The 55,416-nt window shown below is 60.5% G+C and carries 55 protein-coding genes and 7 pseudogenes (1 of these 62 only partly in view); 31 read left to right on the top strand and 31 right to left on the bottom strand.

Annotation, left to right across the window (positions count from 1 at the left end):
• The 10 genes from ACEN2R_RS11800 to ACEN2R_RS11755 form a co-directional block, all read left to right on the top strand.
• Positions 1–341: the end of an erythromycin esterase family protein gene (locus ACEN2R_RS11800; RefSeq protein WP_442042389.1), read on the top strand. Its footprint begins 2,326 nt before the window's first position; the window shows 341 of its 2,667 coding nt (coding positions 2,327–2,667); its start codon lies off the left edge, out of view; the stop codon is at positions 339–341.
• Positions 342–439: 98 nt separating this feature from the next.
• Positions 440–1,879 (top strand): F0F1 ATP synthase subunit beta, encoded by a 1,440-nt coding sequence (gene atpD, locus ACEN2R_RS11795; protein WP_442042387.1) that lies wholly within the window; start codon positions 440–442, stop codon positions 1,877–1,879.
• The gene (locus ACEN2R_RS11790; RefSeq protein WP_442042385.1) at positions 1,876–2,286 is read left to right on the top strand and encodes a F0F1 ATP synthase subunit epsilon; all 411 of its coding nucleotides are present in this window, start codon (positions 1,876–1,878) and stop codon (positions 2,284–2,286) included. The genes atpD and ACEN2R_RS11790 overlap by 4 nt, the downstream gene beginning before the upstream one ends.
• Positions 2,283–2,561 (top strand): AtpZ/AtpI family protein, encoded by a 279-nt coding sequence (locus tag ACEN2R_RS11785; protein WP_442042383.1) that lies wholly within the window; start codon positions 2,283–2,285, stop codon positions 2,559–2,561. The genes ACEN2R_RS11790 and ACEN2R_RS11785 overlap by 4 nt, the downstream gene beginning before the upstream one ends.
• A complete protein-coding gene (locus ACEN2R_RS11780) occupies positions 2,537–2,848 on the top strand; it encodes an N-ATPase subunit AtpR (protein WP_442042381.1) in 312 nt (103 codons plus the stop codon). The genes ACEN2R_RS11785 and ACEN2R_RS11780 overlap by 25 nt, the downstream gene beginning before the upstream one ends.
• Complete coding sequence (locus ACEN2R_RS11775; RefSeq protein ID WP_442042379.1) at positions 2,845–3,543, top strand: F0F1 ATP synthase subunit A; 699 nt, start codon at positions 2,845–2,847, stop codon at positions 3,541–3,543. The genes ACEN2R_RS11780 and ACEN2R_RS11775 overlap by 4 nt, the downstream gene beginning before the upstream one ends.
• Before the next feature lie 2 nt (positions 3,544–3,545).
• Positions 3,546–3,791 carry a F0F1 ATP synthase subunit C gene (locus ACEN2R_RS11770; RefSeq protein ID WP_442042377.1) on the top strand — a complete coding sequence of 82 codons (246 nt, stop codon included), beginning with the start codon at positions 3,546–3,548 and terminating at the stop codon, positions 3,789–3,791.
• A 4-nt stretch (positions 3,792–3,795) separates the two neighbouring features.
• A complete protein-coding gene (locus ACEN2R_RS11765; RefSeq protein ID WP_442042375.1) occupies positions 3,796–4,533 on the top strand; it encodes a F0F1 ATP synthase subunit delta in 738 nt (245 codons plus the stop codon).
• A complete protein-coding gene (locus ACEN2R_RS11760) occupies positions 4,526–6,040 on the top strand; it encodes a F0F1 ATP synthase subunit alpha (RefSeq protein ID WP_442042373.1) in 1,515 nt (504 codons plus the stop codon). Before ACEN2R_RS11765 ends, ACEN2R_RS11760 begins: the two co-directional genes overlap by 8 nt.
• The gene (locus tag ACEN2R_RS11755; protein ID WP_442042371.1) at positions 6,037–6,888 is read left to right on the top strand and encodes a F0F1 ATP synthase subunit gamma; all 852 of its coding nucleotides are present in this window, start codon (positions 6,037–6,039) and stop codon (positions 6,886–6,888) included. Before ACEN2R_RS11760 ends, ACEN2R_RS11755 begins: the two co-directional genes overlap by 4 nt.
• Position 6,889: 1 nt before the next feature.
• Here ACEN2R_RS11755 and ACEN2R_RS11750 read toward each other — a convergent pair whose 3' ends face one another.
• Entirely contained in the window at positions 6,890–8,278 is a 1,389-nt protein-coding gene (locus ACEN2R_RS11750) for a bifunctional enoyl-CoA hydratase/phosphate acetyltransferase (protein WP_442042370.1), read from the bottom strand.
• 142 nt (positions 8,279–8,420) lie between these two features.
• A complete protein-coding gene (locus ACEN2R_RS11745; protein ID WP_442042368.1) occupies positions 8,421–8,696 on the bottom strand; it encodes a hypothetical protein in 276 nt (91 codons plus the stop codon).
• Positions 8,697–9,034: 338 nt separating this feature from the next.
• On the opposite strand from ACEN2R_RS11745, the gene ACEN2R_RS11740 reads away from it, so the two are divergent.
• Positions 9,035–9,253 (top strand): hypothetical protein, encoded by a 219-nt coding sequence (locus tag ACEN2R_RS11740; RefSeq protein WP_442042366.1) that lies wholly within the window; start codon positions 9,035–9,037, stop codon positions 9,251–9,253.
• A 78-nt stretch (positions 9,254–9,331) separates the two neighbouring features.
• On the opposite strand, the gene ACEN2R_RS11735 is transcribed toward ACEN2R_RS11740, so the two are convergent.
• The 10 genes from ACEN2R_RS11735 to ACEN2R_RS11690 all read right to left on the bottom strand — a co-directional run bounded on the left by ACEN2R_RS11735 (position 9,332) and on the right by ACEN2R_RS11690 (position 19,874).
• Positions 9,332–9,784, bottom strand: a complete 453-nt coding sequence (locus ACEN2R_RS11735; RefSeq protein ID WP_442042365.1) for a CoxG family protein — start codon at positions 9,782–9,784, stop codon at positions 9,332–9,334.
• A 154-nt stretch (positions 9,785–9,938) separates the two neighbouring features.
• Entirely contained in the window at positions 9,939–10,778 is an 840-nt protein-coding gene (locus ACEN2R_RS11730; protein WP_442042363.1) for an XdhC family protein, read from the bottom strand.
• A 10-nt stretch (positions 10,779–10,788) separates the two neighbouring features.
• Positions 10,789–11,973 carry a vWA domain-containing protein gene (locus tag ACEN2R_RS11725; protein WP_442042361.1) on the bottom strand — a complete coding sequence of 395 codons (1,185 nt, stop codon included), beginning with the start codon at positions 11,971–11,973 and terminating at the stop codon, positions 10,789–10,791.
• Entirely contained in the window at positions 11,970–12,848 is an 879-nt protein-coding gene (locus tag ACEN2R_RS11720) for an AAA family ATPase (RefSeq protein ID WP_442042359.1), read from the bottom strand. The genes ACEN2R_RS11725 and ACEN2R_RS11720 overlap by 4 nt, the downstream gene beginning before the upstream one ends.
• Before the next feature lie 45 nt (positions 12,849–12,893).
• On the bottom strand, positions 12,894–15,314 hold the full coding sequence (locus tag ACEN2R_RS11715; protein WP_442042357.1) for an aerobic carbon-monoxide dehydrogenase large subunit: 2,421 nt from the start codon (positions 15,312–15,314) through the stop codon (positions 12,894–12,896).
• Complete coding sequence (locus ACEN2R_RS11710; RefSeq protein ID WP_442042355.1) at positions 15,311–15,802, bottom strand: (2Fe-2S)-binding protein; 492 nt, start codon at positions 15,800–15,802, stop codon at positions 15,311–15,313. Before ACEN2R_RS11710 ends, ACEN2R_RS11715 begins: the two co-directional genes overlap by 4 nt.
• 11 nt (positions 15,803–15,813) lie before the next feature.
• A complete protein-coding gene (locus ACEN2R_RS11705; RefSeq protein ID WP_442042353.1) occupies positions 15,814–16,668 on the bottom strand; it encodes an FAD binding domain-containing protein in 855 nt (284 codons plus the stop codon).
• Between the two features lie 129 nt (positions 16,669–16,797).
• Entirely contained in the window at positions 16,798–17,931 is a 1,134-nt protein-coding gene (locus ACEN2R_RS11700) for an MHYT domain-containing protein (protein ID WP_442042351.1), read from the bottom strand.
• Between the two features lie 106 nt (positions 17,932–18,037).
• The gene (locus tag ACEN2R_RS11695) at positions 18,038–18,631 is read right to left on the bottom strand and encodes a DUF1190 domain-containing protein (protein ID WP_442042349.1); all 594 of its coding nucleotides are present in this window, start codon (positions 18,629–18,631) and stop codon (positions 18,038–18,040) included.
• Positions 18,632–18,647: 16 nt separating this feature from the next.
• The gene (locus tag ACEN2R_RS11690) at positions 18,648–19,874 is read right to left on the bottom strand and encodes a glutathionylspermidine synthase family protein (RefSeq protein ID WP_442042347.1); all 1,227 of its coding nucleotides are present in this window, start codon (positions 19,872–19,874) and stop codon (positions 18,648–18,650) included.
• A 140-nt stretch (positions 19,875–20,014) separates the two neighbouring features.
• Here ACEN2R_RS11690 and ACEN2R_RS11685 point away from each other — a divergent pair, with 140 nt between their 5' ends.
• Positions 20,015–21,643: an MFS transporter gene (locus tag ACEN2R_RS11685; protein ID WP_442042345.1), complete on the top strand. Its 1,629-nt coding sequence runs from the start codon at positions 20,015–20,017 to the stop codon at positions 21,641–21,643.
• Between the two features lie 6 nt (positions 21,644–21,649).
• On the opposite strand, the gene ACEN2R_RS11680 is transcribed toward ACEN2R_RS11685, so the two are convergent.
• Positions 21,650–22,894, bottom strand: a complete 1,245-nt coding sequence (locus tag ACEN2R_RS11680) for an NAD(P)/FAD-dependent oxidoreductase (RefSeq protein WP_442042343.1) — start codon at positions 22,892–22,894, stop codon at positions 21,650–21,652.
• A 160-nt stretch (positions 22,895–23,054) separates the two neighbouring features.
• On the opposite strand from ACEN2R_RS11680, the gene ACEN2R_RS11675 reads away from it, so the two are divergent.
• The 3 genes from ACEN2R_RS11675 to arsJ are packed head-to-tail and all read left to right on the top strand — an operon-like array spanning position 23,055 to position 26,130.
• Positions 23,055–23,891, top strand: a complete 837-nt coding sequence (locus ACEN2R_RS11675; protein WP_442042341.1) for an arsenate reductase/protein-tyrosine-phosphatase family protein — start codon at positions 23,055–23,057, stop codon at positions 23,889–23,891.
• On the top strand, positions 23,888–24,886 hold the full coding sequence (locus tag ACEN2R_RS11670) for an ArsJ-associated glyceraldehyde-3-phosphate dehydrogenase (protein WP_442042339.1): 999 nt from the start codon (positions 23,888–23,890) through the stop codon (positions 24,884–24,886). Before ACEN2R_RS11675 ends, ACEN2R_RS11670 begins: the two co-directional genes overlap by 4 nt.
• Complete coding sequence (arsJ, locus tag ACEN2R_RS11665; protein ID WP_442042337.1) at positions 24,883–26,130, top strand: organoarsenical effux MFS transporter ArsJ; 1,248 nt, start codon at positions 24,883–24,885, stop codon at positions 26,128–26,130. The genes ACEN2R_RS11670 and arsJ overlap by 4 nt, the downstream gene beginning before the upstream one ends.
• A 359-nt stretch (positions 26,131–26,489) precedes the next feature.
• Here arsJ and ACEN2R_RS11660 read toward each other — a convergent pair whose 3' ends face one another.
• From ACEN2R_RS11660 to ACEN2R_RS11620, 9 genes and pseudogenes are all read right to left on the bottom strand, one after another.
• Complete coding sequence (locus tag ACEN2R_RS11660; RefSeq protein WP_442042335.1) at positions 26,490–26,732, bottom strand: hypothetical protein; 243 nt, start codon at positions 26,730–26,732, stop codon at positions 26,490–26,492.
• 156 nt (positions 26,733–26,888) lie between these two features.
• Positions 26,889–27,200: a hypothetical protein gene (locus tag ACEN2R_RS11655; RefSeq protein WP_442042333.1), complete on the bottom strand. Its 312-nt coding sequence runs from the start codon at positions 27,198–27,200 to the stop codon at positions 26,889–26,891.
• Positions 27,201–27,526: 326 nt separating this feature from the next.
• Positions 27,527–27,689: pseudogene (locus tag ACEN2R_RS11650) on the bottom strand (transposase); the annotation flags it as partial.
• Between the two features lie 85 nt (positions 27,690–27,774).
• Positions 27,775–28,191, bottom strand: a complete 417-nt coding sequence (locus ACEN2R_RS11645) for a nuclear transport factor 2 family protein (RefSeq protein ID WP_442042331.1) — start codon at positions 28,189–28,191, stop codon at positions 27,775–27,777.
• The gene (locus ACEN2R_RS11640; protein WP_442042330.1) at positions 28,191–28,817 is read right to left on the bottom strand and encodes an aspartate/glutamate racemase family protein; all 627 of its coding nucleotides are present in this window, start codon (positions 28,815–28,817) and stop codon (positions 28,191–28,193) included. Before ACEN2R_RS11640 ends, ACEN2R_RS11645 begins: the two co-directional genes overlap by 1 nt.
• The gene (locus ACEN2R_RS11635) at positions 28,814–29,653 is read right to left on the bottom strand and encodes an ABC transporter permease (protein WP_442042328.1); all 840 of its coding nucleotides are present in this window, start codon (positions 29,651–29,653) and stop codon (positions 28,814–28,816) included. Before ACEN2R_RS11635 ends, ACEN2R_RS11640 begins: the two co-directional genes overlap by 4 nt.
• On the bottom strand, positions 29,653–30,507 hold the full coding sequence (locus tag ACEN2R_RS11630; RefSeq protein WP_442042326.1) for an ABC transporter permease: 855 nt from the start codon (positions 30,505–30,507) through the stop codon (positions 29,653–29,655). The genes ACEN2R_RS11635 and ACEN2R_RS11630 overlap by 1 nt, the downstream gene beginning before the upstream one ends.
• A gap of 60 nt (positions 30,508–30,567) precedes the next feature.
• Positions 30,568–31,845 carry an ABC transporter substrate-binding protein gene (locus ACEN2R_RS11625; RefSeq protein WP_442042324.1) on the bottom strand — a complete coding sequence of 426 codons (1,278 nt, stop codon included), beginning with the start codon at positions 31,843–31,845 and terminating at the stop codon, positions 30,568–30,570.
• Positions 31,846–31,877: 32 nt separating this feature from the next.
• On the bottom strand, positions 31,878–32,864 hold the full coding sequence (locus ACEN2R_RS11620) for an ABC transporter ATP-binding protein (RefSeq protein ID WP_442042322.1): 987 nt from the start codon (positions 32,862–32,864) through the stop codon (positions 31,878–31,880).
• A 238-nt stretch (positions 32,865–33,102) separates the two neighbouring features.
• On the opposite strand from ACEN2R_RS11620, the gene ACEN2R_RS11615 reads away from it, so the two are divergent.
• A complete protein-coding gene (locus ACEN2R_RS11615; protein ID WP_442042320.1) occupies positions 33,103–33,816 on the top strand; it encodes a GntR family transcriptional regulator in 714 nt (237 codons plus the stop codon).
• A gap of 122 nt (positions 33,817–33,938) precedes the next feature.
• A complete protein-coding gene (locus ACEN2R_RS11610) occupies positions 33,939–34,418 on the top strand; it encodes a hypothetical protein (RefSeq protein WP_442042318.1) in 480 nt (159 codons plus the stop codon).
• Here the strand turns inward: ACEN2R_RS11610 and ACEN2R_RS11605 are convergent.
• Together ACEN2R_RS11605 and ACEN2R_RS11600 are read right to left on the bottom strand one after the other, a co-directional pair.
• Positions 34,321–36,117: a calcium-binding protein gene (locus ACEN2R_RS11605; RefSeq protein WP_442042316.1), complete on the bottom strand. Its 1,797-nt coding sequence runs from the start codon at positions 36,115–36,117 to the stop codon at positions 34,321–34,323. The two genes, ACEN2R_RS11610 and ACEN2R_RS11605, sit on opposite strands and share 98 nt — an antisense overlap.
• 430 nt (positions 36,118–36,547) lie before the next feature.
• Positions 36,548–36,721 carry a hypothetical protein gene (locus tag ACEN2R_RS11600; protein WP_442042314.1) on the bottom strand — a complete coding sequence of 58 codons (174 nt, stop codon included), beginning with the start codon at positions 36,719–36,721 and terminating at the stop codon, positions 36,548–36,550.
• A gap of 217 nt (positions 36,722–36,938) precedes the next feature.
• Between ACEN2R_RS11600 and ACEN2R_RS11595 the strand changes: the two genes are divergently transcribed.
• The 7 genes from ACEN2R_RS11595 to ACEN2R_RS11565 all read left to right on the top strand — a co-directional run bounded on the left by ACEN2R_RS11595 (position 36,939) and on the right by ACEN2R_RS11565 (position 44,124).
• Positions 36,939–37,931, top strand: coding sequence for a TRAP transporter substrate-binding protein (locus ACEN2R_RS11595; protein WP_442042312.1), 993 nt, complete (start codon positions 36,939–36,941; stop codon positions 37,929–37,931).
• A complete protein-coding gene (locus tag ACEN2R_RS11590) occupies positions 37,928–38,467 on the top strand; it encodes a TRAP transporter small permease (RefSeq protein WP_442042310.1) in 540 nt (179 codons plus the stop codon). The genes ACEN2R_RS11595 and ACEN2R_RS11590 overlap by 4 nt, the downstream gene beginning before the upstream one ends.
• The gene (locus ACEN2R_RS11585; protein WP_442042308.1) at positions 38,464–39,744 is read left to right on the top strand and encodes a TRAP transporter large permease; all 1,281 of its coding nucleotides are present in this window, start codon (positions 38,464–38,466) and stop codon (positions 39,742–39,744) included. The genes ACEN2R_RS11590 and ACEN2R_RS11585 overlap by 4 nt, the downstream gene beginning before the upstream one ends.
• 22 nt (positions 39,745–39,766) lie before the next feature.
• Positions 39,767–40,519 (top strand): aspartate/glutamate racemase family protein, encoded by a 753-nt coding sequence (locus tag ACEN2R_RS11580; RefSeq protein WP_442042306.1) that lies wholly within the window; start codon positions 39,767–39,769, stop codon positions 40,517–40,519.
• An 11-nt stretch (positions 40,520–40,530) separates the two neighbouring features.
• Positions 40,531–41,235, top strand: a complete 705-nt coding sequence (locus ACEN2R_RS11575) for a GntR family transcriptional regulator (protein ID WP_442042304.1) — start codon at positions 40,531–40,533, stop codon at positions 41,233–41,235.
• A 39-nt stretch (positions 41,236–41,274) separates the two neighbouring features.
• Positions 41,275–42,684, top strand: coding sequence for a dihydropyrimidinase (gene hydA / locus ACEN2R_RS11570; protein ID WP_442042302.1), 1,410 nt, complete (start codon positions 41,275–41,277; stop codon positions 42,682–42,684).
• A gap of 222 nt (positions 42,685–42,906) precedes the next feature.
• On the top strand, positions 42,907–44,124 hold the full coding sequence (locus ACEN2R_RS11565; protein WP_442042300.1) for an acetolactate decarboxylase: 1,218 nt from the start codon (positions 42,907–42,909) through the stop codon (positions 44,122–44,124).
• A 33-nt stretch (positions 44,125–44,157) separates the two neighbouring features.
• Here ACEN2R_RS11565 and ACEN2R_RS11560 read toward each other — a convergent pair whose 3' ends face one another.
• Genes ACEN2R_RS11560 through ACEN2R_RS11545 form a run of 4 tightly spaced genes read right to left on the bottom strand, consistent with a single transcriptional unit; the run spans position 44,158 to position 47,491 of the window.
• Positions 44,158–44,547 carry a hypothetical protein gene (locus ACEN2R_RS11560; protein WP_442042298.1) on the bottom strand — a complete coding sequence of 130 codons (390 nt, stop codon included), beginning with the start codon at positions 44,545–44,547 and terminating at the stop codon, positions 44,158–44,160.
• Between the two features lie 4 nt (positions 44,548–44,551).
• Positions 44,552–45,292 carry a maleate cis-trans isomerase family protein gene (locus tag ACEN2R_RS11555; protein WP_442042296.1) on the bottom strand — a complete coding sequence of 247 codons (741 nt, stop codon included), beginning with the start codon at positions 45,290–45,292 and terminating at the stop codon, positions 44,552–44,554.
• The gene (locus ACEN2R_RS11550; protein WP_442042294.1) at positions 45,289–46,455 is read right to left on the bottom strand and encodes a M24 family metallopeptidase; all 1,167 of its coding nucleotides are present in this window, start codon (positions 46,453–46,455) and stop codon (positions 45,289–45,291) included. The genes ACEN2R_RS11555 and ACEN2R_RS11550 overlap by 4 nt, the downstream gene beginning before the upstream one ends.
• Positions 46,448–47,491 carry a pyridoxal-phosphate dependent enzyme gene (locus ACEN2R_RS11545; protein WP_442042292.1) on the bottom strand — a complete coding sequence of 348 codons (1,044 nt, stop codon included), beginning with the start codon at positions 47,489–47,491 and terminating at the stop codon, positions 46,448–46,450. Before ACEN2R_RS11545 ends, ACEN2R_RS11550 begins: the two co-directional genes overlap by 8 nt.
• A gap of 543 nt (positions 47,492–48,034) precedes the next feature.
• Between ACEN2R_RS11545 and ACEN2R_RS11540 the strand changes: the two are divergent.
• Both ACEN2R_RS11540 and ACEN2R_RS11535 read left to right on the top strand, forming a co-directional pair.
• Positions 48,035–48,148, top strand: a pseudogene (locus tag ACEN2R_RS11540) (IS66-like element accessory protein TnpA); the annotation flags it as partial.
• Positions 48,149–48,284: 136 nt separating this feature from the next.
• Positions 48,285–49,271: pseudogene (locus ACEN2R_RS11535) on the top strand (IS110 family transposase); the annotation flags it as partial.
• Between the two features lie 11 nt (positions 49,272–49,282).
• On the opposite strand, the pseudogene ACEN2R_RS11530 reads toward ACEN2R_RS11535, so the two are convergent.
• Positions 49,283–49,612, bottom strand: a pseudogene (locus tag ACEN2R_RS11530) (IS66 family transposase); the annotation flags it as partial.
• On the opposite strand from ACEN2R_RS11530, the pseudogene ACEN2R_RS11525 reads away from it, so the two are divergent.
• The 4 genes and pseudogenes from ACEN2R_RS11525 to ACEN2R_RS11510 all read left to right on the top strand — a co-directional run.
• A pseudogene (locus ACEN2R_RS11525) lies at positions 49,608–50,012 on the top strand (transposase); the annotation flags it as partial. The pseudogenes ACEN2R_RS11530 and ACEN2R_RS11525 sit on opposite strands and share 5 nt — an antisense overlap.
• 535 nt (positions 50,013–50,547) lie before the next feature.
• Positions 50,548–51,039, top strand: coding sequence for a DUF4915 domain-containing protein (locus ACEN2R_RS11520; RefSeq protein WP_442042290.1), 492 nt, complete (start codon positions 50,548–50,550; stop codon positions 51,037–51,039).
• 1 nt (position 51,040) lies between these two features.
• Positions 51,041–51,574 (top strand): tetratricopeptide repeat protein, encoded by a 534-nt coding sequence (locus tag ACEN2R_RS11515; protein ID WP_442042288.1) that lies wholly within the window; start codon positions 51,041–51,043, stop codon positions 51,572–51,574.
• 171 nt (positions 51,575–51,745) lie between these two features.
• A pseudogene (locus tag ACEN2R_RS11510) lies at positions 51,746–51,919 on the top strand (IS4/Tn5 family transposase DNA-binding protein); the annotation flags it as partial.
• 41 nt (positions 51,920–51,960) lie between these two features.
• Here the strand turns inward: ACEN2R_RS11510 and ACEN2R_RS11505 are convergent.
• A protein-coding gene (locus ACEN2R_RS11505; protein WP_442042530.1) for an IS3 family transposase occupies positions 51,961–53,471 on the bottom strand; the annotation gives its coding sequence in 2 pieces (ribosomal slippage) (positions 51,961–53,051 and positions 53,051–53,471; 1,512 coding nt in all).
• A 306-nt stretch (positions 53,472–53,777) separates the two neighbouring features.
• Positions 53,778–54,491 carry a winged helix-turn-helix domain-containing protein gene (locus ACEN2R_RS11500; protein WP_442042286.1) on the bottom strand — a complete coding sequence of 238 codons (714 nt, stop codon included), beginning with the start codon at positions 54,489–54,491 and terminating at the stop codon, positions 53,778–53,780.
• A 436-nt stretch (positions 54,492–54,927) separates the two neighbouring features.
• Between ACEN2R_RS11500 and ACEN2R_RS11495 the strand changes: the two are divergent.
• Positions 54,928–55,347, top strand: a pseudogene (locus ACEN2R_RS11495) (IS21 family transposase); the annotation flags it as partial.
• Positions 55,348–55,416 lie beyond the last annotated feature (69 nt).

Genomic DNA, 55,416 nt, shown 5'->3' with positions numbered 1-55,416 from the left:
CCGCATCGGACTGGGACGCCCCGATGGAGATCAAGGCAGTGCGCCCGTCGCGGGCCGACAGCTATGAGGCGCTGTGTCACGAGGTCGGGCAAGAGCGTTTTCTGGTCGACCTGCGCAGCGGGCAGCACGACGATCTGCGCCGCGTTCTGGCAGAGCCGAGACTGGAGCGCTACATCGGTGTGATCTATCGCCCCGAGACAGAACGGTGGAGCCACTACAGTTACGCGACTTTGCCCGACCAATATGATGCCTTTGTCTGGTTCGACAGAACAACCGCCGTCACACCCTTGCCCGCGATTGTATCGGCGGGAGAGGACGAAACCTATCCCTTCGGTCTTTGACCCGCAGTGCCGGGCAAGCTGATCGAGATCAAGGCGGCGACGTCCGGCGTAGGTCATGCTGGCCGGACAGCGCGGATGCCCCATGCGTCGAGGTCCATATGCACCACAGATCAAGCACGCCGGCAGATGCAGCGACTGGGTATATTTCCGCAGTGCGTGGCGCTGTGGTCGATGTGCGCTATCCCGACGCCGGATTGCCCCCCGTAAACACCGCCCTTGTTGCAGAAACAGACGGGGCGGCCCCCCTGATCCTCGAGGTGCACAGTCATCTTGACCTGAACACCCTTCGCGCCGTCGCGTTTCAAACCACCACAGGGTTGCAACGCGGCATTCCCGTGCGCTCAATGGGGGCGCCGGTGGCCGTGCCGGTCGGGGATGCCGTTCTGGGGCGGCTGCTGGATGTGCTGGGCACATTGCGCGATAACGGCCCCGCCCTGCCCGATGATGTGCCGATGCGCAGCATTCACGCGCTGCCGCCGCCGTTGAAATCCCAAAGCGCCGCAACGGATGTCTTCGAGACGGGGATCAAGGTGATCGACCTTTTGACCCCGATGGCGCAGGGCGGCAAGGCCGCGATGTTCGGGGGGGCGGGCGTTGGTAAAACGGTGCTGGTGATGGAGTTGATCCATGCCATGGTCGAGAAATATCAGGGCATCTCGGTCTTTGCCGGTATCGGCGAACGCTCTCGCGAGGGGCATGAACTGCTGACCGAAATGCAGGCGTCCGGCGTGCTGGACCGCACGGTTCTGGTCTATGGCCAGATGAGCGAGCCGCCGGGGGCACGGTGGCGCGCGCCGATGACGGCCCTGACGATTTCCGAATACTTTCGTGACCAGAAGCACCAGAATGTCTTGCTGCTGATGGACAACGTGTTCCGGTTTGTCCAGGCGGGCAGCGAAGTGTCCAGCCTTCTGGGGCGCCTTCCGTCCCGCGTCGGCTATCAACCGACACTGGCGACAGAGGTCGCCAGCCTGCAAGAGCGCATCGCCTCGGTTGCCGGAGCCTCGATCACCGCCATTCAGGCGGTCTATGTCCCGGCCGATGATTTCACCGACCCCGCAGTTACCACGATTTCCAGCCATATGGATTGCGTTGTTGTCCTGTCGCGGGTTCTGGCGTCCGAAGGGTTCTACCCCGCGATTGATCCGCTGACCTCTACCTCGATGCTGCTGGATCCGCTGATTGTCGGACAGGACCATTACAGAACAGCCGAAGACGTGCGCGAGGTTCTGGCGCGGTTCAAGGATCTGGAAGACATCATCTCGCTTTTGGGGATAGAGGAGCTGAGTACGCAGGACAAACTGACCGTCCGCCGTGCCCGCCGGTTGCAGCGGTTTCTAACCCAGCCCTTTGCCGTGACAGAGGCGTTCACCGGAACCGCAGGGGTCAGCGTTCCCTTGGTGGATACATTGGCAGGGTGCCGCGCCATTCTGGATGGCAAGACCGACGACTGGGCCGAAAGCTCGTTGTATATGATCGGCACGTTGGAAGACGCCGACGTAAAAGAAACCGCCGCCATCCGGAAGGGGGCCGCATGAACCTGCAAATCGTCACCCCGCTGTCAGTGATCGTGAACGAAGAGGTGCAAAGCCTGCGCGCCGAAGACGCAAGCGGCAGCTTTGGGATTCTGCAAGGGCACGCGGATTTCCTGACCAGCCTGACCCTCTCGGTCGTTAGCTGGCGCACGGATACGACCGAACGGTTTTGCGCGGTGCGCGGTGGCGTTCTGACGGTGCGTGATGGCAGGTCGATTGCCATCGCCACCCGCGAGGCCGTGGCTGGCGATGATCTGGACACGCTCGATTCCACGGTTCTGGCCCGATTCAAGGCCGATATCGAGGAGGAACGGACAGAGCATGTGGAAACCACGCGCCTGCAATTGAACGCGATCCGGCAACTGGTCAGCCGCCTGAAACCTGGCCATGGCACGGGGTCATTCCGGTGACCGACCCCGAAGACGACCCGCTGATCGAGCAGACAAGATTGCATCGCGAGCGGCGCGCGCGGTGGCTGCGAGAGGGCGATATGTCGGTCGGGCGGCGGTTGGCGCAGATCGGTGTTCTGGGCTGGATCATCGTCTCGCCGATGCTGCTGGGCCTGTTTCTGGGGCGCTGGCTGGACACGCATTTCGGCAGCGGCCTGTTCTGGACCGCGCCCCTGTTGATGGTCGGGCTTTTCTTTGGCGGATGGGCTGCATGGAAATGGATGAACGCATCATGATCACAGCCGACACTCTAAGACTGGCCGCGTTTCTTGTCGCAAGCCTGACAGGCGGCGTTCTGTTGGGGCTGGTCTATTTCGCCGCCGTTCGCCGGACCGCCGATCTGATCGTCGCGGGGCGGCAGACCCTGCTGGCCCTCGGGCTGGTTCTGGGGCGAATGGCACTGCTGGGGGCGGTGTTTTTCTGGGCGCTGCACTTCGGGGCGCTGGCGCTGATCGCGGTTGCCGCGGGCGTTCTGGTCGGACGCGCCGTAGTCCTTCGCCGATCGAAGGGGGAAGTGCCATGAACTCTCCGCTGGATACGATTCCGGTCTTTTTCATCGGCCCCGTGCCGATCAGTCAGGCGGTTCTGACCACTTGGGTGATCATGGCCCTGCTTGTCCTTGTGGCGTTCGCGTCAACACGCCGCCTGCGGGTTACCCCCACGGTCTGGCAATCTGCATTGGAACTGCTGGTCGAGACCCTTGACCGGCAGATCCGTGACGCGACAGGCACCGCGCCAGAGCCCTATCGCGGCTTTATCGGCACGTTGTTCCTGTTCATCCTTGTCGCCAACTGGTCGTCGCTGGTGCCGGGTATCGACCCGCCCACCGCGCGGCTGGAAACCGATGCGGCCCTGGCGATGCTGGTGTTTCTGGCGATCATCTGGTTCGGGGTCCGACAGGCCGGTGTGCTTGGCTATCTTCGGACATTCGCCCTGCCCAACCCGATCATGATCCCGCTGAATATCATCCAAAGCCTGACGCGGGTCTTCTCGATGTCGGTTCGCCTGTTCGGCAATATGATGAGCGGGGTTTTCGTTATCGGCATCGTCGCATCGCTTGCGGGGCTTATCGTGCCGATCCCCCTGATGGCGCTCGATCTGCTGATCGGGCTGGTGCAGGCCTATATCTTTGCGACGCTTGCGACGGTGTTCATCGCCAGCACGATTGACGAAGAAACGGCGCAGCCCACCGCCGAAACCCAGACTGAAAGGACTTGACTATGGATTATCTCAGCCTTGCCAGCATCATCTCTGCGGCCTTTGTCGTGTCATTCGGCGCGCTTGGCCCCGCGCTTGCCGAAGGACGGGCCGTCGCGGCCGCAATGGATGCCATAGCGCGGCAGCCCGAGGCCGCGAACAGCATCTCGCGGACGCTTTTCGTCGGCCTTGCAATGATCGAGACAACCGCGATCTACTGCCTTGTGATCGCGCTTTTGCTGTTGTTCGCCAATCCGCTTCTGGGATGACATCATGACACTGGACTGGTGGACCCTTGGCCTGGAGGCCGTCAACGTCCTGATCCTGATCTGGCTGCTTCAGCATGTTTTCTGGCGCCCCCTTGCGGGGATCATTGCCCGGCGGCAGGCGGAAACGCGGGCCTCGTTGGCGAATGTCGATGAAAAGCAAAGTCAGGTCGACGCCGCCCTGTCCGACATCGAGACCACCCGTGCCGGTTTCGACGCAGAGCGTGACAGGCTTCTGGCTGCCGCGCGGGCCGAGGCCGAAAAAGCCAAGGCCGACGCACTGGAGGCGGCAAAGGCCAAGGCCGCAGACCTGCTGCACGCGGCGAACGACACGATCGCCCGCGACAAGGCCGCCGCCAGAACAGAGCGCAAGGATCAGGCGATAGAACTTGCGGTGCAGATCGCCGCGCGCCTTGCCGCGCGCCTGAACGGCGACGCCGTGGATACCGCATTCCGGCAATGGCTGATCGACGGGATCGCCGGAATGGACGCGGAGGTGCTAAAGGACATCACCGACGGCACGGCACCGCTGGAGCTGGTCAGCGCGTCCCCGCTGGACGCGCCACAAAAGGCAAAGCTGACCAAGGCGGTCACCGCGGCCTTTGGCGCGAAACGCGACATCACCTATAAAACCGATCCGGCGCTGATCGCGGGGTATGAATTGCACGGCCCCCATTTCACCTTGCGCAACAGTTGGCAGGCGGATCTGGACCACATATCAAAGGCCCTGCGCGACGATGCATGACACATGGCTTTCAGATGCAGAAGACCGGCTGAAACAGATCACGCTTGGCCCTGCGGCGTATCAAATGGGGCGGGTCGAGGAGATCGGCGATGGGGTTGCCATGATCTCTGGCCTGGGGAACGTCCGGCTGGACGAGCTTTTGCGGTTTGACGGGGGGCAGTTCGGTTTTGCACAGGTTCTGGACGACGACCTGATCGGCTGCGTCCTGCTGGATGCTGCCACCGCAATCGAGGCGGGCGACAAGGTGTTCGGCACCGAGGACGTCGTGCGTGTGCCCGTGGGCGAGGCTTTGCTGGGGCGCATCGTCGATCCGCTGGGTCGTCCGCTGGATGGGGGCGATCCGATCACGGCCCGCCACACGATGCCCATAGAACGCGCCGCCCCCGCAATCATCGACCGCGATCTGGTGACCGAACCGGTCCAGACCGGGCTTGTGGTCATCGACACGCTGTTTCCCCTTGGGCGTGGCCAGCGAGAGCTGATTGTGGGCGACCATTCCACCGGCAAGACCACGCTTGCCGTCGATACGATCATTGCGCAGAAATCCAGTGACATGATCTGCATCTACATCGCCATCGGGCAAAAGTCGTCAAGCGTGCGCCGCGCCATCGACGCCATGCAAAAGGGTGGCAACTTTGACCGGTGCATCGTTGTCGTGGCCAGTGCCGCAGCCCCCCCCGGCCTGCAATGGATCGCGCCCTATGCGGGCTTTACCATGGCGGAATATTTCCGCGACAACGGGCAGGATGCGCTGGTGGTGATCGACGATCTGTCGAAACACGCCGCCACCCACCGGGAGATAGCGCTTCTGACCCGCCAATCCCCCGGACGAGAGGCGTTTCCCGGCGATGTGTTCTACATCCACGCCAGATTGCTGGAGCGGGCCGCGAAACTGTCGGGGGCCAAGGGGGGCGGGTCGTTGACCGCCCTGCCCATTGCGGAAACCGACGCCGGCAATCTTTCGGCCTATATCCCGACCAACCTGATCTCGATCACCGACGGGCAGATCGTGCTGGACGCAAAGCTGTTCCACGAGGGCCAGAAACCCGCCGTCGATGTCGGGCTAAGTGTCAGCCGTGTCGGGGGAAAGACACAGGCCAAGGTGCTGCGGGATGTCGCGAAATCCCTGCGGCTTGACTATGCGCAGTTTCTGGAGATGGAGATGTTCACGCGGTTCGGCGGAATGCCCGACGCCCATGTCAAACGCCAGTTGACCAGAGGTGCCCGCATTCGGGCGATCCTGAAGCAACCGCAGCATCTGCCGATGTCGCTGGCAGAGGAGGTCGCGCTGGTTCTTGCGGTGCAAGAGGGGATTCTGGACGGGTTGCCACCAGAGGAGGTCGCCACATTCCGCGCGGCGCTGCCCGACGCGCTGGCGGACGGTGCGCCAGAGGTGCGCAACGCAATCGCCGCCGGAAAAGACCCAAGCGCAGACGACATAGCGCTGATACTGTCCACAATAACCACGCTTGCAGGCCATATCCTGCACCCCGACGACGCCTCATGACAGTGCGTCTGGCCGATATATCTGCGCGGCTGGACGGCCTGCGACAGCTTGGGTCCGTTGTCGGCGCGATGACGGGCATTGCCGCCGCACGCGCAAGGGTGGCCCGCGACCACATCGCCGCCGTGGACAGCTACGCTGCGGCGATCGCAGCCGCCATGGGGCAGGTGACAGACCCTGACACGCTCACACCGCCCCCCGCGTCCGGCACGGACCGTCTGGCGCTGCTGGTCTTTTGCGCCGAACAAGGTTTTGCAGGGGCCTTCAGCGAGCGGATCATCGCAAGCCTACCGGATGATAAGGACCGGACAGCGATCTTTCTGGTTGGCACGCGGGGTATCGCGATTGCGAAATCCGGCGGCATGAAACCTTACTGGACGGGCGCGATGCCGTCGCATTCTCCGGGTATTCCAAGGTTTGCGGATCAGCTTGTGCAGGCGATCTATGCCCTGATCGGCAGCGGCCGGATCGACCGGCTGGAGACAGTGCACAGCGAATGGTCCGCCGGAACAGCAGACATCAGGCGAAGCCAGATATTCCCGATCGACCTGTCCACGCTTCCCGCCCGAACCGGCCCTGCCCCGTTAAAGACCCTGCCGGATGCCGATCTGCTGGCCGCCCTCGGGGCGGACTATTTCCACGCGCTTGTCTGCAATACGGCCCTTCATGCCTTTACCGCCGAGAACGAGGCGCGGATGGCCGCGACGACCTCTGCCAGCAGTCAGATCGCCCGCGAAACGGCCAAGCTGGAGGCCGTTCAACGCCGCGTCAGGCAAGAGGCGATCACCGCCGAGATCATAGAGCTGGCGACGGGCGAGCAGGCCAGCAAGAAATCCCGCAGCAGACGTTAGATCAGGGCACCCGCCGGTGATGTGCATAAAGTTGCGCGATCGCGCAGGATGCCAGCCGCGACATTGTCCCGTCCGCACGGCTGGTCAGAATGATCGGCACGCGGGCACCGATGACAATGCCCGCCGCATCGGCACCGGCAAGATAGATCAACTGCTTCGCGATCATGTTGCCCGCCTCCAGATCCGGCACCACAAGGATATCGGCGTCGCCCGCGACCTCGGATTTGATCCCCTTGATCTCGGCTGCGGATTTGGAAATTGCGTTGTCGAACGCCAGTGGCCCATCCAGCAGCCCGCCAGTGATCTGCCCGCGATCGGCCATCTTGCACAGCGCCGCCGCCTCGACCGTTGACGCGATCTTGGGGTAGACCGTTTCGACCGCCGACAGGATCGCGACCTTGGGGGTTTCGATGCCAAGCGCCTGCGCCAGATCAATCGCGTTCTGGACGATATCACGCTTTTCCTCCAGCGTCGGGTAGATGTTGATCGCGGCATCGGTGATGAACAGCGGCTTGGGATAATGCGGCACATCCAGCACGAAAATATGGCTCATCCGCCGATCGGTCCGCAGCCCCGTTTCGCGGTTCAGGATCGGCTGCATCATCTCGTCGGTATGCAGCTTCCCCTTCATCATGGCCTGCGCCGTGCCGTTTCGCACCAGTGCCACGGCACGTTCTGCGGCGGCATGGCTATGGGGCACATCGTCTATCTCGATTCCGTCCAGACTGATATTTGCCGCCTTCGCCACGGCCCTGATCTTGGCGGCAGGCCCCACAAGAACAGGCGTGATCAGGCCCTGCGACTTTGCCTCGACCGCGCCCGACAATGACGTTTCGTCGCAGGGGTGGATCACGGCAGTGACAATCGGCGCAAGGTCACATGTCGCCTCGATCAGCTCTTTGTAGTGCGCACCGACCTCGTGGACATGCCCCCGCGACAAGGCAACACGCGGCCGCCTGACCTTTTTCGGCGGCGCGATGACTTCGGCCTCGCCATCAATCACGTTCTCGCCGTTCTGGTTGATGCACTGGCACCGAAGGCGCAGGCGCTGCCCGTCGGGCAGTTTTTCCGTCACGGTCACGCGCACGGTCACCGTTTCCCCCAGCCCGACGGGGCGCAGGAAGGTCAGCGATTGACTGACGTAAATCGTTCCCGGTCCGGGCAATTCCGTGCCCAGCACGGCGGATATCAACGACCCGCCCCACATCCCGTGGGTTATCACCTTCTGGAACGCGTCGGACTGTGCATAGTCCTGATCGACATGCGCCGGGTTCACCTTGCCCGACATCGCGGAAAACAGATCAATGTCTTGATGGCGCAGAGTGCGGACAAGTTCGGCGCTCTCGCCAATATTTATTTCGTCAAAGGTTTTGTTTTCAATGTATTGCATATCCCGCGCTCCTTTTAGGGCGATACGATACCCCCCTTCTGGCACAGCCCCGGAAGGCGTCGCGCGGGATAAGCATGTCTGGTCAATTCAGAGAGTGTGAAAGAATTGCACCGCAAGGGCAAGGGGCCGGACAGAGCGACCGCTACGCGGAGAAATATTGCCGGGCCGCCGCACTGCCCCCGTTCAAAGGATGACCATCTGGCGGCTCTGCGTTCGGCTGCGATATGCACCAGCACTTGCGCAATTCCGCGACGACCGGATGCGCGACCTTGAAGTAATTGCCGATGTCGCGATCCGTCAGTCCCAGATCAACGAACGTCTCAAGGCTTGCCCTGGGCATCGGACCCAGTTTCAGCGCGTCACGTTGCAACCTGAACGGAACGGCAGTGGCTTGCCAACGTAGTATAGGTGCCTTCATTTGCTTTTCCTCCTGGAAGCCAAAGACTGCGGGCAAAGAAAACCAACTCGTTGCACGGAATCACTCTTTATCAATACAGCAATTATTGTGACAAAAGTGTATCACGCAAATCAAAACTTTTGACCTTGGCGGCTGGGGCGGTTCTGTGCCGATCCCCATCCCATGCCTGCACGTTTTAATACACTGCACTGAACCATCCGAACAGCCGCACAATGCCGCACCCTGTGTGTCATTTCTTCATGGCTGCGTGAAAAATGTTGTGCGTCATGATTGGGATCAATTCCAATAATTATCAAAATGACTAATTAATAGGTAGCCACACAGGAGGGTCGCGCCCAATGGATGATCTCGCCACAGTCGAAGAACGACGCAAAGCGAACTCTGCCGCGATAGAGGCCGCGGACGAGTTATTCTTCAAATACAATGACGGACAACGACGCGTCGCGCTTTCTGTCGAAAAGGAAGACGCGCTTTATCTTGTCGAAACCGGTGTTTATGACCAGAACGTGTTGAGCATTGCACAGGACGGGTGCATCTATCTGAACGAAAGCATATAAGCCGTCGCACCGGATTAGGCCGCGAACAGATACGTCCTGGCCAAGCCCCAGGGGGCCGCCAGGGCGATGTTTTGCGGCTTAGGCCGCGTTTTTCTCTCCGACAATCTCGGCAAATCTGGCGAAGAACTGGCCGGACAGTTTTTTGGCTGTGCTGGTCATCAGGCGGCTACCCAGTTGGGCGATTTTTCCACCGATTTCGGCCTTTGCCGTATATCGCAGGATCGTGGTGTCGCCGTCTGCATCCAGCACGACATCCGCCCCGCCCTTGGCAAAGCCCGCGACGCCGCCGTTTCCGGTGCCGACAAGCGAGAAGCGGTTCGGTGCGCCTGCGGTGTCCAGCGTCACATTGCCGCCGAACCGCGCCTTGACCGGGCCGACCTTCAGCACAACCTTTGCCTCCAGCTCTGTGTCGGAATGCTTGATCAACTCTTCGCAACCGGGGATGCATTCCTTCAGGATCAGCGGATCGTTCAATGCCGCGTAGACGACACTGACAGGGGCGTTGATGATGATTTCGTCGTTAAGTTCCAATTTTGCGTTCCTTCAACAGCAAGGGAATTTGATTTCGGCAAGCAGGTCCGCCTGCTCTTTCGTCAGCGCGGGACACAGGCGTCTGAACCGTCGGTTGATCCGTGACAGGGTGCTGCGGATCAAGGATGGCATTGCCACGGCTTTGGTCGGGCAATCAGTTTCTTGCATGATCCTGCCCCCCGACCTGACGCGTGGCGGTCCGGCGCTGCAGCACCACCTCTGACAGGATCGACAGGGCGATTTCATCGGGTGTGATGGCGTGAATATCCAGCCCTGCGGGCGATTTGATCGCCGACAGGGCCGCAGGGTCCACGCCCGATGCGACCAGCGCAGCGCCAAGCGTTTCGAACTTTCGGCGGCTGCCAACGAACGCGATATAGCTGGCGTTGGCCGACAGCGCGGCCCGAAGCGCCGCCTCGTCGCCCTTGCCCTGCGTTGCGATGATGACAAAGCGGCTGCTGGCGGGGGCCGTGTCGAACACGAACGCATCGCGCAGGTTCTCGACTCCGGGCGCCTCCGGCGGCGCAAGTCCCGGTGCGCAAAGCGTGCGCGCGAAATCGAACCGGCCAGCAAGCTGCACAAGGGCAAGCGCCACGGGGCCGCTGCCGCAGATCACCAATTCAGGCTGCGGGACAACCGGTTCCACAAAAATATCCATCGACCCTTTGCTGGGGCAGCCGTTGCGGGCAAACCGCACGCCGTCACGCTCGTCTCCGGGGGTCAGGCCCTCGGCCTCCAGCAGGTCTTCGGGGCGCAGGGAAATGAACTGTGTCCTGCCTTGGCTGATCGCGGCAAGGGCGGCCTTTGTCACTGCGGCGCGGATGCAGCCGCCACCGATCCAGCCTTCGGCAATTGTGCCGTCTTGCAGGATGACCGCCTTTGCCCCCGGCTTGGCCGATGTCGCGTTGACCGTGCGCACCACGGTCGCGATGGCGAAGGGCGCGCCGGTGTCCCGAAGGGCGCTTATGCGGGTCTCGAAAGAGGTGCTGGTCATAAGGTGGTCCTCATATGCGGGCAAGGTCCGGTTCAAGGGCGGCAAGGCTGTCAAGCGTGTTGGCGGCGGCGAAAAGGTCAAGATACGGCAGGGCGGCGGCCATGCCCCGCGCGACGGGTTCATAGCCCGTCCAGCCCTTCAGCGGATTCAGCCAGATGATCTTGCACCCGCGCTTTTTTATCGCCTTCAACGCATCGGCCAGAACCTGCGGCGGGTCGGTGTCATACCCGTCGGACAGAATGACAACCACGCTGCGCCCGCTGACAAAACGGCGGGCGTAGGTGCGGCTGAACAGGTCCAGATTGGTGCCGATCCTTGATCCGCCGCCAAATCCGTCTGCCAGAAGCGTCAGCCGGTTCAGGGCGCGCAAAGGATCATCATCGCGCAGCGCATCGGTGATCCGCACAAGACGGGTGTGGAACAGATAGGCATCCGCCGTCTGGTCGGCCCGGATCAGGCCCGAAAGAAACGCCAGAAAGACGCGGGAATAGACGGTCATCGACCCCGAGACATCACACAGAACCGTCAGTTGGACAGGCCGCGTCGGGCGGCGACGGCGCGGCAGACGAACAGGTTCCCCACCGCTGGACAGGCTGTACCGGATCACCTTGCGAAAGTCGATGCGCGCACCCTTGTGTGCGGCGATCTGGCGGCGCGATCTGCGGTCGCGCAGGGCAAGGGCCAGACGGCGGGCAACGATTTCCGCCTCGGCGATGTCCTGCGGCGAGACCAGTTCCCGCATGTCCTTTTTCATCAGGTTCTGCACACCACTGGCCACCAGCCGCCCCAGACCGTCCGCCGCGGCATCACCATCGCCGCGCCCGGTGTCGGGGCTGTCGATCGCGCCGGTGCCGGATGTCTGCTGCCCGTTGTCCTGCTGGCTGGTTCTGGTGTGTTTGGCGGTGCTATCCGCAGATTTCACAACCTTTTCACGCACCCGCCCCGCGTTGCGCCAATAGCTGTCGAACAGCATGCCGAACCTGTCCGCCTCTTGCTGCGTGCCGGCGCAAACCGCCTTTAGCGCCAGTTGCACCTCCTGCGGGTCAGAGGCCTGCACATGGGCCAGCGCGTTGACCGCCATTTCGGCCTCGAACACACCCAAGCGAAAGCCGTGTTCCCGCAGATGCGCGATGAACCCCGCCACACGGGCTGTGGCGCCGGGGTCGCGACCGGAAAATCGGGTGACCTGTGTCATGCGGCCTTCCCCGCCAGTCGTTGCGCAACCTCGATCGGGATGTTCGCCTGATCGGCCTGCGTTTTCAACAAGGTCACAAGGCTGGCGCGCAACAGGTCCGGGTTATCGTTCAGGTCGTTGATGCCAAGCCCGACAAGCGCCGCCGCGAAATCAAGCATTTCCGCCACGCCGGGGGTTTTTTCCAGCTCTTCGCGGCGCAGAGATTGCACAAAGCCCACAATCTGTGCGGCAAGCCGCGCGTCAATCGTAGGGCACCGCGCGGCAAGGATCGCCAGCTCCGTCTTGCGGTCGGGGTATTCGACATAGGCATAGATACAGCGGCGACGCAGCGCATCCGACAGGTCACGCGTGCCGTTCGAGGTCAGGATCACATGGGGCCGCGCCTTGGCCGTCAACGTCCCCAGTTCCGGTACGGTGATCTGGAAATCCGACAAAACCTCCAGCAGATAGGCCTCGAACTCCTGATCGGCGCGGTCGATCTCGTCGATCAGCAAAACAGGCGACACATCCTGCCGGATGGCCTGCAACAAGGGGCGTTCCAGCAGGAATTCCTCGGAAAATATCCGGTCTTCGACGATCTTTCCGGTTTTGCCGTCTTCGGCTGCGGCGCGGATCGCCAAAAGCTGACGCTGATAGTTCCATTCATAAATCGCATGGGCCGCGTCCAGCCCCTCGTAGCATTGAAGCCGGATCAGGCGGGTGCCCAGCGCGGCAGCCAAGGCGCGCGCGATCTCGGTCTTGCCGACGCCGGCCGCCCCTTCAAGCAACAGGGGGCGGCCCAGTGTCAGGGCGATATGCAACGCCATCGCCAGATCAGGAGAGGCAATATACCCCTGATCCGAAAGGTCGTCCGTGAGTGTTTTCCAGTCTGTCATCATCGGGTCCACGGGGCGACACTGCGCCGCCCCGCATGTCCATTTCTAGCCGTGCAGGCCAAGGGTGTTGGCAATCGTCCAGATGCGCCATTGATCGTGGGGCATATGCGACTGTTTCAGCCCGAATGGCCGGAAGGCATCGTGCACCGCGTTCGAGAAGGCAGGCACGCCACCGACGTTCGGGCTTTCGCCCACGCCTTTTGCGCCGATCGGGTGATGCGGGCTTGGCGTTTCGGTAAAGTCGGTGGTGTAATGCGGCGTTTCCCATGACGTCGGCAGGAAGAAATCCATCAACGTGCCGGTCTTGACGTTGCCGATTTCATCATAGGCAATCTCTTGACCCATGGCGATGGCATAGGCCTCTGTCACGCCGCCATGCACCTGTCCTTCGATGATCATCGGGTTGATCCGGGTGCCGCAATCGTCCAGCGCATAGAACTGCCGGATCTCGTGCGTGCCGGTATCCACGTCGATCTCCATGACGCAGATATAGGCCCCGAAGGGAAAGGTCATGTTGGGCGGGTCATAATAGCTGACCGCCTCCAGCCCCGGCTCCAACCCCGGAATTGCCTGATGATAGGACGCATAGGCGATATCCTTCATCGTCTTGAACTGCTCGGGTGCGCCTTTGACGACAAATCGGTCCACATCCCATTCCAGATCGCCGTCATGCACCTCTAGCAGATAAGCCGCGATCATCTGGGCCTTGGCGCGGATCTTGCGACCCGCCATCGCGGCGGCGGCCCCCGCCACAGGGGTAGAGCGTGACCCGTAGGTGCCAAGCCCGTAAGGCGCCGTATCGGTGTCGCCTTCCTCGATGGTGATGTTGTCGGCAGAGATGCCGATCTCGCTGGCAAGGATCTGGGCAAAGGTCGTGGCATGCCCCTGCCCCTGACTGATCGTGCCAAGCCGTGCGATGGCCGATCCTGTCGGGTGGATGCGGATCTCGCAGCTGTCGAACATGCCCATGCCAAGGATGTCGCAGTTCTTGACCGGCCCTGCGCCGACGATCTCGGTAAAGTGGCTAAGGCCGATCCCCAGCAGCTTGCGCGTTTCGCCACGCTTGAACGCCTCGACCCGCTGTGCCTGTTCCTTGCGCAGATCGTCATAGCCGACAGCCTTCAGCGCCTTGGTCCAGGCGGTGTGATAATCGCCGGAATCGTATTCCCAGCCCAAGGCGGATTGATAGGGGAACTGGTCCTTGCGGATAAAGTTTTTGGCGCGCAGTTCCGCCGCGTCCATTCCCAGCTTGATCGCCAGCACCTCTATCATCCGCTCGATGAAATAGGCGGCCTCTGTCACGCGGAACGAACAGCGGTAGGACACGCCCCCCGGTGCCTTGTTGGTATAGACCCCGTCGACCCCAAGATAGGCGACCGGAATGTCATAGGAGCCGGTGCAGATGCTCATGAAACCCGCAGGAAACTTGGTCGGGTCGGCGCAGGCATCGAACGCGCCGTGGTCGGCGGTAACATGGCAATGTAGGCCGGTGATCTTGCCGTCTTTCGTGGCGCTGATCTTGCCCTTCATCCAGTAATCGCGGGCAAAGGCGGTGGACATCAGGTTGTCCATCCGGTCCTCGACCCATTTCACCGGGCGCCCCGTGACGATGGAGGCCACGATAGAGCAGACATAGCCGGGGTAGACCCCAACCTTATTGCCGAACCCGCCCCCGATATCGGGAGAAACGACGCGGATGTTATGCTCTTCAATCCCCGACAAAAGCGATGCGACGGTACGCACGACATGCGGGGCCTGAAAGGTGCCGAACAGCGTCAGCTTGCCGGTCACCTTGTCCATCGACGCGACGCAGCCGCAGGTTTCCAGCGGGCAAGGATGGGTGCGGTGGTAATAGACGGTTTCCTCTGCCACCACATCGGCGCCGGCGATCACCTCGTCGGTGGCGGCCTGATCGCCCACTTCCCACAGGAAGATGTGGTTGTGATGCCGACGTGCGCCATGCGCGCCCGATGTCTGTCCTTCAAGGTCTTCGCGCAGGACAACCGCATCCGGTTCCATCGCCTTGTAGGGGTCGGTGATGACCGGCAGTTCCTCGTACTCGACCTCGATCAGCTCGATCGCGTCGGCGTTGATATAGCGGTCCTCGGCGATGACAAAGGCAATCTCCTGCCCCTGGAACAGCACCTTGCCGTCGGCCAGCACCATCTGCTTGTCACCGGCCAGCGTGGGCATCCAGTGCAGGCCAAGCGGTTCCAGATCCTTGGCGGTCAGAACGGCGATCACACCGGGCAGCGCCATCGCCGCATCGGTGTTGATCGACTTGATCCGCGCATGCGCATAGGGCGAGCGGACGAAGTCGCCGAACAGCATGCCGGGCATCTTGATGTCATCGACATAATTGCCCTTGCCCTGGGTGAACCGCACGTCCTCGACGCGCTTGCGGGAACATCCAAGACCTTTGAGTTTCGTGGCGCGTTCAACGCTTGTCGGGGTCTGGTCGTTCATTCTGCCGCCTCCTTGGCTGCGTTCATCTCTGTCGCTGCTGCCAGCACGGATTTGACGATGTTCTGATAGCCGGTGCAGCGGCACAGGTTCCCGGCCATGCCAAAGCGGACCTCTTCCTCTGTCGGTGTCGGGTTCTCCTGCAACAGGCGGTGCGCGCGGGTGATCATGCCGGGGGTGCAAAAGCCGCATTGCAGACCGTGGTGTTCCCGAAAGGCGCTTTGCAGCACATTCAGGGTGCCCGGCTCTGCCAGACCTTCGATCGTGGTGACATCCGCGCCATTGGCCTGCGCCGCAAATACGGTGCAGGACTTCACCGACTTGCCGTTCATCTCGACCGTGCAGGCCCCGCAATGAGAGGTTTCGCAGCCGATGTGCGGGCCGGTGATGTTCAGTTTTTCGCGAAGGACGTGGATCAGCAGTTCGCGCGGTTCGCACAACAGCTCTTTCTCTTCGCCGTTGACGGTCAGTTTCAGGTGCATCTTGCTCATGTCAGTCCTCCTTACGCGCGGGAAACGGCGCGCTCGATGGCGCGTTTGATGACCACGCCAGCGACGTGACGCTTGAAGGCCACGGGGCCACGGTTATCTTCGGTCGGCGATATGCCGGCCAAGGCCGCAGCAACAGCCGCCGCGATATCCGCCTCGGCGCAGGCCGTGCCGACCAAGGCCGCACCTGCCGCCTTTGACCAGATCGGCGTGTCGGCAAGGTTGGTCATGGCGATGGACGCGGCTGTGCATTTCCCGCCCGATATTGTGATCAGGACAGCAGCGGCGGCCGTCGCGTAATCGCCGATCTTGCGCTTTTGCTTTTCGTAGGCATAGCCGCCGGTGGGGGCCTTGAAGGTGATCGCGACAAGGATTTCGTCATCGTCGCAGGCCGTCACATAGGCGCTCTCATAGAAGTCCCGCGCCTTGACCTCTCGTTCGCCCGATGGCCCCGCCAAAGTGAACGTCGCGTCCAGACATTGCATCAATCCGGGCATGTCGTTCGCCGGATCACCGTTGGCCACGTTGCCGCCGATGGTGCCGACGTAACGCACCTGTGGGTCGGCGATCTGCAAGGCCGCCTCGCGCAGCAGCGGGGCCGCCTTGGCAAGGGCCACGCTGTTGATCAGTTCATGCTGGGTGACCATGGCCCCCAGATGCACCGTGTCACCGGCGACGGTTAGCGCTTTCAGTTCCGTGATGTCCTGTAGATCGACCAGATGTTCAACCGCGGCCATGCGCAGCTTCATCATCGGGATCAGGCTGTGGCCACCCGCAAGCACACGCGCCTCCTCGCCGTATTGCTGCAAAACACCCACCGCGGATTTTACATCCGCTGGCCGGTGATACTCGAATGCTGATGGTATCATTGGCACCTCCCAGTCGCCGCTTCTTGACTTGGGTGCAGTATGCCGCCGTATGCAGCGGCCCTTGGGATTCTTGACCGAGGTGCGCGGTTCGTTTCACGAAATGCGAATTGGCTGCACGAATGCGGCGGGCTAAAGCCCCAGCGCCTGACGCACCTCTGCCAGACGCGTGCGGCTGACCGGAACAGCGCCCAGCTGCGGGCTGCGCTCGAAGTAGCAGATACCGTTGTCCTTCTTGCGCTCGAAGCCGGACACATGACGGGGGTTGATCATGTAGCTGCGATGGCAACGGATAAAGGCGCTGTCCTTCAGCCGCGTCTCTGCATCGGTAATCGACCATTGGCAGAACAGCTTGGCCGGGCCGGAATAAAGGATGGTATAGTGCCCCTCGGCGCGGATCGCCGAAATTTGCGCAAGATCGACAAACAGGGTTCGCCCGTCTTTCTCATAGGGGACCGGCCCCTTTTCGACAGGGACGGAACCAGCGCCCCCTGACGGTTTTCCGGGCGCGACGGGGCTGGCCGGGCGGGCGGGCGCACTATCCGGGCTTGCGGCACCGGCTGCGGGCCAAAAGGTGACGCCCGACAAAAGGAACGCGCCACAAATCACAAAAGAGATCAACGTGACGATGATGGCCAAGGCGGCATTGTCGATCGCATCGACGCTTTCGCCAAGACCTGCGGCAGGCACAAAGTTCGTGTCGGCCATCGCAAGGAAGTGAACCGCGAATACCGCAAGCCCGAAGGTCAGCGTGCTGAGGATAATGTTGCGATGGGTCCGCGCGCCGTAAGCGATGCCAAAAGATCCGATGCCCAGAACGACAGAGGCTGCAACGGCCAGAACGATACCGATGGGCGTATAGACCGGCGTGCAAAGTTGCATACCCGACATGCCGATATAGTGCATTGCCGGAATACCCAGCCCGACGATGGTGCCCGCGATACAGATACTGGCAGAGGTGCGGGTGCGGAAATGCATCACCAGAAAGGCCACCCCGACCATCAGGATCGCAACCAGCGCCGATATCAGCGTTGTCAGGGTGTCGTAGTAGAACAGGATCGGCAATTGCAGGCCCAGCATCGCGACAAAGTGCATCGACCATATGCCACCGCCAAGCGCGACAGAGGCCATGGCAACCCGCAGTTTTCGCTGTGTCTCGGGCAGGCGCGACAGCCCCTGCGTCAAGGCAAGACCAGTAAAACTGGCCATCAGCGAAACCGCCAAAGACGCAAGAACCAACGGAATACTATGCGAGTAGTCCAGCAAAACGAGTGTCCCCTCCCAGTGACGTGCGTTTACGCGGTGCTCTATAGTGATGGGTGATCCGGGGCTACGATGTCAACTCACCAAAGGTGGACTTTTTGCGGCGGGATCAGCCGCCAAAAGACCCGCGGCTGGCAGAGGTGCTGCCAAAACCGCCGCGCGACGCGACGGAGGTTTTGGTCATCGGCGCCTTGCCGATCGTCGCGGGCGGTTTCGCGAATTGGGTCGCCCCCAGCTTGGCCTTGCCCGCATTGCTGGAATAGGAGCTGGTTCCCGTTGCATTGGTAAATTGCCCGCCTGCCTTGCGGTACAAAGGTTGCCCCACAGTCGACCCGACGCCACGGCTTAGCATGTTTCCGATCAGATACCCCGTTAGCAGCGGCATGAAAATGCCACCCCCGCCCCCGCCCCCGCCGCCAGATGCCTGCTGTTCGTCGCCGCAAGACCCGACGCCATGCTCCTGTTCGCAGACCTGCAAGCTGTCATAGCGCGGGGCGGATTCGACGTGTATTTTCTGCACCTCCTGATAGGCCGCCTCGCAGTCAATTGCCGAAAAATTGGTTGCCCCCGTTGCAGCGGCGGATTTGCAGCTTTGCAGATCAGGAAAGGCCTGCGCGTCAACCTCTTCCTCGCGGCACCCTGCCAGGGCAAATGCTGCTGCGCCAACGATGCAAAGGGCAACTCTTTGGGAACGTTTTCTCATGATGTGATCCTTTGTGTCAGTCGCGAATGAAATGGGGTTTGAAACGGGACAGATCCTGCGTGATGCGCGCGCGATCCTCGCGCATGCCGATTCCCGCACAGGTCTCGCCGATGATCCACGATCCGATGACAGGCCGGAAGCCGTCGAAGACGGGCAGCGGATGATAGGCCTGAACGATCCTGGGATGTTCGCTATATGCATCATTGGTCGAGGCCTCGGTGATCGCACCCCCCTCGACGATGGAAATCGACGCACCCTCGCGGGAAAAGACGGGCTTGATCACATGGCCTTGCTTCAGAATTTTAGCCGAGCGCCCGAAGGATTGCGCAACATGCGGGGCGGCAAGGCCCTGCCCTGACATGGCGTCCGCCACATCCGCCTCGAAAAACGCGGGCAGCAGGTTCGGGTGCCCCTCGAACATCTGCCACAACACCGGCAGCATCCCCTTGTTCGATACCATGGCCTTCCATGCGGGTTCCAGAAACCGGCAGCCGCTGTTCTTGATGCTGCGGGCATAGTCGTCGCGCAGCAGATCTTCCCAGGGATAAAGCTTGAACAGGATGCCGATCACCCGGTCCTCGTCGTCGATGAACTGGCCGTCGGGGCTAAGGCCGATCTTTTCCAGGTCCGAATAATGCGCGCCCAGCCCCGCCTCTCGCGCAGCCCACCCCATGCATTCGACGGTGCCGTATTCCTCGGGGTTGCCGCCAACGGCGGTGAAATGCAGATTGGTATCGGGTGCGAACAGGTCTTTGAACCGCTCGACCAATGCCTCGTGAATGCTGTTGAACTGGTCGTCGTCGGGGGCAAGGACGCCGGTGGCGATCTGCCCTTCAAGCCAGCTCCACTGGAACGACGCGCTTTCATAAAGCGAGGTCGGCGTGTCGGCGTTGTATTCCAACAGCTTTGCCGGACCCTTGCCATCATAGGCCAGATCGAAGCGGCCATAGATTTCCGGCTCACCCCGCGCCCAACTGTCCGCGACCAGATCGCAGTGCTCGTCCGGTATGCAAAGACGCGCCATCAACTCTTCGCTTGCGACAATCTCCGCTACGGCCTCGCGGCACATGCCATGCAGTTCCGTCGAGGGATCCTCGATATCGGTCTCGATCTGTTTCAGCGTGAACTGATAGGCCGAACTTTCGTCCCAATACGGCTCGCCATGCATATCGGCAAAGGTAAAGCCCACATCCGCCGCCTCTTGCCGCCAGTTCGCACGTTCCGGAATGTCGATCTTTTTCATCGCTGCCTTCGCTTTGTATCCTGTCCGCCATTAGGTATCCTTCAATCCTGCCAAGGTCCAGCCATGCGCACGGTCCTTGCCAGCCAATAGAAGCACGCGTATCTGCAAGAGACGACTTTCACCAAGGAAAGGTTCGCGTCTTGCCAAAACGAGCGTCCATTCTGGGGCTGTTTCAGAACGCCCCGTTCCGCGCATTGTGGCTGGCGACTTTGGTGTCGAACCTTGGCGGGTTGATTCAGGCCGTCGGCGCGGGCTGGATGATGACGACCATATCGGACTCTCCGGGTATGGTGGCGCTTGTCCAGGCCTCGACCACGCTGCCGATCATGTTGTTCTCGTTGCCGTCGGGGGCATTGGCCGACAGCCTTGACCGCAGAAAGATCATGCTGACGGCGCAGACGCTGATGCTGTTGGTGTCCATCGGCCTGACGGTCTGTGCGTATCTGGGTGTGCTGACCCCGTGGCTGCTGTTGTCGTTCACCTTTCTGATCGGGTGCGGCACCGCGTTGCACAACCCGTCGTGGCAATCCTCGATGGGCGACATCGTAGCCAGAGAGGACCTGCCCTCGGCGGTGCTGCTCAACAGCATGGGGTTCAACCTGATGCGCAGCGTCGGCCCTGCCATCGGTGGCGCGATTGTGGCGCTGTCCGGTGCTGCGGCGGCCTTTGCGCTGAACGCGGCCAGTTACCTGACACTGATCTTCGCCCTGACCCGCTGGACGCCGGACTATGCCGCGCGCAACCTGCCCCGAGAGTCCTTCGGGCCAGCCGTCGCCGCCGGCCTGCGCTATGTCTCGATGTCACCGAACCTGATGAAGGTCTTGTTGCGCGGGTTCTTGTTCGGGGCATCGGCCATCGCGGTTCTGGCGCTATTGCCCCTGGTCGCGCGGAACCTGCTTCAGGGCAGCGCCCTGACCTACGGCGTCATGCTGGGGTGCTTCGGGTTCGGCGCGATCGGCGGCGCGTTTGCAAGCGGGCATTTGCGGGAAAAGCTGAACAATGAAACCATTGTGCGGGGCACGTTTGTGGTCTTTGCCTGTGGTGCTGTCATCCTTGGGGTCAGCCGGAACATCTGGCTGAGCGGCGGCATCCTGATGCTGTGCGGCGCCTGCTGGGTGCTGACGCTGTCGCTGTTCAACGTTACGGTGCAACTGTCCACACCGCGCTGGGTCGTGGGGCGGGCGCTTGCGCTGTATCAAACCGCGACCTTCGGCGGCATGGCCGCGGGCAGCTGGTTGTGGGGCACCGTCGCCGAGGCGCATGGATCAGAGCGGGCTCTGGTGCTGTCCGGCGGCATGCTGATCTGCGGTGCCTTGGTCGGCCTGCGCTATGCTCTGCCGGAATTCGGCGCCTTGAACGTCGACCCGCTGGACAGGTTCAGCGAACCGCCCCTGCGGCTGGACATGACATCGCGCAGCGGGCCTATCATGGTCATGGTCGACTACGACATCGCGCAGCAGGAGATTCCGGCATTCCTTGCCGCGATGGCCGACCGCCGACGCATCCGCAAACGGGACGGCGCGCGCCAGTGGGCCTTGTTGCGCGATCTGGAAAACCCCGACGTCTGGACCGAAACCTATCATGTGTCGACATGGGTGGATTATGTGCGCCACAACCAGCGCCGCACCAAGGCCGATGCCGAAGTGTCGGACCGGTTGCTGGCCCTGCACAAGGGCGCGGACAAGCCCAAGGTGCACCGGATGATCGAAAGGCAGACCGTCACCCTGCGCGATGACATGCCGCTGAAATCCCACCCCGAGGTGCACTGACCGCGTCTAGAACCGCGTCGGCAGATAGGGCGCCATGGCCACCTCTGGCTGCCGCCCCGCGACCAGATCGGCAATGATGCGGGCGGTGACGGGGGCCAGCGTCAGGCCAAGGTGGCCGTGCCCGTAGGCATGCAGCACCTCTGCCCCGCCCCGCGACGGCCCGATCACAGGAACCGAGTCCGGCATAGACGGGCGAAAGCCCATCCAGCTGCGATCGGGCGCAGGCAGATCGGGGAACAGAGCCCGCGCGCCCTGTTCCAGCACCTTCAGCCGGTGCGGCGATGGCGGCGCGGTCAGCCCGCCAAGCTCGACCGTTCCGGCCACCCGCAAGCGCCCCGTCATCGGGCACAGATAGAGCCCGCGCGATGTCGGGCTGACGGGCCGCGACAGACACGGCGCGGGCATATCCCATTCCAGATGATAGCCGCGCTCGGTGTCCAGCGGCACGCGGTCGCCTACCATGCGCGCCAATGCCCGCGAATGCGCACCTGCGGCGATAACAACCCGCCTCGCCGTCAGCGATAGCCCGCCTGCGCTGATCCGCACGCCTGTTGCGGTGCGCTCCAGCCTGTCAACGCGGGCCTTGTGATGAACGACACCCGCCCGCAGCACCGCATCCGCCAGATGGCCAACCATCTGCCCGGGGTCCGACATGGACAGCGCATCGGGAAAGAACACGCCGCCCCCCTCGGTCTTTGGAAGGTTCGGTTCCATCTGCGCCACTTCGTGGGGCTGCAAAAGTTCGGCAGAAACCCCCATCGCCCGCCGGAACGCCGTGTCGGCCCCGGCAGCGGCAAAATCACCGGATGTTTCATAGAAATGAAGGCAACCGCGGTTTTGCAGAATTCCGGCCGCGTCGATATCAGCCGCCAGCGATTGCCACGATTTGGCTGCCGAGCCCAGAAGGGCGGCGATGGACGACGCGTTGCGCCTTGCCGCCTGGGGAAGTGATTGCAGGGCAAAGCGCAACAACCATGGCGCAAGCATCGGCAGCGCCGCCCGCCGGATCGACAAAGGCGAGGATCTGTCGAACAAAAGCGATGGCAGGTTGCGCAAGACTGCGGGGGTGCCAACCGGCAGGACGGCGTAATCCGCGATCATTCCGGCATTGCCAAAAGATGCGCCCGACCCAAGCGCATCGGGGTCGATCACGCAAACCGCATGGCCCTCGGCGGCAAGGCGGTGGGCAATGGCAAGCCCGATGACACCGCCGCCGACGACGGCAATCTCCGTATTCTGCCCTTGGCTCATGCCCGGACCTTTCTGGAACGCATTCAAAAACGGGGTCGCGAGCCAGCATCCCGGACCGGCAAAGCGCCCGCGCCACGTTAATCAACCCCCGCGACGCTGCGCAACCGGTTTCCGGTCAAAGCGGCTTGTTCATACCCATTAATTCATACATACATGAAATATGGAAACACTGATTCTGAATCAACTTACCACCCTTGGACATCCGCAACGCCTTTCGGTGTTCCGAATGCTGATGCGGCGGTATCCCGACGCTGTTCCAGCCGGTGAAATCGCCGATGCGACAGGGCTGAAGGCCTCGACGCTGTCGGTCTATCTGGGGTCGTTGCGGCAGGCGGGATTGATCACGCAAAAGCGGCAGGGGACATCATTGCGTTACACGGCGGACGTAAAGAACGCGGAAAAGTTGGTTGGTTTTCTTTTCACCGATTGCTGCCTTGGTCGCCCCGATCTGTGCCGCACGGACGCCACACCGAAACTCTGGGAACACGACATGGAACACAGAAAATACAACGTGCTTTTCATTTGCACAGGAAACTCTGCGCGCTCGATCTTTGCCGAGACCCTTCTTCGGGCGCAGGCGGGCGACCGGTTCAACGTCTATTCCGCAGGCACGCGGCCCTCATCGGAGCTGAACCCGTTCGCCATCGAGATGCTGCACTTGAAGGGGCACGACATTTCGCCGCTGCGCGCCAAGAACATCGCTGAATTCCAGGGGCCGGACGCGCCGCTAATGGATTTCGTTTTTACCGTCTGCGACCGCGCCGCGAACGAAGACTGCCCCGCATGGAAAGGGCAGCCGGTGTCGGCGCATTGGGGCCTGCCCGATCCGGTCAAGGCACAAGGCACGGACGCCGAAAAGCGGCTTGCCTTTCAACAGACCTATGGTGCGCTCGGGAACCGTATCCGCGCCTTTGCGGCGCTGCCGATCGACACACTGGACCGCGTGACGCTGCAAGCCCGCGTGGACGACATCGCACAGACAAAGGACGACCAATGACCACCTACGCAATCAACGGCCTTGGCCGGATCGGAAAGCTTGCGCTGCGTCCGCTACTGGAACGCGGCGCAAAGATCGCATGGATCAACGATGCGGTGGGCGACCCGGCCATGCAGGCGCATCTGCTGGAATTCGATAGCGTGCATGGCCGCTGGCAGGCCGATTTCGCCGCCGATGGCGCCAGCATCACCATCAACGGAACCCGTATTCCGACGCTGAGCCACAGCCGGATCGAGGACTTGCCGCTGGACGGCGTCGATGTGGTGATCGACTGTACCGGCGCGTTCAAGACCGAGGCAAAGCTGGCCCCCTATTTTGCGGCAGGCATCAAAAAGGTTGTTGTGTCCGCCCCTGTGAAAGACGGCGATGCGGCCAATATCGTCTATGGTGTGAACCACGACATCTACGACCCTGCCCGCCACCGGATTGTGACCGCCGCAAGCTGCACCACCAACTGTCTGGCCCCTGTGGTCAAGGTGATCCACGAGGGGTTGGGCATTCGCCACGGCTCTATCACCACCATCCACGACGTGACCAATACGCAAACCATCGTGGACCGCCCCGCGAAGGATATGCGCCGCGCGCGTTCGGCGTTGAACTCGTTGATCCCGACAACGACGGGGTCGGCCACGGCGATCACGCTGATCTATCCGGAATTGACGGGCAAGCTGAACGGCCACGCGGTGCGGGTGCCGCTGCTGAACGCCTCGCTGACGGATTGCGTGTTCGAGGTGATGCGCGAAACGACCGCCGAGGAAGTGAACGAGATGTTTCGCACCGCCGCCGAAGGGCCGTTGAACGGCATCCTTGGCTATGAAACGCGCCCGCTGGTTTCTGCCGATTACGTCAACGATGCGCGGTCGGCGATCATCGACGCGCCGTCGACGATGGTGGTGAACGGAACGCAGGTGAAGATCTACGCGTGGTACGACAACGAATGGGGCTATGCGCACCGGCTTGTCGATGTGGCGCTGATGGTTGGCGCGTCCCTATGAACCGGCCCGCCGGTTTGTCCGCCTATATGGCCGTGACCGCCGCCTATTGGGCGTTCATGTTATCAGACGGGGCGCTGCGGATGCTGGTGCTTTTGCATTTTCACACGCTGGGCTTTTCGCCCGTTCAACTGGCCTATCTGTTTGTCCTGTATGAAATCGCGGGCGTCATCACCAACCTTTCAGCGGGCTGGATCGCGGCACGCTTTGGCCTGACATCGACGCTTTATGCGGGGCTTGGCCTTCAGGTTCTGGCGCTGCTGGCGCTCGCGCAGCTTGATCCGGACTGGGCCGTTCCGACCTCTGTCGCCTTTGTCATGGCGGTTCAGGGCGCATCGGGCGTGGCCAAGGATCTGGCCAAGATGAGTTCCAAATCGGCCGTCAAACTGCTGGCCCCCACTGGTCAGGGCGGATTGTTCCGTTGGGTGGCGGTCCTGACCGGATCGAAAAATGCGGTCAAAGGCGCGGGGTTCCTTCTGGGCGCGGCGCTACTGGCGGTCTGGGGATTTGTGCCATCGGTCCTTGGCATGGCGGCACTTCTGGCCGTCATCCTGATTGCCGTCGCGGTCTGGATGCCCGTCGGGTTGCCACGCGGCCGCAAGGGCGCAAAGTTCGCCGAGGTCTTTTCGAACAACGCGAACATCAACTGGCTGTCCGTCGCCCGGATGTTCCTGTTCGGTGCGCGCGACGTCTGGTTTGTGGTTGGCATCCCGATCTATTTCTACGCGGTTCTGTCGGACGGATCAGAGGCGGGCAACCGCACGGCCTTTTTCACAATCGGCACCTTTATGGCGGTCTGGACGATCCTTTATGGCGCAGTGCAGGCCTACGCCCCGCGCCTGTTGGATGCCGCGCACCGCACCGACGCCGACCTGATCGCTGCCGCGAAACGCTGGGCGGGTGCGCTGGCGGCGGTGCCCGCAATACTGGCGGCGGTTGTCTGGGCGGCGGGCGATCCCTCGCTCTGGCTGACCGCCTTGGTCATTGCGGGGCTGTTGGTATTCGGGGCCGTTTTCGCGGTAAACTCCTCGCTGCATTCCTACCTGATCCTTGCCTTCACCAGCGGCGAGCGGGTGACGATGGACGTCGGGTTTTACTACATGGCGAATGCGGCAGGACGGTTGATCGGCACATTGCTGTCGGGCCTGACCTATCAGATCGGCGGGCTGCCGCTGTGCCTTGCGACGGCTGCCATACTGCTGATCCTTAGCCGGATCGGCGCAGGCCGGCTTGCGGAGGAGCACTGATGGCGGGTGGTGGTCGAGACGAAGTCCGCCAAGCAGAAGTATTGATCTGCTTTTTAATATCAATAACAATGCCTTAATAAATCCACACATAGCGTTTTAGATAGCGCTTTTCACTCACTATTCTGACTGTATAGCATCGAGACAGCCACATTAGATTCAGAATGCGAAGCGAGGCAAATACCCTGCATCCGTGCCATGCCTCCGAATGATCGGGACAGGAACCTACACCCGAACGGCCCCGACTTCGGTTGGGAAAACGCGGTATCAAACGCGCTGCCCGCCGAGCCTTAACCGGGGAGCAATCAGCGCACTTGATGTATTTCGCTGGACTCACCAATCCCAACGTTGCCTGTCAGCTATCATTTCAGGCCGAGGATATCTTTTGCCTCTTGCAAGACTTCAACAGAGCGCTGGTGATTGCCCGCCTTATGAAGGGTTTCGCCCTCGGCGCGCAGTTCCTTGACCTTCACCAATTGCTCCGCCGATATCTGCGGATCAGCTGCAAGAGCAGTGTCGATTTCGGCCATGTCGGCCGGGCAATGGAATGCCAGCGCAGGCTGAGCGAAAAACAAAACAACAATCAATGCGAGAAGAGGTTTCATGGTTTGCTCCCTTCCGTTTCGATCAGACCATTTGGCCGTTATTGCCAGTATAGTCCTTCTGACCGAGTCGATCTAATCACTCTGGCGTCAACGTTCGCGCAAGACGAGGCTAACCGCAGCGAACGTCACGTCGCGGAGCCTAATTAGGCTAGATCGTCAAACGACTCTGAAAACTTCCCAGCGCGTCGACCCGGAAACAATTACCTCACCCATTTTCGGCCCCCACTCGCCATGCATCTTGATCGAGGCAATCTTGGAGAAAAAGTCATCAAGATCTTTTAGCCCATTGATTTCCATCTCATTTTCGACAAGTCCTTCACTTACTCCAACCGAACCTGTAACGATCCGCGCCTTCGACACGTCGATATTGGTTTGGGCCCCGATTTGCTGGTTCCACTCTTCAATCAGATCAATAGCCTCCTGCTTGCGGCCAAATTTCGCTGTAAATTGCCAACGCGCGATCATCATCTGCCTTCCTCCAGTCTACGAGTCGAGAAGCTGGCACTTTACCACATCTTGGCCTCTCAAGCATTTCTTGAGTCCGCTCCTTCAAGTCTCAATGAGTCACGCGGTCCGGCAATCGCCTCAGACTAGATCCAACGCCCGCTGGCGCGTTTGACTCGACAGGCCAGATGACGGCCCATGCCTGCCTGACTGACGCGCATGCGTCGATAGCGCATCACAACCGGCCCAAGATTTTGCATGGCACGCTAAGTCTGGCGTGCCGGTGCCGGGTCAAATTTTGCGCAGGCACTTGCGATCTGTCCCGCCTGTGCGATCCCGACACGGTCGCGATCCTCGGCTGACACCACATCCGTGTCGCGGTGCGCTGTCGCCCATTGTTCAGCGTCGAAAGCCCAACGCCCAAATCATTCGCAACTTGTCGCCGTGTCAGCCCGCTGCTCAGGCGATCCGCACCGCATCTTTGCGAAATTCATCTGTTCTTGCTGTGCCCATAGTCGGTCTCCTTTGTTGCAGTAAATGCTATCAAAGGAGCGGCATCAAACCGTGACAGGCCCATAGCGACCGTGGGTCGGCAGGGTCACAGGGGGGCCTCTGACAGGCCTATGCGATCCAGCAGGATTTCAGCGCTATCGTTCCAGACCTGCGTCGCGACGATCAGCCCGTCGCGCACGGTGAATATATCAATGTAGCGGTTGCCATCGAACGGTGTCCCATCGGGCCAAGCACCGTAGAGGTGGCCGGTGTTGTAGACGTGGACATCGCCTGTCTTTGGGTCCAGCGCCGCATCGGTGCGGATGAACCGCTTCTTCACCCAGGCATAACGCTTGGCATTAAAGGCCGTCGCCTGCGCCGGGGCGGTAAACGCGCGCCCCCCGGTGAAGGTGATGCGCAGCCCTTCGGCCACAAAGGCCGCCGCCCCCTTGGGATCGGGGATCATGGAACATTCGAGGTAGGCTTCTACCACCTGTTTCGCTTGGGTCACTGGATCTGTCATCAACGTTTCGTCCTTTCCAGCGCCGCGCGCAGGCCGTCGATCAGCGGCACCTGGAAATCAGGCGCACATGCCGCGACATGCACCATGCCCGCACACCCAAGGACGACGGCGCGGATGTCGTCCTGCGCCAAGGCCGCCTGTGCCTCGGCCAGAACACGGGCGATCGCGGTGGCGGGATACGTTTCAAGGTCCAACACCGGAACGCCGCTTGCGCGGACCCGCGCGCAATGGGGGGCAAGGCCAAGGGCTGCAATGTTGGCCTCCAGCACCGGGACGGACGCGGCAAGGGTCGTCACCACGCTGAACCGGCCCAGACGCGCGGCCTTGGCGTAGGCGGCCTCTCCTATACCGATAACGGGACAGTCGACCAAGGCGCGCGCCTCGGTAAGTCCCGTATCATCGAAACAGCCGATGATGACGGTTCTGGCGCCGGCCAGCCTTGCCTTTTGCACGAGGGCCAACAGCGGCGGGATGCAGGCGGCGCCGTCCTCTGGCCCTTGGATGGCGGGCGGGCCATCATGAGACGTCCAGCCTTCGATCCGGGCGTCAGGCAGTTCGGCGCGGGCGGTTGACAGCAAGGATTCTGTCATGGAAACCGTGCTGTTGGGGTTGATGATGACGATCACAAAAGCCCCTTGCCCGCATCTGAAACGGCCCGTGCCCGGCGTCTGGCCCCTAAGAGGGCGATGCCCAGAAACACACCTATGATAGCCAATGAAAATAGAGTGGTAAGCGTTCCCAGCGCATAAAGCACCGGCGAGGTCACATTGGTCGTCATGCCATAGATTTCCAGCGGCAGGGTGTTGTAGCTGCCCGCCGTCAACAACGTGCGGGCGAATTCGTCGTAGGACAAAGTGAAGCCGAACAACGCGACCCCGATCAGGCTAGGCCCGATGATCGGCAGGACGACATAGCGCAGGGTCTGCCACGGCGTGGCCCCAAGATCGCGGGCGGCTTCCTCGTAGCTTTTATCAAACCGGTTGAAGACGGCGAACATGATCAGCAGACCGAATGGCAGCGTCCAGGTCAGTTGTGCCCCAAAGCCGGAGGTGGCCCAATGGACTGTCAGGTTTGCTTGGCTGAACATCAAGCCTACGCCGAGCGAGATCAGAATTGACGGGATCACCAGCGCTGTGATGATCAGGTAGAACAGGATCGCAGACCCCTTGAACCGCTTGCGAAAGGCAAGGCCACCCATGACGGACACAACGACGGTCGTGACCATGACCATCAGACCCAGCACGATGGATCGGCTGAAGCTGCCCCAGATGTCGCCGACGGCTTGCACCTGAAACAGGTCACGGAACCAATAGGTCGACACGCCGCGCATCGGAAAGGTCAACCCGCCGCCGGGCCCCTGGAACGACAAGATCGCGATGGTAATCGTGGGGCCGTAAAGGAAAAGCATGAACAGCGCGAAGAACGCGGTAAGCACATAGAAGGACCGGGGACGCGGTTCCATCAGAGTTCCTTTCGAATATCGACAAAGCGCAGCAGGATGCCGATCACGATCAGCACGGTCGCCAGCAGGACGATCGCCGTGGCCGAGGCGCTGGGGTATTGCAGCAGCGCGATGTCGTTCGAGATCAACCGGCCGACGTTGGCGGATTGTGACCCGCTCATAAAACGCACCGTGATGAAGTCACCCATCACAAGGGTCACAACGAAAATCGTGCCGATCATGATGCCGGGCTTGGTCAAAGGCAGGATGACGTTCCACAGGATCTGCGGAGCGGTGGCCCCTGCATCCCGCGCCGCCTCGATCAGGGACTTGTCGATGCGCATCATTGTGTTGAAGATCGGGACGACCATGAACAGCGTGTAAAGATGCACGAAGGCAAGGATGACGGCAAAGTCGCTGAACAACAGCCACTCCAGCGGTTCATCCACCACCCCCCAAGAGATCAGCGCCGAATTGGCGATCCCGTTGCGGCCCAGAAACGGGATCCACGAAATCATCCGAATGATGTTGCTGGTCCAGAACGGGATTGTGCACAGCAGGAACAGCGCAATCTGCCAGGTTTGGGTTCGGATGTGGAATGCAAGGTAATAGGCAACCGTGAACCCGATCACAAACGTCAGCCCCCACGTGACCGCCGCGTATTTGAAGGTGTTCAGGAACACGCGATAGGTGACCGGCGATCCAAATAGGAAATCGTAGTTTTCCATGGAAAACGCGGGAACTATGCTGAATTCGGTCGCCGTCCAGAAGCTGACGATACCGATCAGGATGATCGGCAGCACAAGGAACACGGCCAGCACAAGCGCCAGTGGCGACACCATCAGCCAGCCGATCAGGTTGGGTCTTGCTTGCATGTCATGCCTTTCGGGAAAAGATGGCGTGCGTGTAACAGGACACGCACGCCACAAAATTCATCACGCAGCGATGAACTCGTTCCATTTGCGGACCATGTATTGGTTCTCGTCCATAACGGAATTCCAGCAGGCCACAGACCCCATCCGTTCATCGAAAGATCCGCCGTCGCGGGTGGCACCCACCTGAGCCAGAGGATCGCCCTGCGGCGAGGTGATGACGTCGGTGGCTTGCATGCCCTCGAACCAGTAGCCCCATTCGTTTTCAGACATGAATTCTTTCGACGTGGCCGGCACAGCGGAATAATATCCCTGCCGCATCAGGAAGCCGCCGACCCAGCCGGACAGGTACCAGTTGATATATTCGTAGGCCGCATCCAGTTCGATCCCGGACAGCGCGCCGGAAATGCCCAATCCGCCACCCCAGCTGCGATAGCCTTCTTCCAGCGGCTGATACACGCAGTCGATGCCGCGCGATTTCACGGCGGTGATAGCGGGCGACCACATCGACTGGATCACGACTTCACCCGACGCCATCAGGTTGACGCTTTCGTCGAACGACTTCCAGAAGGCGCGGAACTGGCCGTTCTTCTTGGCCTCGGTGAAGATGCCTATGGTCATGTCAATTTCGGCGCGAGTCATGTTGCCCTTGTCGGGATAGGTGTATTCGCCCATCGATTCCACGACCATCGCCATATCCATGATCCCGATGGACGAGATATCGAGGATCGACGCCTTCCCCTTGAATTCGGGGTTCAGCAATTCGGACCATTTGCTGATCGGACGACCGATCAAATCGGGGCGGATGCCCAATGTGTCGGCGTTGTAAATTGTAGGGATCAGCGTCATCCAGCCGGATTCCTCCTGCACGAATTCGGTCCCGTTCTGGCCGGTCGTGAAACCGACCGTGTGCGGTGCCGTGCCCTGCGCGATCACGCTGTCGGCGCTCAGCTTGCCGGATCGGAATATCCCGACAATCTTGTCGTAATTGGTCAGCTTACTGGTGTCCATCGCCTGCAGGTTACCTGCGGCCCAGACCTTCTTGCAGATGAAATACTCGATGTCGGCGATGTCGAAACTGTTCGGCTGCGTCGCAGCACGCTGGGTCACGCTGTCGGTATCCAGCGCCGTCATTTCCAGCGTAAAGCCAAGGTCTTCTTTCACCTTGGCGGCGACTTCGTTCAGGTTCGACACACCGGTGCCGAACTGGCGCAAGGTGATGTTCTTGATGTTCTGCGCCCAGATCATTGGAGCGCCAAGGGTCGTGCTCGCGGCGAATGCAGCTGTGGCGGTCGCGCCCTTCAGAAGGTTGCGGCGGGATAGTTTTGTAGTCTCTGTCATGACGTCTCTCTCTGCTAGGTTTACGCGGCGTTTCACGCCGTCAGTTGATGAAGGTTCTTGGCATCCCATGTCAGGCCAATGCGATCGCCGGGGTGATGCGGGGCGTTGAAATAGGAGGCATCAGGGACAAGGGCTGTGACCTCCTGATCGCCGGCAATACGGGACAGCACACTGACGTGGGTGCCCTGATATTCAATGGCGGTGACATAGGCGTCGAACTGGCCCGCATCAGGCGCGGTGACCTGCACCGCGTCCGACCTGATCGCATAGTGGCCCTGCGGCAACGCTATCACGTTGTGGCCGCCCATAAACTGCGCGACAAAGCGGGTGCGCGGCGCATTGAACACGTCGCGCGCCGGTCCCGCCTGCTCAATCACGGCGTTGTTCATCACGACAATCTCGTCCGCCAGCGCAAGGGCTTCGTCCTGGCCGTGGGTCACATGGACAAAACTGATCCCCAGTTCCTTTTGCAAATTGCGCAACTCGGTCCGCATACGCACACGCAGGAACGGGTCCAGCGCCGACAGGGGTTCATCCAGCAACAGCACCTGTGGCCGGGTAATCAGCGCTCGCGCAAGGGCCACGCGCTGCTGCTGGCCGCCGGACAGCTGATCTGGCAGGCGGTCGGCAAGGGTGGTCAGGTCGACCAGTTCCAGCATCTCAGCTGCCTTGGCACGGCGGTCCTTCGCGTCCACGCCCTTCATCTTAAGGCTGAACGCCACGTTGTCGGCGACGCTGAGGTGCGGGAACAAGGCATAGTTCTGGAACATCATCGCCGTGCCGCGCTTGGCGGGCGGCAGATGCGAAATATCGCGGTGCGCCAGCAGGATCGACCCGTCACTGATCGTTTCGTGCCCCGCGATCATCCGCAGGGTCGAGGATTTTCCACAGCCCGATGGGCCCAGCAGACAAGTATAGCTGGCGGGGCAAAAATGGTGACTGACAGCGTTTACGGCGATGGTTGTGCCATAGCGCTTGGTCACATTAACCAGTTCCAGATCCTGAATGACGATGTTCATTTGGCCCCCGTGGTTGATGATTCCAACAAAGAAGCCTTGGGGGGCCTGTCGCAATAAAATGCCGTCCGGCGCTTCATGCCATTCACGGTATCGGTGAATGTTTCCGCTAAAATCGCAGAGATTGCCTACAATTTAGGACATAAATTGTATACAATAATACACTGATTGGGATACGGGATGTTTTGGGATTGCCGCACACCGCTTGCGCGGGCACAGAAGACACAGCAAGGACGCTGTCATGAAAACATCCATACCTGTCATTTCCTCAACGGACGGTGGAATGTCGTCCCACGCCGTGGCGCAATGTCTGTCCGCCGCTATCCACGAACATCGTCTGTCGCCGGGGATGAAGCTCGGCGAAGATGAACTGGGCGAGATCTATGGCGTATCCCGCACAATCGTGCGCAGTGCCCTTCAGTCACTGGCGCATGATCAACTGGTCGACATCAAGCGCAATCGCGGTGCCTTTGTCGCCAGCCCGACCCCCCGCGAGGCGGATGAAGTATTCGAGGCGCGGGTATTGATTGAGCCGCGCACGGCAGAGGCCGCCGCAGTGCGCGCGACACCGCAAGACATCACGCTGCTGCGCCAGCACATCGCAGATGAGCACGAGGCCATCGCAGCCGGTGACAGGGGGCGCGCATTGGCGCTGTCGGGCAAATTCCACATCGAGATTGCCAAAATCGCCGACCAGCACACCATCGCCAATATTGTCAGATCCCTGGTTGAGCGGTCGAGTTTGATCATCGCCCTATATTGGCGCAGGCAGGGCGTTCTATGCGAAAGCGACGCCCATCACGCCCTTTTGGGTGCGATTGAATCTGGCAACGGGCAAATGACGCAAGACCTGATGAAACGTCACCTTGAAGACCTGCACGAGGGTCTTGATCTGCGCCAGACAGATTCAAAACACGTCAGCTTGCGCGATTCCTTGATGCATCCGCCGCAATAGAGCATTCGACAAAAGCACCACAGCGTAATCCGTGGGTTTCAGTCAGTTTAGTGCTTTGCTGCCACCATTACGGTCAAAAGCAAGGTCCCGCCTCAGCGGGACGCATATCGAGTCTGGGAGTCATGGGACGGGCTATCCGCCCAACATGGAGGTTTGGACCCCAGAAAGCCGGTGGCGACAAAAGGCATCCCCATCGCCGATGCGGGATTGCCCCAAGACTTCGCTCTTTCCTGCTCGTGTGGCGGGAAACCACCAATGACCCAAACCAGCACCACAAGCCCGTTCTGGCCGAGCACCCCAAGGGCCAACCCGACGATGACACCCTGCGATTGGAAACCGAGGATCCACAAACTCCCGGCAAAGGCCAGATGCTGCTGCGCAATGAATATCTTTCGCTCGCCCCTTACATGCGCGGTCGGATAAGCGACGCGCCCTGCCGCCGCACGGGCCTACTCCAGGAAATAGGCTCACGACGTAGACGGACGAATCGCCTCCTTGATCGCATCACGTCACGAACAAAGGATCAAAAGCAGACACAATGTCCGGTGCCGCGGTTACGGCATCGACCTCTACGATGTGATCGGCGATATCCGCCGCACTGACCCCTTTCACCCGTATCCATGCCTCCTCGACCGAAAATTCCACCGAGCCGTAGGTGACTAGGGCATCGCCATGATCATCAACGATCGACAACAGCTCGACGAATTCCAACCTTATCGTGTCCTGCATCAACTGGAAGTCTGTAATGACATCAGTTTGTGGCCCGCGTTCTGAAAAGACAAAGACATCTGCCCCCGATCCGCCTTCAAGCCGGTCATCGCCTGCGCCACCCTCCAGCCGATCATCGCCCGCGCCACCGTGAAGCTTATCTTGCCCTCTGCCTGCGTAAAGCTCGTCGTTGCCGCTTCCGCCATAAAGTCGGTTTTCGCCAGCGCGCCCCGTGGACAAGACGTCATTTCCGGCACCGCCATATACCCTGACGGTGCTATCGCGTCCGCCAATAAGGGTATCATTTCCCGCGCCGCCATCCAAAAAGTCTGCCCCCGCACGACCGCTGTAAAGCATATCGTCACCGGCCCCCCCGAACATCCGATCACCTCCACGCCCGCCGGTGAGATTATCGTTTCCGACGCCACCGTCCAAAATATTGTCAGACCACAGGCCACCGACAAGAGTATCATCGCCCTTCCCGCCATAAAGCGCGCCGTCACCAAGGATAGAGTCGTTGCCCGCATTGCCGAACAACCTGTTCGCGCCATCGCCGCCGTCGATCTGATCGTCGCCTTGGCCACCAAAGATCCTATCGCTTCCTTGGCCTCCGATCAGGACATCATTGCCTTTGCCACCAGACAAGCGGTCGTCGCCCGGCCCGCCGTAAAGCGTGTCGTTCCCTCCACCGCCATTCAGCACGTAGTTGCCTGCACCTTCGTCAGGTGCCGAAAGTTGGGCGGCTGCCGTCACTGGCGACGTGAGTTCCGCGAGGAGCAGAGAGGTGACTGGAACAATCTCGATGTAACCAAGATCGCCGGGATCGACATTCAACACCCGAACGGTTCCGTCCGTGTTGGTCAGGATCACCGTGTCTTTACCATCATCACTGATCGAGACGACTTCTGTCCCGCCTTCGAACCGCAGACTGTCCTTACCGGGCGTGAAGTCGAGGATGGTATCAAGGTCAACTCCCATACTTGCCCCGAACACAAAAATATCATTGCCTTTGCCGCCCCTGAGACGGTCATCGCCGGACCCGCCGTCAAGCGTATCATCGCCACCGCCTCCATCCAGAAGATCATCCTGTCCGGCACCAAATAGAACATCTTTGCCCTGCCCCCCGAACAGACGGTCTTCGCCACGGCCACCGTCAATGTCGTCATTGCCAGCGCCGCCAAAAAGGGCATCGTCCTGATCCCCACCATAAAGGGAATCCCTCCCGCTGCCCCCGAAAACCAGGTCATTGCCACGCAAGCCACCAAGAACGTCATTGCCAGAACCGCCGAACAGTCGGTCAGAGCCGCTGCTCCCAAAGATCTGGTCATCGCCCGCGCCGCCATCAAGGTAATCCTGATCGACGCTACCAAGCGGAATGTCATCCCTACTCCCGAAAATCTGGTCATCTCCAGCACCTCCGAAAATCCGGTCGTCACCCTCTCCTCCGACTGCCAGATCCTCGCCCGCTCCGCCCTCGATCCAGTCGTTGCCTTCATTCCCACGAAGCTCGTCGTCTCCGGCACGACCCACAAGTCGATCGTTGGTCACACCGCCAATAAGTATGTCGTCCCCAGGTCCACCAATAAAGTCCATGACATAATTCTCCCGTTGCAAAATGATCAGGCGAATATACCTTGAATTGGCGAGTCCGTTCTTGACCAGCGTCAACCGAAGTGGATTAGCTAAGGTGAGGCATCAAGTTTCACCGGACCCTATACGCGGTGCAGTTTTCGGATTAGGCGAGAAACGCGTGAAAGTTGGTGATGCGCTCAGGCGCGGCATATCATGGCGGTGTTCAGACGCCGTCAATTCTCTGCTGAGAAGAGGATATGCAACATGTTAAAGATTACCATCACCCAAGTGCCCGATCCATCGGGTTTTACATCGACCTGTTCAACGACGCCCACCGGTGTGGGGCGCGCAAACTGATCGAACAGGCGATCCAAGCAGAAGTGGCGGCGCTCATGGCTGCCTTTCCTAGGGAAAAGCTGGAGGACAGGCGATCACGGCTGGTCTGCCATGGTCATTTAACGGACTGCGAGGTGTTGCCCGGTATTGGGCCGGTGTCCTCGCGGCGCGGGTTGACCAAGACAATTCGGAAATTCTCTTCGGCGCCATGGGCCTTGCGGGTCGCACGGAGGGTGTCTTTGACCGCCTTTTCAGCCTGGACTTTCGGGTTCACCGGATTCTTGCTCATCTTCGCTCCATGATGGCTAGGATGAGCCAGCCCCCCTTCCATCTCTCAATTCTGCTGTCTATTTCAGGAAATTATTCTGCATATAATTTCATAAAAACAATGTGATACACTATATATTATTTTTTATTAAATATTTTATTGCTTTCTTGATGGTTTCCGACAACTCTAAGTCTCATGACCAAAGACGTGACTTCTGCATCCTAAGGGGAGAACTTTCATGAAACCGTTTCTTGCCATCGCCGTTGCCGGTGCGACCGCATTGGCCCTTGTCAGCGCCACACCGTCCGGCGCCGAAACCCTGCGCCTTGCCGGGAACTTTCCCGTGGCCCATTCCAGTTCTGTCGCGATGGAAAGGTTTGCGAAAGCTGTCGCTGACCTGACCGGCGGCGATCTTACGATCGAGAACTTTCCGGCGATGCAGCTCGGGGGCGCGAAGGAAAACGTGGACCAAGTGCGCTCTGGCGTTGTGTTCGGCACCTGGATCGGGTCGGCATATCTGTCGCGCACCGTGCCCGAGCTTGAAGCGGTTTCATTGCCCTTCGCCTATCCCAATAGGGAAACCGCGTTCCGCGTGATTGATGGGCAGGCAGGCGAGGTGCTGAACGAGAAGTTGGCTGAGAAGGGATTTGTGTCCCTTGGGTGGATGGAACTGGGATCCCGCAACGTGACCAACAGCGTTCGGCCGATCAAAACGGTTGAAGACTTCGAAGGCCTGAAGATCCGGCTACAACCTAACGAAACCCATCTGGGCACGTTCCGCGCTATTGGCGCAAATCCGGTTTCCATGGGCATTTCCGAGGTCTATTCCGCCCTGCAGCAGGGCGTATTGGATGGCCAGGAAAACCCGTATTCGATCATCGCATCCCGCAATTTCTCCGAGGTGCAGACACATCTGTCAGATTCTGGCCACTTCTTTGACTACATCGTTCTGGTCGCCAACAAACGGAAGTTCGACGGGCTGTCCGAAGACCAGAAGACTGCCGTGAGGGAGGCCGCCGCCGATGCGATTGCCTGGCAGCGTGAAAAAGCCGCCGCAGAAGACGAGCAGTCCAAGCAGGCGCTGATTGATGCGGGCATGACCTTTACCCCTATGAGCGACGAGACACGTGCGGACCTACGCGCGCGCAGCCAGCCGGTCGTCGTTGAACTAAAAGAACGTATTGGCAGCGATCTCATCGATCTGGTGCTGAAAGAAGCGGGCGCAGAATGACCGCCCTGTCGCAAGGTTCCGGCCCCTCGCAAGAGGGGCCGACATTCATCCGGGTCCGCGCGGCACTGGACAGGGTGGACCGCGTGACGAAATACGCGGTGATTATTGCGATGGCGGTGATGACCATTCTGGTCGTGACGCAGGTGGTCTTTCGCTACGCATTCTCCAGCGCGATCGATTGGTCCGAGGAGGTGGCGCGGCTGGCCTTTGTATGGGCGATGTTTCTGGCGATTCCGCACGGTATCCGGCGCGGTGTGCATGTGGGGATCGATGCGCTTGTCGTTCGATTCTCGGAATCCGTGCAGGATTTTCTGTTCCGGCTGGCGGCGATGTTGGGAGCGGGGCTGATGGCGGTGATCTTCTGGTTCGCTTGGGATGTCACCGTCTACACCTTGCCAGAGATGATGCCGACCCTGAACCTGACCGCCGCCGTCTACTACATCGCGGTCCTGTTCGCCGCGATCCACAGCTTGCTGCACCTCGCCCTGCTGGCCTGGGGCGGGAGCAAAACATGGGAAGAGGAACCCCGTCCATGACCATTGCTGCAATCGTCATTTTCTTCGCTCTCGCGCTATTGGGAATGCCTCTTGCCTTTGCGCTGGGGTTGGCCTCGCTTGGTGGCCTTATGGTCGGCGGTATCGAACTGAGCGTTCTCCCGCAGCGCATGATGCACGCGGTGGACAGCTTTCCGCTGATGGCTATTCCGCTATTCATGCTGGCAGGTGAACTGATGGTTCGCGCCGGAATCATGACCCGCATGATCCATTTCGCCAATGCGCTCGTTGGCCGGGTCCACGGGGGCTTGGCGCATGTTGCCATCGTGTCCGGAATGATGCTTGCGGCGGTGTCTGGTGCGGCCGTGGCTTCGGCGTCGGCCCTTGGCTCAACCTTGGTGCCTGCGATGCGCAAAACCTATGATGACGGCTATTCCAGCGCCGTCGTGGCATCGGCTGCCAACTTGGGGGCAATCATTCCGCCGTCGAACGCCATGATCGTCTATGCGCTCATGGCTGGGTCGACAGTGTCTGTGGGCGGTTTGTTCATGGCTGGTGTAATACCCGGTATCCTTCTGACCATCGGGTTTATGGCCGTTGCATCGTATCTGTCGGTTCGCAAAGGCTTCAAGCTGAGCGGAGACGCCTTCTCTTTCCGAAACGCTCTTACAGAGGCCTGGCGCGCGTTGCCAATTTTAGTCATGCCGGTAGTGGTTGTCGGCGGAATTGTGGGCGGTGTGTTCACTCCGACCGAAGGTGCGGGCATCGCAGTGGCATATGCCGTGATCGTGGGACTCTTCGTCACCCGTGAACTTAAGATTTCTGATCTTTTTCCAGCTCTGTTTCAGGCTGCGATCGGGGCCGCGATGGTTGGAGCGCTGATCGCCTTTGCCGCCGGAGTGACGTTCCTGTTCACTATCGACATGGTGCCTGCGGCGATGGCGGACTTCCTTCAGGCGATCACCAAAAACCCAACCGTGTTCCTGTTGCTTGTGATGTCGCTGCTGATCGTCGTCGGAATGTTTATTGAATCGAATGCCGCCTACATCATGCTGGTGCCGATCTTTGCGCCGGTGGCGGGAACCTTTGGAATAGATCCGCTGCTGTTTGGGTTTCTGTTCGTTTTCAACCTCGTCATCGGGATGATGACACCCCCAGTGGGCGTGGTGCTCTTCGTCATGAGCGGCATCACCCGCGTATCGATGAGCGATCTGATCCGCAATGTCTGGCCCTACGTGGCGGTGCAATATGCCGTGCTGATCCTGTGCCTGATCTTCCCCGGGATCGTGACATGGCTGCCCCGCGTGCTTGGCTACTGACCTCCATTAAGAAGACTGAAAAATGAAAATACTGCTAATAAATCCCAACACGACCCAAGCCTTGACCGATCTTCTGACCGCTGCGGCCAGATCTGTCCTGCCGCCGGATGCAACGCTTGACAGCGTTACCGCCGAGAGCGGTGTCCCTTATATTTCCACCAGGACCGAAGCTTTGGTCGGCGGGCTGTCCGTTCTGGAGATTTTGGCCGAACGGCATCAGGACTATGATGCCGCCATTGTTGCCGCCTTCGGCGATCCCGGACTTGGAGCCGCGCGCGAACTCTTCGATATCCCCGTGGTCGGCCTGGCCGAGGCGGGGATGCTGACCGCCTGTATGCTGGGGCGCCGGTTTTCCATTGTGACCTTCGCGCAAGCGCTGGGGCCATGGTATCAGGAATGCGTGGACTGGCACGGTTTGTCAGGGCGCTGCGCGGGCATTCGGATGCTGGACGGGGCGTTCAAGTCAATCTCGGAGGTGCAGGCTGAAAAGGCCGACCTGCTGGTTGAGCTGGCCATGCGCGCAATTGATGAGGACAGTGCCGATGTGATCGTCCTTGCCGGAGCGCCGCTGTCGGGTTTGGGCGCGCAGGTGCAGTCCCGAATCCCGGTTCCGGTCGTGGATTGCGCGCAGGCTGCGGTTCGGCAGGCAACGACGCTTGCCGCACTGCGCCCGCTGGGTGCGCGACGTGGCAGCTTCGCAAGACCAGCTGAAAAATCCTCGATCGGACTCAGCAAGGCGCTTGCTTCGCGCATCGCTCACGAGGACTGTGCCTGAAAGGAGTCGTTATGAACAAGGTATCAAGTCAGTCTGGTTCCGGTCCGGTCAGGAAGGTTCGCCTCAGCCGGCAGCCACTGCACGAAAGGGTGGCAGATGATTTGCGCGATCGGATCATCACCGGCCAGCTTGAGCCGGGACAGAAGCTGGCGGTGAACTTGCTAGCTGAAGAAATCGGCGTTTCGCTCACCCCGTTGCGCGAGGCACTCAAACTTCTGGCCGTCGAGAACCTGATCGAGCTGACGCCGAACCGCGGCGCCACCGTCTCTCCCGTGACTGTTCAGCAGACACGCGACCTGTTCGAGGTCATCGCTGGCATTGAAGCGCTGGCCGCCGAACTGGCTGCGGAACGCATGACCGACGAGGATCTGGCCGAATTGCAGGATCTGCATGCACAAATGCAACATCATGCCGGCGATGCCTCGCGCAAGAAGTATTTCGCGGTGAACCGCAGTATCCACGACCGGATTGTCGACTTCGCCCGTAATCCTATCCTCAGCGCGCAGCGCGGCAAGTTGGCGCAGCAAGCTGAAAGGGTGCGATTCATCGCCCTTAAGAACGACACTCGACGTGACGCGGCTATGCAAGAACATGACGACCTGATGGCAGCATTTGAGGTGCGTGACGCCGAACTGGCCGGCCGCATATGGCGCAAACATCTGATCGCTTCGGGCAAGCAGACGATCGAACTACTTACGATAAGCGCTGCTCGATAAACCGGCTGTCACCGACCCAACTCTGGAAAGAGACCACCAATGATACCTGAATTTGACCTCGTAATCCGTGGAGGGACAATAGCTACGTCCGGCGACATCTTTGACGCTGATATCGGCATCCGAGACGGCAAGATTGTCGCTTTGGGTTTGGATCTGGCCCGAGGGCAGGATGAGATCGACGCGACCGGACGGCTGGTTTTGCCTGGTGGGGTCGATGCGCATTGCCATTTCGATCAACCCACTTTGGACGGGTCGGTCATGGCGGATGATTTCGTCAGCGGGCCACGCTCTGCCGCCTTTGGTGGGACGACGACGGTCATTCCCTTTGCCAGCCAGAAAAAGGGCGAGTCGCTGCGCGCGGCGGTTGACGATTATCATAGGCGTGCGCACGACAAGTCGGTGATTGACTATGCGTTTCACCTGATTGTCACTGATCCGACCCCGCAAGTGCTGGGCCAGGAGCTGCCTGCGTTGATCCGCGAAGGTTACACCTCGTTCAAGATCTACACCACCTATGACGATCTCAAGCTGAACGACCGTGAAATCATTGAAGTGCTGGCATTGTCCCGGCGCGAAGGCGCGTTGACGATGGTCCACGCGGAAAACTCTGACGCAATTGCGTGGCTGACTGAGGCGTTGGAGCGCGCGGGCCAGACAGCACCGCGCCACCATGCCGACGCCCGCCCGGCTATTGCTGAACGCGAGGCAACACACCGCGTCATTTCGCTGGCAGAGATTGTCGATGTGGCAATGCTGGTGGTGCATGTTTCCGGGGGCGAGGCGATGGATCAAATTGCGGCGGCGCGAGCGAAGGGGCTCAGAGTCTTTGCCGAAACCTGCCCTCAATACATCTTGTTGACGGCAGACGACCTTGATCTTGATGGGTTTGAAGGAGCAAAGCACATCTGTTCGCCACCACCTCGCGATACGGCAAGCCAGAAATCGGTCTGGCGCGGACTCGCAAATGGGACGTTTCAGGTGTTTTCTTCAGATCACGCGCCATTCAAATTCGACAGCGATACTGGAAAAAAGCTGCATGGAGAAGGCGCGAGCTTTGCGCATGTGCCGAACGGAATACCCGGAGTCGAGACGCGGCTGCCGCTGCTTTTTTCAGAAGGGGTGGGCAAGGGGCGGATTTCACTTAACCAGTTCGTGGCTCTGACTGCAACCAACCCGGCGCGGCTCTATGGGCTGTATCCCCGGAAAGGCACGATAGCTATCGGTGCAGACGCCGATCTTGCGATATGGAATCAGACCCGAGAAGTCAAAATCACCAATGACATGCTGCACCACAATGTTGATTACACGCCCTATGAGGGTCGCACCGTGACAGGCTGGCCCGAAACCGTTCTGTCACGCGGTGCGGTGGTCGTGCGGGACGGCAGGCTAATGGCAGAGCGCGGGCACGGGCAATTCCTGAAATGTGGAGCGCCGGACTTGCAGCTTTAGCCCACATTACCAAAGAATTGTGCCGAATTTTCTGGTATGAGTGTCGGCCCAATATTTCAGTAGGTTACCGGCGCGGCGCGGCGAAACAGCATCTCGCCCGCGACAAAATGAAGGGATCGTGATCCGGCAAACAGGGCTTCAACGGCGCGTGACATGATTCCGATCATATGAGGGTAGCGTCAGGCGTGCAATAAGGCCAAAACTGGAAACGCGAGAGCCACGATGAAACTGATCCCCCTGACTCTTCTGACCACTGCCCTGCCTTGCTTCGCCCTTGCGCAGGAGCTGACGACCCACGGCAATTTCCGCCACATGATGCACACGGGCGCAACGGACGGCACGATTGCCCTTGATACGCTGTCTGCCCCCTCAGCCTGGGGCGTCGGGGCCACCGCCGGTCTGCGCGGCGAAGTGCTAATGCGTGACGGGGCGGTTCTGGTCAGCCGTGGCGATGACCCACAGGCGCGTGTGACCCCTCCGGACGCCGGCGAAAAGGCCGTAATCCTGGCCTTTGGCACTGTCGCGGACTGGCAGTCTGTCGAAATCCCCCATGACATGGCGCCCGACCGTCTGACCCATTTCATCGAGATGCAGGCGCAGGCCCTCGGCCTCGATCCGGCGGGTGGTTTTCCGATCCGCGTTCAGGGCAGCTTTCCGCAACTGGTCTGGCATGTGGTGACCGGCGAGGCGCCGTCGCATCGCGGGCAGAGCGGCCTTGGTGGCGGCAACGGCGGTGGCCATGCCAATAGCCAGTCGGGAATGAACCTCTATGACGAAGCGGGCGCCAGCGGCGAGATCGTCGGCGTCTACACCGGCGCCGCGCTGGAAGGGATCGCCTCGCATCCGGGCGAGAGGCTGCATCTGCACTTTGTCTCTGCGGACGGCGCGCGCTCGGGCCATGTGGACAAGATCGTGATCCCTGCTGGCGCGACGCTCTTGCTTCCTTCCGTCCGGCAGGCCGCGGCGCATGATCCGGCCATGCATGGCGCTGCCCCCGTTTTACACGAAGGCGGGCAATCGGCCTTTGCCGCCATTCAGGAAATCACCGCCGCGCTGATGGCCGATCCCGCGACGGACTGGAGCAAGGTCGATATCGAGACCCTGCGCCAGCATCTGATCGACATGGACAACGTGACCCTCCGGGCCGATGTAGACAGCAAAGTAATCGACGGCGGCGCACGGTTCCTCGTGACGTCGACCGACCCGGCGGTCATATCCTCGATCCGCGTCATGGTTCCGGCCCATGTGGCCACGATGAACGGCGCAGAGGGTTGGACGATGCAGGCCGAGGAGATCGAAAGCGGCGCGATCATGACCGTGACGGGGCCGGACGAGGCGCGCATCCGCGGCCTTGGCTTCATCGGGCTGATGACCGTCGGGATGCACCATCAGACCCATCATTTGGCGCTGGCCTCGGGTCAGAACCCGCACGCTCATTGAGGAATGCCAAGTGAAGTATCATGTCGCCCGATGTTACCAGTAATTTGGGCTGTTAAGTGCCTCAACGCAACCGGACGGCCCCTTAAGTGGATCGAGCGGTTTGTCCGTCAGCGACTGACCAAGCCAGCCTTCGGGATGCTCCAGCGCTAAAGGGGGTTGAGCGACACTCTGTGTGATCTGGGCGAACCCAACCTTCGAGTAGAAATTGATGTCGCCATAGGTCAGTGCAACGTCCACGCTGTTTTCCCGCAGACAATTGAGGCCGTAGTTCGGCAATTTCAGCTCAAGCCCCTTGCCCTGTTGACTTTTTGCAACGGCTACAGGTGCCAGAATAAACACGGTGCGAGAGGTGGTTCGGGAAATCAGACTTGCTGGCAAGCCACAGAGATCGAGCGGTGGCAAACGGCCATTTTGAACAGGCACAAACTCAGCGTGACGAAGGAGTATTCGGGCCGAGTTGCGGCAGTTTCAAGCCGGCCAGCTGTGCCATATGCCACGCCAGAACCTGATTTGAGCTGAGCACCGGCAGGCCCAGTTCAGCCTTCAGCGGCTCAAGGATGTCCAGCGTGCGCAGATTGGTGCAAGACAGGAACACCCCGTCCAGATCACTGCGCCGGGCCAGTGTGCGGGCGGCTTCTGCGATTGATGTGGGCGCGATGCGGGCGACACGGGCCTCGATCTCCTCTCCAAAAGACAAGGTGTCGGCCACCATGATGCCCGCCGCCTCGAACGCCGCACGAATGGGGGCTGCGACCGATGGTAAATAAGGCGAGACAATCCCAATGCGCCCAAGCTTCAAAATGTGGCAAGCGGCAAGCGCGGCGGTCAACGGGTCAGTCACGGATCGGGTCTGTGAAGCGCCCGAGATCAGCGCACGCACGCGTGCAGCCCCGATCAGGGCGGTGCCAGAGGTGCAGCCATAGCCCACCACACCCAGCGGTTGGGAGGACGGCAGCAAGCTTGCTGCAGCAGGGAGCGTCGTTTCCATAGTCGCAATGCTGTCGGTTGTCAGTTCAGCCCCCGAAGGAACGCGGCTAACATGCAATCGCGCAACATTCGGCGGGAAGATACGATGAAAATCCTGTTCGATGGTTTCATCAACCTGCAGCACAATCAGGCCAAGGCGCGGCAGATCGTCGTCCAGCAGGGCATAGGGAAAGCTGTTCATCGGATTATTTCCGGCAGATCGGCAGGTGCGCGGGGCGAGAGGAGGTCCACCCCGTCCTCACGCAGCACGATGTTTTCCTCATGCACTATGATCCGCCCATCGCGGGTGATACAGCCCGGCTCCAGCGTCAGGACCATGCCCGCGCGCAGCGGCGTTTCATCCAGCGGGGTAAAGGACGGCCACTCAGTCAGGGTGACGCCCAGCCCATGCCCCAACCGCCCGCCCGATGGTGTAGCCCCTTGGCGGCGCAGGCTCTCGCACAGGGTTCGATGCACATCACAGGCGCACACACCGGGACGCAGGATTGACAGCACGTCCTCTGTCGCCCGCCAGAGCGCGGCATGGGCGCGGCGGGCTGTATCTGTCGCAGGGCCAATGGCGAAATTGCGATCGAAATCACAAAAATATCCGTCCTTCACGGCACCGGTATCGAGCATCAGCACATCGCCTTGCACAAGCGGCTCTGGCCCGGCGGGCGAGATGACATCGCCGTAACCATCCGGCCCTGCCCCACCAGCGACATAGCTGACCCAATCCGCCCCCTCACTCAAAAGCGCGATCTGGAAGTCGCGGAAGACATCCCGTAGCGGTTGGCCTGCATGCGCGAACCCCGGCACACGTTCAAAGGCACGGGCAGCAATCGTGCAGGTCTCGCGGACCTTTGCGATCTCGGCATCGGATTTCACCTCGCGCACGCGCTGCACGCAGGTCGTTGCATCGACAAAGCGGCGCGGGGCAAGGCGCGCGCGCAATGCCGCGTAATCAGCCAATGGCATGCGCAGATGGGTTTCCAACCCCATCGGCAGGCCGATGTTCCCCGTCGCCGGCACAAACCCTGCCAATGTGTCGGCCAGCAGGCTGATCCCGTCATCGCGCGGATCAGGCGCATCCCAGGTGCGGATGTCGCCCAGCCATGTGCGGCCCATCAACGCGGCGCCGATGGACGGGATCACCGCAACCGGATCGCCTGCCTGCGGGATCACCACAAACCATGGCCGCGCCGGGCTTTCCCAGAACCGGGTCAGAAAGCCGGTCGCGTAAAACACATCGGCCGGTGTGGTCAGCAAAAGCGCATCCAGCCCCTCGGCGACCATGCCCGCCTGGAACCGCGCCACCCGCGCACGAAATTCCTGCGCAGGGAAAATGATTGAACGCTCAGCCATCTTCCGGCCCTTCGCTGAGAATGGCCATCACCTGTGCATCGGGGGGCAAGTCCAGCCCCGCCGCCAGCGCCGCAACGCCCGCCGCGCCCGATGGCGTTGTTGTCAGGCCGTATTGGGCCAAAAGCGCAGCGCCTTGCTCTGCCTCGGCCTCGGTGATGGTCACAAAGAGATCCGCATCGCGCGCCAAACCATTCAGCGCAATCAGTGAGGGGGTCTTGCAATCCAGCCTGCCCATGCAGGACGCCGGACCGTGGGTTTCAATCACCTTGCCGGCGCGGATGCTTTCCATCAAGGCAGGCGCAGCCTCTGGCTCGACCACGATGATCTGCGGCGCGTCGCCCCAGACAAGGCGCACATGGGCCGCGACAGCCGCCGCCAGCCCGCCAACGCCCGCTTGCAACAGGATATGGCTGGGCGGCTCCGTGATCTGCGCCGCAACCTCGGCGGCGAGTTGCAGATAGCCTTCCATCACGCGCAGGGGCAATTCAGTGTAGCCGGGCCATGAACTGTCGGACAGCAACGTCCAGGCGTTGGTCTGCGCGGCGGTGATGGCGGCTTGCATACTGGCCTCGTAGTCAGCCCCCGCGCGCAAGACATCGGCACCCTTGGCGGTTAAGCGTTCGGCAAAAGCCTCGGGCACAGTCTCGGCCAGATAGATCACCGCCCGCGCACCAAAAACCTGTGCGCCAGCCGCCACCGACAGCCCATGATTGCCGGCGCTGGCGGTGACATAGATGCGATCGGTCAAGGCCTTGCGCATATCGGGCGCTCCGGTTGCGGCGGCCTCGCGCGCGATGGCATGGGCTGCCCCAAGCGCCTTGAAGCTGCCCAGACCCATACGCGCACGCTCATCCTTCAGGCAAAGTCGTGCCAGACCCAGTTTTGCGGCGATCTCTGGCGCATCATGCAAGGGGGTCGCCGCATGGGTTGGGCATTGCCGCAGAAGGTCAGCCACGGCAGAGGCATCGGCCAACGGCAATATTTCCGCGCGATCAAAACCGCGCCCGCGCCACGGATTTTGCAAGTGATTTGCCATCGCCATTCCTTTCAGATCACAGGCAGCCTAGCGCATTTCTGACCATACAGAGCGGATATTTGATGCGTGATTGCACCCATTTCAGGACGTAATCACGCAAATCAAGCCGATTATAAGAGTGAGGCGCAAAACAGCTTTGCCCACTACCGATTTTGCGCGACCTTGCCGCTGTGGACAAATTTGAGGCGCTTAGCCCCAAACCGATTCATCGCGACTGGAATTTGGAACGCTGTTCCGCGCAATTCCAGCATGTTCTCGAAAGAGGTGGGGGATATTGTGGGGTATGAAATTGGCTATACGACAATAACACACATCAAAACCAATATCTTAAAGATAGGTAGTGGCGGAGGGAACGGGACCCCCGTCGAACCTTCTCTACCACCTAACCAATTGATTTTACTCTAAAACCTCCCGGTTAGAATCCCAACCGTTGTAAACGCGACTGGGTTCGAAACCGGGTATCCGTCCGGTCTGACTGCCCTGCCTGCGTGATGGAGTGGGTGATAGTGTCCACCATCGATAGTGGACATCTTGAGGTCGGTGATGGCGGGAAAGAAGGGTTTGAAGAAGCGGGTCTGGTCGGATGACGAGAAGCGCACGATTTGCGCGCAGACGTTGACGCCGGGCGTTTCGGTTGCACAGGTTGCGCGCCGCTATTCGATGAACGCGAACCTGATTTTCAAGTGGCTGAAAGATCCCCGGTTTGCGCCGTTGGAGAGCGGACCGTCGCCAGAGGAGAGTATCGCTCTTGAAGGCGTTTTCCTTCCTGTCGAGATAGAAGCGTCCGCTTTGGAACCCCATGCAGGTGAAGGCGATCGCGCATGCGCGGGTGAAGACCGACAAGGTCGATGCCGCGATACTCGCACAGCTGCATGCCGCGGGATTTCTGCCCGAGGTCTGGGCGGCAGACGACGATACGCTCGCCCTCCGGCGGCTTGTCTCTGAACGCGTGGCGGTGGTGCGATCAATCCGCCGGGCAAAGAGCCGTGTGCATGCGGTGCTGCATGCGAACTTGATCCCGAAGTATGAAGGCCACCTCTTCGGTAAAGGCGGGCGACACTGGCTGGCGAAAGCACCGCTGCCGAAGACAGAGCGCGATCTGCTTGGCCGCCACCTTGACGAGCTGGACTGGCTGAATGACCGCCTCGCGACGCTCGACACGGCGCTGATCCGCTTCTCGCTCGACGATCCACGCATGCGAAAGCTGATGAGCGTGGCCGGGATCAGTTCTGTGATCGCCACCGCGGTAGTGGCCTCCATCGGCGACATCAGTCGCTTCTCATCGCCAGAGAAACTTGCCAGCTACTTCGGTCTGACGCCCCGCGTCCGGCAGTCGGGGGACCGCGGCGCGATCCATGGGCGTATCACCAAACAAGGCAACGCGACCGCGCGGACAATGCTGGTGGAGGCGGCCTGGTCTGCGGCGGGCGTGCCGGGTCCGTTGCGGTCGTTCTTCCTACGCATCAAGGACCGAAAGGGCGCGAACGTCGCGGCCGTTGCCACCGCGCGCAAGATCGCTACGCTGATCTGGACACTCCTCGCGAAGGAAGAGCCGTATCGCTGGGCCCGGCCGGCCTTCGTGGCGATGAAGATGCGCAAACTCGAGTTGCGCGCCGGAGCGACCACCAAGCAGCACGGCAACAAGCCGGGGCCCGGGCGGGACTACTGGATCAAGGAGATCCGACATCGCGAGATGGAACTGGTCGCCAACGCAGAGGCGTCCTACGCCCGTATGGTCGAAGCTTGGCGGGATAGACCGCCCAAACCTAAGCCAACTTGAAAAGATTGAAAAAGGGGCTTCTCAACATCATCCGTGTCGATTGCCACGCGTCCGTCAGACAGAAAAAGGCTGAAGGCCTCCTGCCGGGCGAGGCCATAGCGGAATGCCTTGGCCAGATCGCTTTTGCCTGGGATACGCAGAAGCTGCTGTTCGGACCAGGCAAAGAAAGCCTCGACCTTGGGCTGGCTGAGCTTTTGCCGCGCCGCATAGCGGACGTCAGCGGGCTGACCGTTGATGTCGCGCTCGATGTCGTAGAACTTGCCAATCCGGTCGAGTGCCGCACGGGCGATCTCGGAATTGGTCGAGGACCAGAAGTCATGGAAGTCACGCCGCAGGTGGCTTTATCTGAATGGTATCTCGACTGGGGACTTCAGCGAGGCGCTGGCGGCGCTTCTGGGCCCTGATGCCGAGGGGCTGTCCTCATCGACCATCACACGGCTGAAGGCTGCGTGGTGGGAAGAATACGAGATCTGGCGCAAGCGCGACCTCACGGGCAAACGCTACGTCTACATCTGGGCGGACGGGGTCTACTTCACGCCGCGTCTGGATGGCGATCGTCGATGTATGCTGGTGATTATCGGCGCTGATGAATACGGCGAGAAGGACGTTCTGGCTATCATGGACGGGTTCCGGGAGAACGCGGACAGCTGGCGCGACTTGCTAAACACGCACCGTACTAGCCTGCTGGAACTGGTGGACCGGGTGATCGTCATTGATGGCGGCAAGGTGGTTGCGGACGGGCCCAAAAGCCAGATCATCCGACGTCAGGGCGCAGGAGGTGCGGTATGAGCACGCAGCGCGATCTTGACCGGTTGGTGCGCGAGCTGAACGGCCGCACCCCTTTGCGTGCCTCGGCCCTGCTGTTCACGATCTTCGCAGTGATCGCGGCGGTCTTCATCTGGGCCTGGGCAACCGAGATCGACGATGTGACCCGCGCGCCCGGTCGCGTTGTGCCGGCCGGCGATGTGCAGCGGGTGCAGGCGGCGGAAGCCGGCGTGATCCGTGCCGTCTTCGTGGATGAAGGCGATGTGGTCGAAGCCGGCGCGCCACTGGTCGAACTGGACGGGCTGGTCCAGACCAGCCAGCTTGACCGCGAGGTCCAGCGCGCCATCGCCCTTCAGACCCGGATCGAGCGGCTGTCAGCCGAGATCGACGGACGCGCACCCGTCTTTTCGGCCGAGATCGAGGCGGCCGCGCCCGAATTGGTGGTCAGCGAACGCGCGCTGCATGCCGGACGGGCCGCGGCGCTTGGCGCGAGAAGCGCCGTGATGGCGGCATGGTGCTGGAGGTGCCGACGGGCGAGGTTGTGGCGGGGGGGCTTTCCATGCCGCATTCGCCGCGTCTGCATCAGGGCACGCTGTGGATGCTGCAAGCGGGTACCGGCGAGTTTGGCCGGATCGATCTGGCCACCGGTAAGTTCGAGCCGGTCTGCTTCCTGCCCGGCTTTGCACGCGGGCTGGCGTTTGTCGGCGATTACGCCGTGATCGGCATCTCGCGCCCGCGCGAGAACCGCACCTTCGAGGGGCTTGTGCTGAACGAGCGGCTGCAAGCCGAAGGCGTCAGCGCGCAATGCGCAATCTGCATCGTCAACCTGCGCACCGGGGATATCGAGCACCGGCTGGAGATTGGCGGCATCGTCGAGGAGATCTATGACGTCAACCTCCTGCCGGGTGTGATCCGCCCGATGGCGCTCGGGTTCCGCAACGATGAGATCCGCTTTGCCGTCAAGCCGGAGGCCCTGCCAGAGCCAACCGGCGCCATGAACTGAGATGTCCGCAGTGCCCGCTCCGATCACACCGGACGCCGCCGCTGCCTTCAATGCCGCGAACGCCGCCTTCCGCGAGGGCCGATTTACTGAAGCTCTGGAGGCGGCGACCCGGGCGGTGACGCTTGCCCCGGAGTTGGTGAGCGCGCATGTGCTCAAGGCCCGCGCCCTGCGCCGGCTGGGGGACGAACCCGCGGCAAGGGTGGCCTATGAGGCGGCGCTGGCAACGGATCCCCAAAGCTTCGACGCCCTTCTGGAACAGGGCAACGTGCTGCGGGGGCTTGGCGAGGCCGATGAAGCCGCCGCCAGCTACACTGCCGCGATGGCGGCGCGTCCGATGGATGCGCGGCCTGCTCTGGCACTCGCCCGGCTGATGGAGGAGCAGCCCGGGCCAGATACCGCAGAGCGGGCCGCCGTTGCCTTCCAGAAGGCGCTCGACCGCGCCGGGGCCGGCCCTGAGCCGGTCCCGGCGATGGCCGGTCTGTGCCGCGACATGGCCCGGTTTCGTATGGAGCGCGCCGATCTGCCGCGCGCTTGAGGCGCTGCGTCAGGCGCGGCTGCTGGCGGGATCTGGCGCGCTCGCGCCGCTGGTCGACCTTGATATAGCCGAGGCCTATCGTAACCGCGCCATTGGCCTTGCAGTTACCCACAAGTCGTGTGGCAAATTGATTCACCCAGCAGACTTCGCCTTGTCCGAATAGGCCCAATCATGATTCGTCATGTTGCACTGAATGATCGAGGTGCGCAGATGGTGCAGAGTTGGGTGGGAGCAGAAACGGCTGAGTGCGATCTTGGGGACGCCCGGCTAAACCGGCGCCTTGGGGCCATGCTAGAGGTTCTGGGGGAACGACCGGGTAAATCGCTGCCGACGGCATTTCAAGATTGGTCGAACACGGTGTTTGTCAAACAAGTTGTCCGCCGATTTCATGCGGCGTCTCTGATTTCAGGGGCACCTATTTCGGGTTCGGGGTTGAGCCAGACGGGTCCAGCGGGTTGCCAGTTGCGGGTTTTGCCTGACCAGCGTTCCGGGTTTTTTGACCGAGCATTTGCATAGAGACTGGCGCGATTGGCCAGCGTTGCACGATCATGGCCAGCGTGGCGCGCGGCCGGTGTGACGAAGCGAATGGCGCTGTGCAAGTGCTCGCCGTTATACCACGAGGCAAAGGATTTCACCCAAGCTTGGGCGTCCTCTTTGGAGGCAAACCCCTTGTTCGGCCAGTCCGGGCGATATTTGCAGGTGCGGAACAGAGCCTCCGAGAACGGATTGTCATTGCTGACGCGCGGTCGGCTGTAGGACGCGATGATACCGAGTTTTTCCATGGTGGTTTTCATCGTCGCGCCCTTCATTGGGCTGCCGTTATCAGCATGCAGAACCAGTGGACGCAGGGTACATCCCTCAGCCAGAACCGCTTTGCGGATCAGCATCGCCGCCAGCTCCGCGCTCTCGCGTTCATGAACTTCCCATCCCACGATCTTGCGGCTGAAGATATCGACAATCAGATAGAGGTAGAAGAACATGCCTGCGACCGGTCCAGGCATCCAGGTTATATCCCAGGTCCAAACTTCACAGGGCGCGCTTGCCTTGTAGCTGGCGGGCGGTTTGCGCCGTACCGGCGGCCTGGCCCGACCCCGGTGATGCTGCTGTCCATCTGCGCGCAGGATGCGATAAAAGCTGGACTCGGATGCAAGATACCGTCCCTGATCTGCCAGTTTTGGCACGATCTGTGACGGAGGAAGGCTGGCAAATTCCGTTGAATTACAGAGGTCAAGCACGGCCGCGCGTTCAATGGCGCTCAACTTGTTGGCCGGTTCGGGGCGTGGCACGAGGGGGCGTTGATCGGGCTGGATCTCGCCGTCATTTGTCCAGCGCCGCAAGGTGCGGTCACTGATTTCCAGCTCGGCACAAGCTTTGATGCGCCGCGCACCAGCAATGACGGCCTCGTTGATCAGAACAACGGCGGTTTGGCGATGTGGGGGGCTGATCATGCGTCCTCGTCGCCCCCCCAGATCGCGTGAGCCTTTTTTCTGAGAACCAGAAGTGCTGCGGTTTCGGCCAATGCGCGGTCTTTGCGGGCAAGCTCACGTTCCAGATCCTTGATCCGCTTTTTTTCTTCCTTGCTCGCCTGACCCAGACGCGCCGTGCTGGCGCGGTCCCAGTCATTCGCCTGTTCGCATGCGGTCCGCCAAGCCGTGATCTGCGTCGGATAGAGCCCGCGCTTGCGACAGTATTCGGCCAGATCAGCTTCGTTGAGAGCCGCTGCTTCCAACACAGCTGCGAATTTATCACGCGACGACCAGCCCTCAGGGCCTGCATTAGCGTCGGGCATAAGCTGGCCCTTGCCGCGTGCCTCAGCACGCCACTTGTGCAATGTCGCCTCAGAAATTCCTTCCTCCTGCGACAACTGACGTATGGCCACATTGTTAGGCGGCAGCATCCGCTTCAGCACCGCTGATTTCCGTTCCGGTGAATATCCCAAATCATCTTCCTATCCCGCCCTCCTGAAAATTAGAGAAAAATAGAGCAGCGGACAACTTCCCTGACACAGGGGGAACACCGAGGCTGCTTACCGCTTCTTTTCAAACGGAAATGTAAGTGAAGATAAGATCCTGGCGGGCCATTTTTCTGCCTCTGCCTTGCTCATCAGCGCAACTGACGGTCGAGGCCGTCATCCATCGCACCAAGATGATTGTCCACAGGCCATCGCTGAAGTTGCCTCAAATCCCGTCGAGTTCCATCTGCATCACATTGGCGCAAACCTATAACCCGAACCATAGACTGTCTTGACTAGTTCACTCTTACAATTCCGGTTTCCAATCTTCTTGCGTATGCGCTTGATATGACTGTCAACAGATCGCAGCGTCACACTTCTTCCTTGCCGCTTTTCCAGCATCGCAATCAATTCTTCCCGAGCTACAATTTTGCCACGACCTGCCAATAATGTCTCAAGAATGTTGGTTTCCGTAGTTGAAAACTCGACCTTCTGATCATCGATCCAAAATTCGTTGCGGTCATGGTCCAAAAAGAATGCAGGAAGGGGCCCTTCGCTGTTATTTTTCGCGATATCCGAGGTCCTGCCATGGTTGAAAGTATGACGCCGATGAGCGGCCATTATGCGCTCGGCTATTACATTTTCAGACATGTTTGCATGAAGTACGTCATGTGCTCCAGTCCTCAGACCCACCAACTCGGCAACTTCATCATAATCAGAAAGATACAGAATAACCGGCTCTGCCAACCTACGGCTCCCAACTAACATGATATGGCTTTCAAATTCATACTCACAACTGGGCGCAAGCACTATGACATCGCTTCCCTCATTGGTAAAATAATCTGATAGATCCTTTCTCCCATGCTCTACCGTGACACGACATTTACATATCTTTAGCGCGTTCGCGAGGCTCAAAAGGCCCTCGTCGGCTGCTTCACTATTTTTTTTCTTGTCATGCTTGGTCACCGATGTACCCTAAAATATTAAATAAACGTCTTCAACATTCTGCGTAATTCTGCGGATGATGATACACCGCGCCGCACTTACTGGAATTGTGTATGTTGCGTCATTCAAAGTTCAAAAGTATATTTTTATGCAATTTAGACTGAATCGTGCAGGTTATACTGGGAGTCTTGGAGGACCCGAGATTCGAAGGGTTGACGTCTGGTTTCAGATCGATTCACGTGAGGTCATGATCCGTCCTAGTTTTCTTTCTGTTTCTAATCGCCGTGAACTTGTTATTTGCGTGCGCAGCCATCGTGAGAACCACGAGGTTGCGCGTCGTGCTAACGGCAATGCAAAAGTGTGCCACGTAAGTGGCGAGATAGTCTTGATGCGGGCAGAGTAAAACTTTGCCACTTTAGCCCTTTCTGTTTGCAGGGAGGGCGGGCGTATTTTCAGCGTGGAACTTTACAGGAAGGTCCGCCTCGCGCATCGAGGCGGCATGAGCGAACGGGCGGCCGCGAACCATTTTGGGATATCGCGTGCGAGCGTGGCGAAGATGATGATGTTTTCAGTCCCACCCGGTTATCAGCGAACGGCGCAGATCAAGCGGCCTAAGCTCGATGGCTTTACCGGCTTCATCGATCAGTGGTTGCAGGAAGACCTCAACCGGAACCGCAAGCAAAGGCACAGTGCCAAACAGGTTTTTGAGCGGCTGCGCGATGAGTTTGGCTTCATGGGCGGCTACACGACTGTCAAGAATTGCGTCCGGGAAAATGGCCGGCGCAGGCGGGAGATGTTTGTGCCGCTGGCCCATGCCCCCGGCCACGCCCAAGCGGATTTCGGCGAAGCCATGGTTGTGATCGGCGGGGCAGGGCAATCGCGTTTGACCTAAGGGTTGGCTAAGTTATTGAGAAGGCTGAGAAGAAACGCATCACTCCACCCGGCG

The organism is Pseudogemmobacter sp. W21_MBD1_M6 (assembly GCF_052119585.1).
In the GTDB taxonomy this organism is placed as follows: Bacteria; Pseudomonadota; Alphaproteobacteria; order Rhodobacterales; family Rhodobacteraceae; genus JBGQOJ01.
Note: the sequence above shows the minus strand (reverse complement) of the source record. Positions and strands in the feature narration are given on the sequence as shown.

What these genes read in the sequence shown, in the direction of transcription:
- ACEN2R_RS11790 (WP_442042385.1), top strand. Translation starts at nt 1,876, where the DNA reads ATGAACCTGCAAATCGTCACCCCGCTGTCAGTGATCGTGAACGAAGAG.
- ACEN2R_RS11520 (WP_442042290.1), top strand. Translation starts at nt 50,548, where the DNA reads ATGGTGCTGGAGGTGCCGACGGGCGAGGTTGTGGCGGGGGGGCTTTCC.
- ACEN2R_RS11600 (WP_442042314.1), bottom strand. Translation starts at nt 36,721, where the DNA reads ATGAGCAAGAATCCGGTGAACCCGAAAGTCCAGGCTGAAAAGGCGGTC.
- ACEN2R_RS11760 (WP_442042373.1), top strand. Translation starts at nt 4,526, where the DNA reads ATGCATGACACATGGCTTTCAGATGCAGAAGACCGGCTGAAACAGATC.
- ACEN2R_RS11710 (WP_442042355.1), bottom strand. Translation starts at nt 15,802, where the DNA reads ATGAGCAAGATGCACCTGAAACTGACCGTCAACGGCGAAGAGAAAGAG.
- ACEN2R_RS11620 (WP_442042322.1), bottom strand. Translation starts at nt 32,864, where the DNA reads ATGAACATCGTCATTCAGGATCTGGAACTGGTTAATGTGACCAAGCGC.
- ACEN2R_RS11610 (WP_442042318.1), top strand. Translation starts at nt 33,939, where the DNA reads ATGGGACGGGCTATCCGCCCAACATGGAGGTTTGGACCCCAGAAAGCC.
- ACEN2R_RS11675 (WP_442042341.1), top strand. Translation starts at nt 23,055, where the DNA reads ATGGAAACACTGATTCTGAATCAACTTACCACCCTTGGACATCCGCAA.
- ACEN2R_RS11630 (WP_442042326.1), bottom strand. Translation starts at nt 30,507, where the DNA reads ATGCAAGCAAGACCCAACCTGATCGGCTGGCTGATGGTGTCGCCACTG.
- ACEN2R_RS11595 (WP_442042312.1), top strand. Translation starts at nt 36,939, where the DNA reads ATGAAACCGTTTCTTGCCATCGCCGTTGCCGGTGCGACCGCATTGGCC.
- ACEN2R_RS11545 (WP_442042292.1), bottom strand. Translation starts at nt 47,491, where the DNA reads ATGGCAAATCACTTGCAAAATCCGTGGCGCGGGCGCGGTTTTGATCGC.
- atpD (WP_442042387.1), top strand. Translation starts at nt 440, where the DNA reads ATGCACCACAGATCAAGCACGCCGGCAGATGCAGCGACTGGGTATATT.
- ACEN2R_RS11720 (WP_442042359.1), bottom strand. Translation starts at nt 12,848, where the DNA reads ATGACAGACTGGAAAACACTCACGGACGACCTTTCGGATCAGGGGTAT.
- ACEN2R_RS11690 (WP_442042347.1), bottom strand. Translation starts at nt 19,874, where the DNA reads ATGAAAAAGATCGACATTCCGGAACGTGCGAACTGGCGGCAAGAGGCG.
- ACEN2R_RS11730 (WP_442042363.1), bottom strand. Translation starts at nt 10,778, where the DNA reads ATGACCAGCACCTCTTTCGAGACCCGCATAAGCGCCCTTCGGGACACC.
- ACEN2R_RS11635 (WP_442042328.1), bottom strand. Translation starts at nt 29,653, where the DNA reads ATGGAACCGCGTCCCCGGTCCTTCTATGTGCTTACCGCGTTCTTCGCG.
- ACEN2R_RS11565 (WP_442042300.1), top strand. Translation starts at nt 42,907, where the DNA reads ATGAAACTGATCCCCCTGACTCTTCTGACCACTGCCCTGCCTTGCTTC.
- hydA (WP_442042302.1), top strand. Translation starts at nt 41,275, where the DNA reads ATGATACCTGAATTTGACCTCGTAATCCGTGGAGGGACAATAGCTACG.
- ACEN2R_RS11580 (WP_442042306.1), top strand. Translation starts at nt 39,767, where the DNA reads ATGAAAATACTGCTAATAAATCCCAACACGACCCAAGCCTTGACCGAT.
- ACEN2R_RS11660 (WP_442042335.1), bottom strand. Translation starts at nt 26,732, where the DNA reads ATGAAACCTCTTCTCGCATTGATTGTTGTTTTGTTTTTCGCTCAGCCT.
- ACEN2R_RS11615 (WP_442042320.1), top strand. Translation starts at nt 33,103, where the DNA reads ATGAAAACATCCATACCTGTCATTTCCTCAACGGACGGTGGAATGTCG.
- ACEN2R_RS11590 (WP_442042310.1), top strand. Translation starts at nt 37,928, where the DNA reads ATGACCGCCCTGTCGCAAGGTTCCGGCCCCTCGCAAGAGGGGCCGACA.
- ACEN2R_RS11780 (WP_442042381.1), top strand. Translation starts at nt 2,537, where the DNA reads ATGGAAATGGATGAACGCATCATGATCACAGCCGACACTCTAAGACTG.
- ACEN2R_RS11725 (WP_442042361.1), bottom strand. Translation starts at nt 11,973, where the DNA reads ATGACACAGGTCACCCGATTTTCCGGTCGCGACCCCGGCGCCACAGCC.
- ACEN2R_RS11775 (WP_442042379.1), top strand. Translation starts at nt 2,845, where the DNA reads ATGAACTCTCCGCTGGATACGATTCCGGTCTTTTTCATCGGCCCCGTG.
- ACEN2R_RS11765 (WP_442042375.1), top strand. Translation starts at nt 3,796, where the DNA reads ATGACACTGGACTGGTGGACCCTTGGCCTGGAGGCCGTCAACGTCCTG.
- ACEN2R_RS11680 (WP_442042343.1), bottom strand. Translation starts at nt 22,894, where the DNA reads ATGAGCCAAGGGCAGAATACGGAGATTGCCGTCGTCGGCGGCGGTGTC.
- ACEN2R_RS11750 (WP_442042370.1), bottom strand. Translation starts at nt 8,278, where the DNA reads ATGCAATACATTGAAAACAAAACCTTTGACGAAATAAATATTGGCGAG.
- arsJ (WP_442042337.1), top strand. Translation starts at nt 24,883, where the DNA reads ATGAACCGGCCCGCCGGTTTGTCCGCCTATATGGCCGTGACCGCCGCC.
- ACEN2R_RS11755 (WP_442042371.1), top strand. Translation starts at nt 6,037, where the DNA reads ATGACAGTGCGTCTGGCCGATATATCTGCGCGGCTGGACGGCCTGCGA.
- ACEN2R_RS11695 (WP_442042349.1), bottom strand. Translation starts at nt 18,631, where the DNA reads ATGAGAAAACGTTCCCAAAGAGTTGCCCTTTGCATCGTTGGCGCAGCA.
- ACEN2R_RS11715 (WP_442042357.1), bottom strand. Translation starts at nt 15,314, where the DNA reads ATGAACGACCAGACCCCGACAAGCGTTGAACGCGCCACGAAACTCAAA.
- ACEN2R_RS11515 (WP_442042288.1), top strand. Translation starts at nt 51,041, where the DNA reads ATGTCCGCAGTGCCCGCTCCGATCACACCGGACGCCGCCGCTGCCTTC.
- ACEN2R_RS11705 (WP_442042353.1), bottom strand. Translation starts at nt 16,668, where the DNA reads ATGATACCATCAGCATTCGAGTATCACCGGCCAGCGGATGTAAAATCC.
- ACEN2R_RS11605 (WP_442042316.1), bottom strand. Translation starts at nt 36,117, where the DNA reads ATGGACTTTATTGGTGGACCTGGGGACGACATACTTATTGGCGGTGTG.
- ACEN2R_RS11555 (WP_442042296.1), bottom strand. Translation starts at nt 45,292, where the DNA reads ATGAACAGCTTTCCCTATGCCCTGCTGGACGACGATCTGCCGCGCCTT.
- ACEN2R_RS11770 (WP_442042377.1), top strand. Translation starts at nt 3,546, where the DNA reads ATGGATTATCTCAGCCTTGCCAGCATCATCTCTGCGGCCTTTGTCGTG.
- ACEN2R_RS11745 (WP_442042368.1), bottom strand. Translation starts at nt 8,696, where the DNA reads ATGAAGGCACCTATACTACGTTGGCAAGCCACTGCCGTTCCGTTCAGG.
- ACEN2R_RS11655 (WP_442042333.1), bottom strand. Translation starts at nt 27,200, where the DNA reads ATGATGATCGCGCGTTGGCAATTTACAGCGAAATTTGGCCGCAAGCAG.
- ACEN2R_RS11670 (WP_442042339.1), top strand. Translation starts at nt 23,888, where the DNA reads ATGACCACCTACGCAATCAACGGCCTTGGCCGGATCGGAAAGCTTGCG.
- ACEN2R_RS11740 (WP_442042366.1), top strand. Translation starts at nt 9,035, where the DNA reads ATGGATGATCTCGCCACAGTCGAAGAACGACGCAAAGCGAACTCTGCC.
- ACEN2R_RS11645 (WP_442042331.1), bottom strand. Translation starts at nt 28,191, where the DNA reads ATGACAGATCCAGTGACCCAAGCGAAACAGGTGGTAGAAGCCTACCTC.
- ACEN2R_RS11575 (WP_442042304.1), top strand. Translation starts at nt 40,531, where the DNA reads ATGAACAAGGTATCAAGTCAGTCTGGTTCCGGTCCGGTCAGGAAGGTT.
- ACEN2R_RS11625 (WP_442042324.1), bottom strand. Translation starts at nt 31,845, where the DNA reads ATGACAGAGACTACAAAACTATCCCGCCGCAACCTTCTGAAGGGCGCG.
- ACEN2R_RS11550 (WP_442042294.1), bottom strand. Translation starts at nt 46,455, where the DNA reads ATGGCTGAGCGTTCAATCATTTTCCCTGCGCAGGAATTTCGTGCGCGG.
- ACEN2R_RS11585 (WP_442042308.1), top strand. Translation starts at nt 38,464, where the DNA reads ATGACCATTGCTGCAATCGTCATTTTCTTCGCTCTCGCGCTATTGGGA.